Origin of the sequence: Dapis brunnea BLCC-M229 (genome assembly GCF_050015995.1) — a bacterium.
Classification (GTDB): domain Bacteria; phylum Cyanobacteriota; class Cyanobacteriia; order Cyanobacteriales; family Microcoleaceae; genus Trichodesmium.
Genome location: NZ_JBNHEP010000005.1, coordinates 1 through 43,715, shown reverse-complemented (window position 1 = coordinate 43,715; position 43,715 = coordinate 1). Strand labels below are relative to the sequence as shown.

Here is a 43,715-nt window from a genome sequence, read left to right as displayed (position 1 = left end):
TCATCCCGACGCTCCCCTACGGGAGAGCGCGGGACTTCCCGCCGGGGGAGTTAAAGGAAGATTTTGGAAATTTTATGTTTGGTTAATCACTTACGATTTAACTTTGAATTTAGGAACATAGTGTAGCGCACGCGCAAGATCAAGTCAATCATGCAAAAGTAAAAAAAATCTTATGACTGAGTTTGAACATTTATAAGTTTCCTAACCATAATGCGTAGTGCTATAATATATGACCCCATATTATGTCTGGTTAAATAGTTATAATTAAAGTTCGTAGTAGGGCTTTAGCGCTATCTATACTTGGGGCTAAAGCCCTACTACAAACAAAAACTTTTTTATCGCTAATCATCCGGACATGATATCAGTAATTAATTATCCCATGACCAAAAAAGTCAAGCATCAAGAAAAATAAATCTTGTTTCTTCAATTAAATTGAACCTCTTTGCTCACATTTACCAATACTTTATCACCTCGCATCAAACTATACTCACCCCTCCATTTTCCCTTAGCAAGAGACTGAGAATTATTGCGTTTTCCCACATATCCCATCCATGTCTTTTTCGCAGATTTAATTTCCTTTTTATTATCTATTACTCGCTCGCCATTAGGAGCAAATAATTGATAATGTTCTTTATCCCCAGGCAACACCCCATAAATTTGCACCCAAAATATTAATGCAGCACTATTTCCTGGTAAAACTGTGTCGTAAAATTTCCCAGACCACAAATCATCCATAGTTGGTGCCGCAGCAGCAAACCCACTCCGAATAAAACCAGTGGGTTTATAACTCAAAGGTTGCTGCCAAATTGAATTACGAGCAGTATTACAACCACTCTTAGCATTCGGTCCCACAAATGGATCGACAATTTCTCCCTGATATCGAAAGCTCAAATGTACATGAGGAAAGGAAGCTAAACCAGACTCTCCCACCATTCCCAGTTCAGTACCTGCTTTAACAACTGTTCCTGGTTTCACAACAACACTACCGTTGCGGAGATGGCAATATTGAGTTTCCCAACCATTACCATGATCTATAACCATTCCGTTACCACATTCAATATTCTTCACCGCATCCCGATCGGCTTGATTTTTGATTCGGCGATCGGGTATTCCATCTCGCACTCGTAGCACTTTCCCAGGAGCAACCGCTTCTACCGCCACACCTTTCGCCATAATTTTTTCATCAGATATGGCAAAGTCAGTTCCTTTATGACCGTCGTAAGTTTGCCTACCGCAACCAAAATCTACTGCTTTTGGACTAGGGTCGCGATCGCTATACAATAAAATAAAGCAGTCTTTATCTAAGTTACATTCAATAGGTATGGCAAATTTAGGATTATTTGGTACTTGAGCAATAGAATTGTCAAAGACAGAATTTTGAAATAGTGGGGTATTAGCATTAGCAGTCAGTAGGTAGTTGGTTGCTAATACTATTACTAATGCGGTAACAAAACCATAAAAATAATTTTTAAGTTTCATATTTTTTCTTTAGTTATCATCTTCTAATATTACAAAGGCAAGTAGATAACCCGATCGGCAAGCTCTTCAGGAAAAGAAGCTTTAGCAATTATTTCCAAGTCTTGTACACATTTACCAATGGAAACCCGCCATTGGTAAGCATAGATAACTCCAGAAAAACTTACACTCTCAGCTTGACGGCGACTACCTTCAGCAAGAAAATCATCATCTTGAGTAAACAAGACACGCTGAAGTTGAGTAGCGCGATTAAATACTGTCGGATATGCTTCTCCAGATAGACCATCTTCTTGAACTGTCAATACATCTATCCCCCGCTGACGCAACCCTTCAGTAATTTGTCGAGCTACATTTTATCCATATACAGAGCTATACTCACTGAATCACTCCCTCTGCCTTCAGTCTCTTGACAAACGGCGACTCTCCTGCTTCTTGGCGTAATTTTTCTACATACTCATAACGCTTTTCCATATCTGCATCTATTTCTGCTTGATTATCCCAATAATAAGCTAGAGCAGAATAAATTTGACTCATCCTCAAATGAGGATAGTTTTCGTGCAATTCTTCTGGCGTCCAACTGTAAGCTTTAACTGAGGTAATTAACTCGACTACTTTCATCGTACTTCCTGTAATAATAGGGACGTTTTTTTCGTCGAGATGTACATATTTATATTCGGTATTGGTCGTTGTCATAGTTTTTATTGATAGTAGAGAGCGATCGCTCTGTTGACTATCTTTAATGATAATTCAGTTTTCAAATTTTTGTCAAAAGCGATCGCTCTTAATTTCATCCTCTTGAAAGGTAGGAATTATTCACCGGAACTAATATATTTGTTAATAGCTGAAGACTTAATTAGGATTAGAAATAGGCTTAGGATTAGTATTAATAAAGTCTTCAATTGCCTCTTTAACTCCAGTAAACACATCTTTCTTTTCTTTATATTTGTACTCGTAGACTTTGCCTTTCTCAAGGTAGCATTCAGCTGCTTTTATTAGCTCGTTACATTTACTAGGATCGTCTATTTCTTCACTGACATATGTTTTCATAAATTCGTTGTAGGCATCCTTTTTATCTAGTAACTCTCGCAGGTGATTTTCTTTGCGCTCTCCTTTGAGGTGTGTGTTTAGATCGAAATTCAAACGTAGGTAACTGCCCCCTTGAATTCTCACTATTCGCCTGCAAATCTCTTCTGAATTTATTGCAGAAGGGTCCATAAATATATTAGATATATTCTTAGCCCAACTTGCGAGTCCCCACTTTTCGATCTCTTCATGTTTGTAGGGGCGAGTTGTCTTACCAGTTCCAATAGAGAGTACGGCAATATTGCTCAAGTTCAATTCTTGATTAAGTTCTAAGGCGCGAGCGATTGCAATTAATGCTGGGTTATTAGCTGATACTCCACCATCAATGTGCGGAAGATGTTGGTTTTTATTTTGATCTGGATTTTTATCTGGATAATAGGGAAGTTTATAAGGGGGAAAAAATGTTGGAGCTGATGCTGAAGCAGCACATATTTTCCATAGCTCAATGTTGTCATACCATGATTCATCCTCATCAGGAGAATTATTGCAAAACCAAGTTGTGTTTCGGCTATAAACATCATAAGCAGGAATCAGAATATGAGGTGCCTCGATCTCCCTCAACTTCCGATCCCCTAATTCCTCCTTTAATACTTTAGCTAAACCCTGATCTTCATCTCCATTGGGATATAACACCTTAATTCCCCAAGGTTTAGTCAAAAATTGCTGAATTCTATCTCCAAAAAGTTGGCTAATCCCTCTCCATTTCCTTTGCTGACGCACACTGTCGAGGAAAATATTTTTTCCCTGCTTCTCGTAGAGTTCGATCATCTGTTGAGCACTTTTCTGACAAGCAATACCCGCAGCCAGAATTGAGCCAGTAGATGTGCCAGCAACAAAGTCAAAATATGTATGTAATTTGTGGCCTTTTTTTGCTAGAATGTCTTCTACTTCCTTGAGAAGTCTTGCGGATAAAACTCCACGGATACCACCGCCATCTAGGCTGAGAATTCTGTATTTTTCTTGAGTCATACTACTCCTAGAAAAGTTAAATTTTAAGCTAATTGCAACTAATAACTAAGAATAACACAGTTTTAGGTAGAAATATCTGACATAATTATGCTTCTAATTGTGACCAAGAAGCGATCGCCTTACCTAAATCTTCATTCAAAAATCAAGTTATTATTACAGCAGTTTTTAGAAGTTGTTTGTAAACTCATAAAAACCTCTCTCCTTGTAGGAGAGAGGCTTATTAACCCCCATTCCCTCGTAGGGAAGGGGGGCAGGGGGGTTAGGTTTTTAAGATTCATCGGTTCCATGCAGTACTTCTCAAACAGTTTCTTAGTAAATTACCTCAAGTCAAAACCATAACGCTTATAGCCCATATTCCGCACGTCAAGTTGTAATATTAAAAGTAGTATAAAAAATGGTAGCGCGGGTTCGTATTTATACTCTATAAATCCTATTCATTGACCTTTCTCAGGAGTCAGATTCTCAGGAAAATATTAAGCATAAATACTCAATTACTTACTCCTATTGACCACTTTGATTGCCTCCTGTCTCCTGTCTCCTGTCTCCTGTCTCCGTTTTTCATGCTACATTTTGTCGTGCGGAATGTAGGTTATAGGGATGTTCCATTTTTTAATCTTCAGTTCTCATATTGTTTACTTTCACAAATTATCGCTTTGCTCAGAAAAATCTACTAATTAAAGACTTTTCTCCAATTGATAAATAACATAGGGAGCTATCTTCATCTCATCTTTCCAATGAAGTGGATCTGAGCTATTTCCCAGAGGTCTAAATTCCTGTTTTACCCTCAAACCAGCTTGTAAAAACGCCATTTTGTAGTCGTTATCACTCCAAAAATAATCAGTTACATCAATGTTTTCCGGAAGCAAGCGAGCCTTAACCTGTTGCCCCGAATGGAGCGGTGGCTTATTCTCTGGAAAATCTACTAGGCAAGATAACCAATTTCCCTGGTAAAATTCCTCTGTGTTAGTAACTATTATACCAACGCCAGATGGGCAGATAATTCGAGCCATCTCTCGTACAATTAAATCGAGATCGATCAGGTTGCCAATTTCCAGTAACATCCAGCTTGAAAAAAAAGCCTGAAAATATCCATCCACAAAAGGCAAAAGCTGGCTGGATTTGAGAAGATGGTAGTCACCTTTTGGATCTGCTATCCTAGCCTGTGCCATCATCTCTGGACTGATGTCTGCACCCACAACGTGATTCCCCAAGGCTTTCAAAAAACGGCTTGAACGTCCAGTACCGCAGCCAATATCGAGAACAAAGGAGTCTCTCAGCAAACGGTGTTCTGCAACAGTCCGAAAGGCAAGGTAGTCTGTATTATTTAGTTCTCTGAGAGCGTATTGCTGGGCTTGTTGGGAATAGTCAGGACTAGGCATAGTTATACCGTTTCACGGAAGTCAAAAGTCAATGCATTAAGATTTTATAGGCTCAAAACTTTGACGCTGTAGTAATTTCAGGAAATTATTTCACATCTAAAGTTTGAAACTATTTGTAAAATTCTTTTTTCATGCTTGGTATTATAATCTCTGATTGAATATTTATAAATAATTAGGGAAGTAGGAGCAATTTTCTTTTGTCATGCTCCGTAAACATGAATTTCCCCTACAAGAGCGAAGAAAGGAGAAAAGTAGATGTGTAGGAAGTAGTTAATTACTTAGCGAATAGCAGAAAATAAATTATCCCAATTTTTGTACTCTATTTTTGTACTATATCCTGACTGCTTACTCCCTACCCCCTTACTTTTTGAATTTCTTCCCTACTCCTTACTCCCTACTCCCTTATTTTCATAGCTAATGGGATAATTTTTTATTTGGAAGTCCCTTAAATTATATTCACCACACTAATTGTTCGGAAATTATACCGATAGATATATTGAAGCTACTGGTGCTTTTTTTTAGATAATGTTGTTATTTTTGACTATGAAATGGGCAACTGCCAGCAGTTAAATCTTTGATAAATTTACTATTATCGAAATAATGTTCCAAAGACAAAATCTTTAAATCTTCAGTTAATCTAGCAATACTCATCCCAATTATTTCAATAGTTTCACCAGTGGGTTGATACTCTTTAAAATTACCCTGAAAAGTTCCCCAATGCCGCCATTTAAAAGTAACATTTGGCGGTCCAGAAAGAACTTCCATTACTTCCCAAAGAAACCCATCAGGAAAAGCTGTATGAAAAACTTCAAAGGATGATTCAAAAGTTTCTTCTTCAGGATTATAATCTTTATTTTTATCAATAAAAAGATTATATGTTCCTTGTTCTGCTGTTTCTTGAGCACTGTATTCTTTACCTCCATTACTACTCATCCGAAATTTATCGGCAACAACAGATAACCACTGTTGAGGATTAGTTTTATTAGATGCTTCCATCTCAAAAGTTCTGACTAAGTTATGAGCGATAGCCTCTAAAGATCCTTCTGGATGATGATATTTTCTTTCTTGTTGAAAAACTCGATCATTGTGAGAATAGTCTGGTCGTGTTCCGTCTCGCCATTCCACTCCTTCATCATTAGTAATGACTTGTTCTCTATCTTGTACCCAGAGTGGTAGTTCTGTAGAATTAGTATTACTCATATTTATTTTCAATCATTAGTTTTCAGACTTTAATTTACTAGATTATTTTTGAGGATAATAGCTATTACATAATTATTTAATTGTTTTTGATTAAAAGTAAAGAGAATTCATTAATGGATAATGGATAATTGATAATTACCTCGGGTTTTAACCGTTACGGAATTGAATATTCAGAGGATTGAAATCAGGAAAATATTTTTGATTTTTTCGTTAGGTACGAACGAGGCTTGCATCCTTAATTAAACAATTATTAAAATTCAGGAAGGAGCCAAAAATTTTGAACTTTTAATTGAGTAGTTTTGAATTCAAAAAATTGTCAAGTTAAAATCATCTTTACTCAAAGTATATTTTACACCTGCTTGCTGAGACTTTGAATAAACAAAATTTCTCTCAAATTTTAATCCTACTTTTTCCATAACTCTAATAGATGCTTTATTTGTTAATAAAGCACTAGCAACTACTTGTTGTGTTTCCAACTCTAAAAAACCTTTCCGAATTAAAGCTTTTGAACCTTCTGTTGCATATCCTTTTCCCCACATTTTTCTTTGTAACCGATAACCAAGTTCAATATCATCAACTTGGTACAAAGTTGCTCCCATATAACTATCTAAACCTGGTCGAAAATGAAACCAACCAATAAATTTATTACTTAACTTTTCAATAGCTGCCCAAAAACCATAACCAGGATATTGTTGGTAATATCTGAGAACTTTAGGTAAAAATTCATTTTTAATCTCATTATATGAAGTCGGTGTTCCTGAGCGATCGCCTAATTTTGTGAATCTAGTTACTTCTGGGTCACTATCTAATTGAAATAATAATTCTGCATCAGCTTCAGTAAACTGTCGTAAAATTAATCTTTCTGTCTCAAGAAAAATATTCATTGAATTTTTTATAAAAAAATAGCTTCTTTTGAGCAGGGGAATTTTTGCTTATAGCGGTTTTCATTTGGGTAAACCATATTAGGGACGTTCCATGGAAAGTCCCTACAAGGTTTTGGTTGTGATGATGTGGTTCATCAATCTGAAAAGCGCTGTATTATATCATGTTCGCTAGAACAGTTATAATAAGGCTTCGTAGTTTTGCTTTAGCCCCAATATTAAGTATTGCAAGGACTGAATCCCAACTACAAACAAAAACTTTATTATAAGTAATTATCCGAACATGATATTATTCCCCTATTTCCTGTTTTTACTATTTCAGGACTTATGCAAAGGTATTAATTGTATGGGAAATATCTGAAATTATCGCCAAAAATACACCATAAACAGCGGTCGTGCGTAATACAAATCTGGTTGAATACTTATAGCAATATGATTTGAGTTGTGAGATATTGGAGACTTTTAGGGAACAGGGAACAGGGAATAGGGAACAGGGAATAGGGAACAGGGAATAGGAAACACTTAACACTTAACTGGGAAGAAGAAAATGTATCTTATTCATAAGATAACTGCTATATTCTATCCTTTTAAGGAACACCTCAATTCTCACATCTGATTCCTGATTGCTATATTATATGATTGGGGGAGATGGGGAGATGGGGAGATGGGAAGATGGGGAGATTGAAGTAATTATAGAATTATCAACATATATTATATAACCGGATTCTATATAATACCATGTCCGGATCAGAGCGCTATCAAAACAGATACATTCTTTTCTCCTGACTCCTGTCTCCTGAGGACTCCCTAATTATTTATAACTGTTCATCCGGACATGATATAAGTTTTGTATTTATTAAGTATGGCAGCAAAAACGGTTCTAGAACAAAATAACTCTATCTATTCCAAAGAAATCATCAATTGTTTCAATATTTTGAGTTAAGTTTAAATTAGCTCCACCCTCAATTATAGCAACAGTATCTACCTCAATAGCATTATTTTCTAGAGATTGATACTCAATAATTAAATCATTACCTGATGGGAAAACCTGAATATTATCTATTGAACTCTTAAATAGCTCAATAGAATCACCCTCGAATTGGTTAAAGTCTACTATTCTTGCCTCACCCTCACCTAAATAGAAAGGTACAGCTGTTGGTATTAGAGCAGGAACTATAACTGTAGTAGTTCCTAGAATAAACTCATTTACTCCAGGAGTACCAAATAGGCGATCGAATTCACCTAGACCATCACTACGGTAGTCTCTTTCAAAAAAATAATCTACTGCAACTCCTGTTATTTCCACAAAATTATTTTCTGCTCCCACAGGTCTAACAATATCGCTGCCACTTGTTCCACTAAAAACAGCAGCACGACTTTCATTAATACCAAAGTTGAGATAATGTTCTAAACCAGAACTAATAAACCCATTATTGACAGCTTCAGCAACAGCAGGATTATTTGCTAAATATTCGGCTTCGACAAAAGATACTTCTAGAGGTAGAGGTTCACCAGTTGGAGGTTCTTGGGAACCAAAGCGGAAGTTACTGTCGTTCAAAAGTAGCTCGTTAGTAACAGGATCGACCACATTCTCAACTACCGCTAATGTTGTTCCTGTAGTGCTACGAGCAATAATGGAAGCGTCTGTTTCTCCTGGTGCAAAACCAATGGAGTAATTTCTAATAAATGAATTATTTTCTTTACCTAACTGAATAATGTCAACATTGAGGTCAAAGTTACTAATCCGAACGTTACTATCTATACCATTGTAGAAATCTTGACCAGATTCACCTAAGATAAAAATATCAGTGGCATTTCCCCCAACCAAGGTGTCAAAACCACCACCCCCATCACCTGTAATACCTGTTTGATAAATGCGATCGCCTTGAGCGTCTAAAGTGACAGGTACTCCGATCAAGTCTATTTCTCCTCCTGGTATACCCACGGGTAATTCAGGAAGAAAGTCATTGCCAGTGGTACCAGTAAAAGCAGCAGCTCGTTGTTCAAACGCGCCAAACTGGAGATAATGGTCGAAACCAGAAGCGAGCAAACCACTATTAACTGCTGCTGCAACATTAGGGTTTTCCAGTAGATATTCACTTTCAAAAAATGGCATAATTTCCTTTAAGTTAAACTAATTTTGCTGTCCTTGACTTTACCACAAAAAAAATGTTCCTTCTTTTTAAATAAAATTAAATAAAACCGTTTTCCATCAAAAATTCTGGTGTAATATCCTTTAAATTACTGACAGTAGAATTGTCTTCTAAAGCTGGTGGTAAAACAGAATAATTATTAGACCCATGACGCAGAAATTTAGCTACATATTTACCGAGAATATCTGCTTCAATATTTACTAAACTACCTGGTTTTAAATGACTCAGATTTGTTTCATTAAAACTGTGGGGAATAACTGCTACTTGAAACCAGTTGCCATCCACATCACAATCAGCCACAGTTAAACTGATACCATTTACAGCTATACTCCCTTTCGGTACAATGTACGGCGCAACCTGACGTTCCCACCTTTCATCTGTTGTCTGTGGCGCTGTAAATTTCATTTCCCAGGCATTAATAGTTTCAATAGAGGTTTGTAAGCATCCAACCCCATCAATATGACCTGTGACAAAATGGCCTCCCAGCTTGCTGCCTGCTCTTAATGAAGTTTCAAGATTAACATACCTATCTGATAGTTGGCCTAGGGTACTACGTTGTAAGGTCTCAGGTGATACGATCGCCACAAATCCTTGAGCTAAAATATCTATTACTGTTAGACAAACACCGTCTACAGCTACACTATCACCAATGGCCAAACCTTCTAAGATGATTTGGCTATTAGTAGATGATTCCAGAGAGACTAAAATTTGGCTTTCTGCTAAAAGCTTAATTTTTCCTAAAGCTTGAATTAATCCTGTAAACACTGTTTTTCCTCTGATTAATTAATTAAAGTTTAGTTAAATTTTATGAATAGTTACACCAATACTACCTTTGAGGTTAGGTTGTCTATATCATCATGGTGAACTATTAGTTAAAGTAGAACCATACTCCGAAAAGATCAAACATAATAAATAAATGTAAAAATAATTAATATAGGTAAATATCAAGCCAGATTAAAATCCAGTTGTTCCTTACCTATAATCTTTTATATCCTATAAAGTTTGACAAAAATAATTATAAAATGAGGCCGAGTCGATGATTGAAATGAAAGTCGCTGGAATAGCATTGGATGCAGCAACACGCAATCCAATTGTATTGTTAAGAGATAGTACAGAGCGGCGTGCCTTGCCTATCTATATAGGTCAAGATCAGGCCAAAGCAATTATTAGCGCTCTGGAAAACCATCAGCCACCACGTCCATTGACTCACGACCTTACGGTCAGTATTCTAGAATCACTGAGTGGGGTTCTGGAAAAAGTGGTGATTCACTCATTGCAAGATAACACATTCTATGCAGTGCTAATTGTGAAGCAAGGGGAAACTAAAAAAGAAATTGATGCCCGCCCCAGTGATGCCATCTCTATTGCCCTCCGCACAAATAGCCCCATTTGGGTGATGGAAGAAGTGGTAGCAGATGCTTCTATCCCTGTAGACCGAGATGCAGATGAGGCTGAAAGGCAAGCATTTCGGGATTTTGTGTCAAAACTTCGCCCTGAAGATTTAATCAAACGTGGTGGATCTAGCACTGGTGGACTATCTTGATACTGTTTCAGGGAAGTAAAAAGTAAAAAATCAAAAGTCAAAAAAAGATTGATTTCGCTGAAAATTTGAACAGCCTATTTGAGATGCTTGGCCAAGGTTAGTATGAGCTATCGGTTATCAGTTTTCGTCTGCTCCCTTTCTATCTTAGTCAAATTCTAGGTGGTTTTATGTACTGAACTTACAGGTCAACCACTATCATAATTCATTATAGGTTTTCAGAGCGATCGCTAATTAACTATAACTAAAAACTAAAATATACAGGTGCATTACCGCAGGTTTGGCAAAACGAACTTAAACCTCTCAGTGTTTTCCTTGGGCACTATGCGATATTTGGTATCTGAGGAAAATGCTGTGAAAACAATACAGAAAGCTGTGGATATGGGTATCAACCATATTGAAACAGCTAGAGGTTATGGTAAAAGTGAAAAGTATCTGGGTACAGCCTTGGTATCTGGGTTGCAGCGTGCCCAACTTTATATAACAACAAAAATTACACCGACAAAAGATGTCAGTCTGATAGAAAGTTCTATAGATGAATCATTGGAAAATCTAAATATAGACTATTTAGACTTTCTAGCTATTCATGGCATTAATACTTGGGAACATTTAGAAATTATTCATCATGGCATTAGAGCGCTTCAGAAGGTGATAGATGATGGCCGAGTCAAAAATATTGGTTTCTCAACTCATGGGCCTTTAGAGGTAATCTTAGCGGCCATTAATACAGACTTTTTTCAATTTATTAATTTACATTACTACTACTTTTTCCAACGTCATGCTCCCGCAGTGGAGTTAGCCCACCAAAAAGATATGGGCATTTTTATTATTTCTCCGGCAGATAAAGGTGGGCAGTTATACACACCACCTCCTACTCTTCAGAACTTGTGTCAGCCTTTTTCTCCACTGGAATTAAATTATCGATTTTTATTAAGTGACCCTAGAATTACAACTTTAAGTGTGGGTGCTGCTAGGCCAGAAGAATTAGAATGGCCTTTAAACATGGGCGATCGCACAGAAGCTTTAACTTGTGAGGAAACAAAAATATTTGAGCGTTTGGAAACCGAGGCTTTACAGCGCTTGGGAACGGAGAAATGTAGCCAATGTTATGCTTGTTTACCATGTCCAGAAGATATTAATATTCCAGAAGTCCTGAGATTAAGGAATTTAGGTATAGCTTATAATATGACAAGGTTCGGTAAATACCGATACGGGATGTTTGAAAATGCTGGTCATTGGTTTCCTGGTAAGAAAGGTAACCGATGTACTGAATGTGGCGAGTGTTTACCAAGATGTCCGGAAAAATTGCATATACCAAGTTTGTTGAAAGATACCCATCAGAGATTTAAGGGTACATCTGGTCGTCGGTTGTGGGACTAAACTTTTTAGATATTGTGTTAGATTGTTCAAAACAAATAGAGACTATTATTTTATTCATTAATGGATAATGGATAATGAATAATGGATAATGAATAATGGATAATGACCTCTTTAAGAATTGATAATGAACAATGGATAATCGATAATTATTTTTGTTTTTGGCTGTCGCCGACATGAAACGCTACGCGACTTGAATTGCCTTTGCGGAGCATGACAAACGGAAAGCTTTGTGGAACGCTTTCCCCAATTATCAATTATCAATTATCAATTATTAATAATTAATTATTAATTATTAGGAGAGGCTTTAAACCTTTGGGGATTAATATATCAATTATCCATTGGTAATTAGAGTCTATGGAAAAAGTTTTTGGTTCCGAGAGCAAGAGGCAAGCTTTTAGAGCCAATTATCTTGATAACAAATTAAGGAGTTACCGAGTTAAGAGTTAATAAATATGTTAAAAAATTTTTTAGTTTTTTTTAATCCTAATTTTGATTTAGGGCAACTGCTATATCTGTTATCTTCCATCTAATTTCAAGTAAATTAGAGAATTTGAGTAAATATTTGCTGCCAACTTCTGTTTCCTTTTCCCTATTACCGAATAATTAATAATTATTAATTGTTAATTAAATACCTTGGTTCAAAGCCTCCCCCCATAGGGGTAAAAGCGGTCGTTTGCGGAGCAGTCCGTAGGATGGGATGCCGAGGAAACCTCGGCATATCCAATCGACCAAGAGAAAGAAATAATATTTCCTTATATTCAATTCCGTTGCGGTTTTAACCAGAGGTAATTATCCATTATCCATTATCCATTAATGAACATCGCACCTCTAACATTCTTTATATTTAGCAAAAATGTCGGCAGAAGTACCCATCTAAAAAGACGATCGGGATACTAATATTTGATGAAGGGATGAATAGCTAGCACAATATATAAAACATGGGCATGATTTTAGTTGATGGTGATAATCCCGAATTATAAATTTAACTTCTGACTTCTTCAATTGGGATTATACTAGTTTCCCAAAATACTTTTACATTAACTTTTTTTAGCAGGTAAGGGAGGTTGGTTTGGCAATACAGGAAAATTCAAGAGCAAAGGTTTTCTCTATTTTCTAGTCCTTACTCTCTACTACCTATTTTCACTATAACTATCTTTTTAAAATTTGGTATTAATAGTTAAAACTAAGCCAAGATATCTTTGAAAAACTAAGATTGAAAATCACAATGTTGATCCTGTCAATAATCATCTCAATCATATTTTTCCCATTGATTAATCAGTTATTGGAGAAAACATTTTATATTTTTAAAAATCAAGGAGAAAAAGTCAAAGAGCTCCAAAATATTAACCATAAATTACAGCGAGAGCTTCAAATAATTCAAGAGAAAAATGTAGAACTAGAAAAGAATCAAGCAATTTTGTCAGCAATTGTAGAAAAGTCTAAAGCAATTATTTATATTCAAGACATACAAGGAAAATACATTTTAATAAATCGTCATTTTAGAAAAACGTTTAATCTGGAAAAAGAACAAGTTATTGGCAAAACTAACTATGATTTTTTTGCCAGAGAAATTGCAGAAAATTTTAGTTACATAAATCAAATAGTTACAGAAGCAAACAGATGCTTAACAGTGGAAGAAATTTTACCCGATAAAAATGGATATAACTCTTATATTTCTACCAAATTTCCACTTTATAATTTAGATGGTTCTCTCTATGCAATTGGTAGTATATCTACAAATATCAATTATCGTAAAGAACTTCAAACATTGTTAGCCAACGTTAATGAAGAGCTGGAAAATAGAGTAGCAGAACGTACTCTTTGTTTAAAACAACTAAATGAACAGCTCAAAATTGAAATTAATGCCAAAACTCAGGCTAATGAAATGGCAGAGAAAATGGCTAATGAACTATCACAACACGCGAGAACAGTTGATAGTATTCTCAATGCCTCTGTAGATCCAATTTATCTTTTTGACCCCTCGGGAAAATATACTTATGTAAGTCGAATTGGAGCAGAATCTCTAGGCATGAAGCCTAATGATATGATTGGTAAAACAGCAACAGAGCTGGGTTTTTCACAAGAAATTATTCAACAGTTCTATGAACAAACAAAAAAAGTTTTTACTACTGGTAAATATGTCAAATCAGAAGGATGTTTTCCCACTATAAAAGGGGAAATAGATTATGAATATATTATTAGTCCAGTGGTCGATCAAGAAGAAAATATAGAAGCAGTAGTTTCCACATTTCGTGATATTACCGAACGGCGACATACACAATTAGAACTAGAGTTAGCAAAAGAAGCTGCAGAAGCAGCAAACCAAGCAAAAAGTAGATTTTTAGCTAATATTAGTCACGAATTAAAAACACCTTTAAATGCCATTATTGGTTATAGCGATTTATTACATGAAGAAATTAATGACTTGGGCGATCGAGATTTAATTAATGACTTGAACAGAATTCGTTTGGAAAGTCAGAAGTTATTAAAAATGATTCAAGAAATTATCGATATTTCCAAAATAGAAGCTAATAAAATGAAGTTATATTTAGAAGATTTTAATTTATCATCTTTAATAAAAAATGTAGTCAAATCAGTGGAACCTTTAGTAGTTAAAAATGGCAATATTCTGAAAGTAGAAGGAGTCGAAGATATTGGTATTATGTATGCAGACCCAATCAAAGTGCAACAAATTATATCTAATCTACTTAGTAATTCTGCTAAGTTTACACATCAAGGTGAAATTAATTTAAGAGTAAGTCGTCAAAAAGATAATATTGTGCTCTGTGTAACTGATAATGGTGTCGGTATGAGTTTAGATCAAATTAAGTATTTGTTTAGACCCTTTACCCAATCTGATGAATCAACTACTCGTCAATACGACGGAATTGGTTTAGGATTAGCAATTAGTCAACGTTTTTGTCAAATGATGGGTGGCAATATTACCGTTGATAGTAAAGTTGCTTTAGGTTCTACTTTTACTGTTTGTTTACCTACAGAAGTTGCAGATAGTAAAAGTTAAGATTTATTACTAACAAGAATATCTAGGGTGCATCTCAATTAGGCAATGGGTAAAAATACTTAGAGAAATTAAGCGGTAAGAGCCCCATTGAGATAAGCACAACAATATCTGAGAAGATTAGGGGTATTACTTGGTAACTATTGCGCTCCCGGCAACTTCTGCCTGTCGTGCCTGATGGTTTTGATTGAGTATTTATACTCATCGCATATCTGAGATGCACCCAATATCTAAGTATTACTTGAGCGAAGCTTAAAAGATGTGATTTTTTTTAGGCATAGCTTGGCTTCGTTAATGGATAATGGATAATTACCTCTGGTTAAAACCGTAACCGAATATGTATAAGGAAATATCCTAGCACTTTTTTTCCCTATTAGATGAAGCTTTTAACCTGAATAATTATTAATTATTCGGTAAATATTCCAGTTAAATTTTTCTGGAATTCAAAGATATACTAACTCAGATTCTCCAAAAGATTAAGATGAACAACCTAATTTCTACAGAGAAAAAGTTTTACTACTTTGCCTATGGTTCCTGTATGTGTCCTGTTGATTTAAAACGAACTTTGGGTGAAAATACTCATGCCTATGTTATTGGCCCAGCTAAACTTAAAGGATATAAACTTGGGTTCTATCGTTATTCCGAAAAGCGTAATTGTGGAGCATTAGATGTAGTAAAAAGCCCAAATTCTACTGTAGAAGGAGTGCTTTATAATTTACCTTTGAGGTTGCGCGATCGCCTAGATGAAAGAGAGACTGTAAAGTTCGATTTTGTTAAACAAATTCACTGCGGTGGTTATCGACCAGAAAAAGTTAAAGTATCTTGTCAAGGTAAATTATATAGTGAAGTTAGTACCTATGTAGTTGTAGATAAATTACCTCAGGAACTAGCTCCTAATGATTGGTATTTTAACGTTGTACTTCGAGGAGCTATAACTTGTGGACTTTCAGAAGAATACTGTTGGAAATTGTTTGAACATATGTACAGTTTACAGCATCAGAAAAGACCCCAAAAATTATTAGCTGTGGCGTAGATATATCATTACTTATTGGAGTTTGCTGAAAAAGTCTATTAGTTTATAGCGGTTTTTAGGTAGATGAACCACATAGTCACGCTCTACAACCCAAATAGTTGAGTTTAAGCGACAAGTTTTAACGCCTACCTACTTACTTTGATGTCAAACCATCATTGGTGGTTAAGTAGTCATGCAAAATTAATTACACATACTCTAAAGCTAAAAAGCTGATGCTGTAGAAATTACAGGGAATAAAATTAGGTAATTAATTTTGCCTAAGCACTTACATATTCATACTTTCGAGATACTGCTTCATAAAACTGATACAAAGCGTCACATCGATGCGACAAATTGATGTTTACTTCCTGCTTCTACTGAGGCCGTCGGCGGTTACTCATCCACAGGCATTGACGGTTAAGCCAACCGCATCTTTCCACTCTATACCTAAATTTAAGTCTTTGTCAATAGATATCGCTTTAGCCCACCAAATATAGTGCTACTCGCTCAGGTATTTACAATTTACAGCTCAAAGTGCAGTAAGCGAAAAGGTGTACAAAAAATGGTTGTGCAGAGCGCAAAGTGTGGCATAATTCAGCAATTAACAATGAACAATTAATAATTAATAATTAATAATTACCCCTTCTGAATAATGCCATTTCTCAAAAAGAATGTTATATCTGATTGGGTGGGGAAGTGTGGGGAGTGTGGGGAGTGTTGGGAGTGTTAGGAGGAGTAAACATTAAGAATAATAAACATTAACTGGGCTAATAAAGAGCCAAAAAGTGATTCGACTTGTGTTAATCACTTAATAACTGAAGTGCGACATAAGTATAGCAATGCTTTTGGGAATTGGTATAATTAACAAATAATAATTAATTATTATCACTCGTGGTCGCATTGATAATTAATCAGAGAGTTTATGAGTAGATGTACGCTTTTTAATTATTCATTATTCATTATTCATTCCTACTTTTACTGATGAAAGAACATAGTGATTAAAGGTAAAAAATTCAACAATATCCAACTCCAAAACCAGTAATTATTTTGCTGCATAGAAAAATCTGGTTCTGCTAATAGGGCATCAATTCTTTCTGTTAAACGGTTAGGGGGAGTCGTACAACTAAATGCTGCATAAAAATTAGTTGGTTCAGTGAAGCGATCGCTCACCATTAATAACAAAGTCTCCGCCAACAATAACCCATCCACTTGTTTTTTTGCCCACTGGTCGGCACGAATTTCTCGCAGAGTCAAAAGTTCATGCCACAAAACTTCAGTATTTGGTAAAAAAGGAACTATTTTCCCCAACCAACCTAACCAGAAAAACCAAAAAGTATCTCGATAATAATAATGAGCTTGTTCGTGATTTAACACTGCATAAAGTTGCTCGGAATTTAATCTTTCTACAAGTCCTTTACTAACTACTAACTTAGAATTCCAAAAGCCTATTTGAGCACTAAATAAAATTGGATTATCAAGTAAAAATACAGATTTACCTTTAATATTTAATTGAGGATAATCATTCACCTTTTGCACAGACCGCCAACCTTGATAGCCTAAAACCAAACCCAAAATAGCCGTCCATCCGCAAAAACCCCAGGCCAATACATAACTAACCCATCCAGTTGAGAATCCCAGCATTTCTCCTTCAAGCCCCATACAAATCACGGCAATGGCCGTTGCGATTAACAGTAGGGGCGGAGAAATAAATAATAGTAAAGAGCGCTGCCAACGGACTAACCAATGAGGAGAAATAAAAAAATCTACACATCTTAGAACATAAGCTAAACCTAGAGCCAAAAATATAATAATTAGGTGCATTATTTTTCCTCCTCCCTAGCTTTGCGTATAGCTTTTAGCTTCTGGGCGATCGCCTCTATTTGTTCTATACTAGCAGAGTCTAAACTATCGGCAAAAGCGGCCACTACATCAGGATTTCCTACTGCCAGAAATTGATTTAATTGTTGGTGCGCTTTCAACATTTGAGCTTCTCGACTAGAAATCAAAGGTCGCCACACAAAAGCACGGCTACTTTCATCACAGACCAACCAACCTTTTTGAGTCAGGCGACGTAGCACTGTTGTTACTGAAGTATAAGCCAACTCTCGGTCAGGGTCAGCCAGAATATGTTCATGTACCTGTTTTACTGTGGCACAACCTAAATCCCAAACAATATTCAAAATTTCTGTTTCCAGAGGCCCAAGGGACATTTGTTGTGGACGGTGATTTGGTAGAGGACTCATAATTTTTGATTTTTCAATTTTTGCTTGGCCTAGTTCAAAATTCCCTGTTCTTCTGGTAAATTATTTAAGTATGACAATCTGTCTTATTAATGTATAATTATCTCTGGATGCAGAATAATCTAAAAAAACAGGAGTTAAAGATGCGTTTTATATCTTCACTTTCTAAGTCTATAGCACTACTAGCTTCCGTAGTTATGCTAGTTATCGGTAGCCTAGTATTTTCTAGTCCAGCAGAAGCAGCAAACTATACAGTAACAATGGGTGCTGGTGGACTAGCATTTGGTCCTCAGAAAGTAACTGTTAAGCCTGGTGATACAGTTACATTTAAAAACGGTATGCTTGCACCTCATAATGTAATGTTTAATCCTGCTAAATCACCAGATTCAGAACTGTCAAAATCACTTTCCCATAAACAATTGGCATTTCAAGCTGGAGAAAGCTTTGATGTAAATATTCCAGCAGATGCAAAGTCTGGTGATTATGAGTTCTTCTGTACTCCTCACCGTGGTGCAGGTATGGTTGGCCATCTAATTGTAAAATAATAGCAGAATTTAACTAATACATCACAAGCCTAAAGCAAGTTGGGTTGATATTAGTTTATTGCTATTTAACGATGACAAAAATATCTCTATCTTCGCCTAATCATCGTAAATTTTCGGGAAGTTGGAAACCAGCCAGTTTTAACGGCTGGATGAAAACGACCCGACTGGTTTTAACCCGTAGTCAAAAAAATGTGTTATAATTAATTATTTAAAGACACGAAAACCTCTGAATCCTGGTGAAAGCCCGATAGCTAATGGACGCTTCAGTTAAATGGTAGTTAATCGAAAAGATGGCTCGGTGCTTCTTGTCAGCACTCTGTTTCTAGCCGTTAGTCAGCACGTTGTACCTCAGAGCGAGTGAATCAACCAATAACTAAAAAAAGTAGCCTCAATGGTCTTTGACCGGAGAGAGTAGTGGCAATTGACACCGCCTAGTGAGCTGCTGCTGCATTCCTACCACGGTAAGGTGCTGGCAATGTGGAAATCGTGGCTTCAGCCAGATTTACAGCTCCTCTGAAGAATCCACGCGACTTTCGTCCGTGGAGTGTCAAAAATAGTTATTTGCAAAAAAACTGTAGGGACGTTCCATCGGACGTCCTGACAATATTTTAAGAAAAGGCAGATATAATTTTTGGAGATATTTAATACTTAAGGGAAATTGTCAAACCCTTAAATAATTAAGATTTAAATTGATAAATATTAAATATTCCTCTCTCTAAAAGTTAAGTATTTTAGGGAGAGGATAATTATTTTTACCATTAATAAGTAACCTTAAAATTTTAGTACAAATGAAAAATGTAGCATTAAAAACTCTTTGATAATCATTAATTTAATTTTTATGTTTGACAGGCTGTCGTTTGACGTAATGCCTCACTTAATTCAGAATAAGGAACGCAGATTTAATAATCTTCTGTATTTGTGTTGAGAGAGGAGAACAAATGAAAAAATTACTATCAATTGTACTATTGGCCATAGCGTTTGTTGTTGTTGCGGTACAACCTCCAGCTTTAGCTGCCGATGTAGCTCATGGAAAGCAGATATTCACAGGCAACTGTGCAGCTTGCCATATTGGAGGTAAGAATAGCATTAACCCAACAAAGACTCTAAGTAAAGCAGATTTAGAAAAATGGGGTATGTTTAGTGCAGATAAAATTATCACTCAGGTAACAAATGGTAAGAATGCTATGCCAAATTTCAAAAGGCTTGGAGAAACTTCCATTGCAGATGTTTCAGCTTATGTTCTAGATCAAGCTGAAAACGGCTGGAAATAATTAATATCAAATTAGGAAAAGATAGGAGAGAAAAGTTTCCAACTTTACAAATGAAATCTTTCTCATCTTGATAATATATTCCTTGATAGTTGGGGTGAAAATTAGAGCTAGAGAAAATATCGAATCTATAGCTCTATATATTCGCCCCAATATTAGTATTTGAAGTAAATATATACGGTGACAAATGAATAGCTTTTATCGATTTCTACTCAGTATTAGTATAGTCGTTACAGTCTTATGTTTTTCATTCTCGCCACCGATGAAAATTGCAACTGCTAACTCAGACATCGGTAATGCTAAAAAAGTCTTTACCAAAGGTATAGCTAATACTGAAAACAAAAACTATGAGCAAGCAGTTGAAAACTTTACCAAAGCAATAGAATTTAATTCTAACTTTGCTAGTGCTTATAGTAATAGATGTTTAGTTTATCTGCAATGGGGAAAATATGAGGCAGCGATCGCTGACTGCACCGAAGCAATAAAAATTAATCCAGAAAATATAGAAGCAAATCTCAACCTAGGTTTAGCTTACTACGAAATCGGTAATTACCAACAGGCAATTGCAGAATATACTCAAGTGCTTAACCACAACCATAATGATTTTCGTGCTTTATATAACCGAGGATTAGCTAATTTTGAACTGAATAATTATCAGGAAGCAATAGGAGACTATAACTTAATTTTAGCAAATACTCAGCAAGATGCTACTTTTAATCAAGCAGATATTTATAATGAAAGGGGTCTAGCATATTTAATGTCAAAAAATATGCACAAAGCAAAGTCAGATTTTAGTTATGCTATTTATATGGATGCTGGCAACTCTAGAGCTTATTATAACAGAGGTTGTGTTTGTAGCAAGATGGGAAACATTGAAGGAGCAATGGCAGACTTTAGTAAAACTCTAAAACTTAACCCCCATGAAGCTCAAGCATATTTAAACCGAGGGTTATTGCGTCAAGAGTCTGGACTTTATCAAGCAGCAATTCAAGATTTACAAGCTGCTGCAAAGTGTTTTTGCGATCGAGGTAATATGTCAGCTTATCATCACACCCAAGCATTGATTAATGGATTACAAAAATGGCTGTTATCATCTAATCAAACTGCTATTGGTTAACTAGCTATCAACTTTTCCTGACGGAATACTCCGAAACAGCATTTAGCTGTCATATAGAATCCGGTAAAATAGTCGTCATTGCGACGATAGGAAGCAATCTCCTATAACCCTGAGATTGCTTCCTTCCACTTCGTTCCAGTCGCAATGACTTGGATTTACTAATTATCCTGATTTTATATCAGCTATTGGTAGAGCGCAATAGGGGTGAATTACCATTCACCCCTAGAGAGTTTTGCTTGTAATGATATGATTCATCAATCTGAAAAATGCTGTAATCACTTGAATCTGAAACCTAAACCAGTGAAATATTAGTGTCGTTAACTGTAAAGCCAACAGGATTTTTGAGAACTGCAATTGCTTCATTCAAGTGACTAGCATTTAACTCGCCAGTAGCATAATTATAGGGATAGTGTATCACAAAACGCTGATATCTTGACCCAGTGAAATATTATATTAGTCTACGATAAGATTTTCACGCAGTGAAATATTAGTGTCGTTAACTGCAAAGCCAACAGGGTTGTTGAGAACTGCAATTAGATTACCATTCGCACTCAGGTTGCCAGAGTTAGCATTATAGCTGATACCATTAAGATCGCTAATACCGTAGACATTCTTGTCAATTAAAAATTTGTCTCCTTCATTAGCATTAAAGTCAGCGATAGTATCTATTCCAATATCAGAATTGAGGATAAAGAAATCACCTCCATTGCCACCATTTAGATAATCATCTCCTGCATTACCATAGAGGCGGTCAACATGATCGTTGCCAATTAGGGTGTCATTTCCGTCCCCACCGAAGATTTGATCGTGAAACGAGCCGCCAATTAGGCTGTCATCTCCACTACCACCCCACATCCATTCTCCACTGTCGCCACCTGTAATAGTGTCATTTCCTCCGTGACCAGCTATTATATAACCTTGTCCATTTACTCCTGTCAGACTATCATTTGTTGAGCTGCCAGTAGTAATAAAAATACCACTATGTTCAGCCCAACCTCCTGTGGCACTTTTTGTCTCAACTCTTGTCTCAGTTATTGTTTTATTCTCCCCATTCACTTTTGCTTCTCGTGTTTCCACGATCTCGTTAACAAAGTCAACCTTAATATTGTCAACAACATTATTGACTTGCCCTTCCGGGATATTTTCCAAGACAGCAACAGGTCGTCCCCAAATAAATAACGACAGCTCGCTGTTTGAAGAGTTATACTTATAGTCTCGACGATCGCCTTGATTCATCCCTGGAATCAAGAGCTTATCTTCATTCACGTTGAAATCCTTAATGACGTCACCTTCAGTAGCCTGTACAGCAAAGGTATCAGCACCTGCACCACCCCTGAGAGTATCAGTTCCTTGACCACCGTTGAGAACGTTAGCCTGACCATCTCCTGTGATCCTGTCACCATAATCACTACCAATGATGTTCTCAATGCTGTGTAACCTGTCTTTAGTACGGAAGCCATCATCATTGTTATTCCCATTACTTAAGTTAATAGTGATAGCTGATGTAGAGTCCATATAGTTCACTGCATCAACACCATCACCACCATAAATACGGTCGTTACCTTGTCCCGGAAAAAACACATCGTTGCCCCCAAATCCGTAGAACACATCATCACCAGCTGTGTATGCTTTTTCTGGTTCTTCATAGCCAGAGATAATGTCACCAAATTGTGTTCCATAGGAATAGTCAGCACCATTGGCACCCTTGATATCAAATCCGGAATAGGCTCCCAGAACCAGAAATTTGTTTGTTCCCAGGTCTTCGAGTTGTGAGTCTTCAATTTCCAGTTTTGTCTTGTTTTTGAAATCTTTGGCACCCTTAGAATCAAGAATTAATGCGTTGCGTTCAATATTCTTGAACAAGTTTGACTCAAGTTTGCCGTTTGAGTTACCTTCAATATTATTAAAGTCATTAGATAGTTTAACAGTTGCAATGACATCAGTGTTATTTTTATCGTGAAAAACCTTGAGTAAACCGTTATCAGTGGTATTTTTATCAATGTAGATATCACCATCCGATGGCAGAGGAATAAATATAACATCCTCAACAGGGTTGAAGTCTGTAATGGTTGCAGAACCCTTTTTACCTCCGTTTTGTGCAACTGTGGCTGTAACGTTATGTGAGGTGGCTTTGGCTACATCAAACATCATTGGCACGATTTCTTTGGCGATTTTGCCCGCAGTGCCCAAACCTGGAACAACAGTGAATAATAAATCACTAACGTCTCCAGCCAGGCTTAAACCTAGACGTCCCCAGTCAAAACCTTTTCCTGTAGTATGAGGCCCTGACGGGGTGGAAGCATCTCCTAAAAAGAAGGTATCGCCCCCTGCACCACCTGTTAGTACATCGCTTTCGCCATTAGTTAGAGGACCTGTGTACAATAAGTCACTGCCGTTTCCTCCGTTAAGAGTGTCAGTTCCTTCTCCACCATGAAGTGCATCATTATCGTTCCCACCGTTTAGAACATCATCCCCCTTCCAGCCTTCAATAAGGTCGTTTCCTCCTGCTCCATTAATTGAATCGTTGAAGGTACCATCCCAACGGTAAACGACGTTTTCAAATTCATAAGAGCTTAAGCCCACGTTATGGGACCAATGTTTGTGCGTTTTATATGCGCCCGTAATGTTGTTATCTAAATCGTTGCCGTTAACAGTAGAGTGAGAGATAGCATGACGGGTATAAACCTTGGTACTCCCATTAATTATGTGTGTGTGATCAAATGTAACATTATTTGTCCAGTTCGCCTCGCCATCTTTCATATTATAGGGTTCCGATTCCTCCTCAATTAGGAGTCGATAGCGACCTACTCCGAAGTAATACTCAGAGCGTTGGGAGTGAAAGTCAGTTCTTGCCATTTTTCTTTCTCCTTCAAATAGAATTTTTGTTTGCTTTGGAAAGATGTTGTTCTCTTTCCGTTGTTAAGATTATTATCGCTGGAATTTCCGGAAAAAACAATACGGAAAAGTTCAGGAAAGTTCAGGAATTTTCCACCTGAATAAAACTGAACTTTTTTGAGATAAATTTGGACAATTAACTTATCTTGGCAAAAAAATAAATCCCCTTATGATCTAGTATAGTTATGAGATATAGCTATTTTTTTGTAACTAAAAATCGATATTAAATTAATTTTTATAGGTATTTATGACTCAGTATTTTAACCAAATGTCGTAAATTAATTCAGAAAAGTTCAGTTTTATTCAGTGGCTGAAAAAATCAACTTATAAAAGTTCAGTTTTATTCAGTACCTTATTAAATAGGGTATTCGTAGTTTGATTCCCAACTTTTTTGGAGTAGGAAGATGCTTTGTAGTTAGTGCGACACGAACGCCTAACCACTGTGTTTTATCTATGTGAGATATGTGAGAACTGCTATAAATAAAAAAGTTGAGTAATATAATTATTACCCAACCCAAAAGGAGATGAACTGATATGCAAACAAAACAATTGTTTACAGATGCAATAGATAATGCTGTTTCTGTCTCAACAGCGATCGCTACCAAAATTATTTGAACTCAATAATTATCCGAAAGCAATAGAAGACTATAACCTAATTTTAGGAAATACTCAACAAAATGCTAATTTTAATCAAGCAGATATTTATAATGAAACGGGTCTAGCATATTTAATGTCAAAAGATATGCACAAAGCAATGGCAGATTTTAGTTATGCTATTTATATAGATGCTGGTAACTCCAGAGCTTATTATAACCGAGGTTGTGTTTGTAGCAAGATGGGAAATATTAAAGGAGCAATGGCAGACTTTAGTATGAGTAATGACTTGAGATGAAACTTGACAGTAGTTTTGACTTTCCTAGACCACAGTAGGGGTGAATTACCATTCACCCCTACAGAGTTTTGCTTGTAATGATTTGGTTGATCAATCTGAAATATAAACCAGTGAAATATTAGTGTTGTTAACTGCAAAGCCAACAGAATTTTTGAGAACTGCAATTGCTTCATTCAAGTTACTAGCATTTAGCTCACAAGTAGCATAATTCTAGGGGATGGTGTATCACAAAACGCTGATATCTTGATCCAGTGAATATTAGTCTACGATGAGATTTTCACGCAGTGAAATATTAGTGTCGTTAACTGCAAAGCCAACAGGGTTGTTGAGAACTGCAATTATGCCACTATCCACACTCAGATTGCCAGAGCCAGCATCATAGCTGATATCATTAAGATTACTAATACCGTAGACATTCTTGTCAATTAAAAATTTGTCTCCTTGATTAGCATCAAAGTCAGCGATAGTGTCTATTCCAATATCAGAATTTAGGATAAAGAAATCACCTCCATTACCACCATTTAGATAATCATCTCCTGCATTACCATAGAGGCGGTCAGTTCCATTGTTGCCTAACAGAGAGTCATTTCCGTCCCCACCGAAGATTTGATCGTGAACCGAGCCACCAATTATGCTGTCTTGGCCCGTACCACCCCACAGCCAGTCGTTACTTTCGCCACCTGTAATAGTATCATTTCCTCCGTGGCCAGCTATTATATTATGATCCCATTGACCGTTTTTGGGTAGTCCTGTGAGGTCATCATTTCCTGAGTTGCCAGTAGTAATCATAACATGATTGTGTTCAGCCCAACCTCCTGTAGTGCTTTGTACCGAAGCATCAATATGAGGTTTAAAATCCACATTAATATTGTTGACAACATTATTAACTTGATTTTGCGGTATATTTTGCAATACAGCAACAGGTCTGCCCCAATTAAATAAGGATAGTTCTTGATCTGAAGAGTTATACTCATAGTCTCGACGAGCGTATTTATCCATCCCTGTTATTATGAGCTTATCTTCATTTACATTGAAATCTTGAATGATATCACCTTCAGTAACCTGTACAACAAAGGTATCAGCACCTGCACCACCTGCCAAAGTATCAGTTCCTTGGCCACCATCTAGAGAACCGTCTCCGTCCCCGCCACTGAGGAAATCGTTGTTATTTCCGCCAGACAGAGTGCTATTACCCCGGATACTATATAGAGAGTCATTTCCATCACCACCGAAGATACGATCGTTACCGTCGTGACCATAGATAGAATCATTTCCTTTACCGCCGTTGAGAATGTTACCAACTTTACTTCCTCTGATCAGGTCACCATAATCACTACCAACCACGTTTTCAATATCGATCAAGGTGTCTTGACTACCAAAGCCATCTCTAACCGCTCTGCCCTGACTCAGATTGACTTTGATTCCTGTTCCTTGATTAACATCTTTGTAGGAAACAGTGTCTGAGCCTTCACCCCCATTTATGGTATCTGCTCCTCCAGCTCCATAAATAATATCATTACCTTTCTCACCAAATATCTCATCCTTAGCATCCGCGTTTGGTGTGAAGTGACGTGTTGATCCAGATTGTACGACTGTTTCATGGTAAGTGTAACCATAAATCACATCATTGCCTTCACCCCCATTTATGGTATCTTCTCCCGCACCTCCATAAATAATATCATTACCTTTGTAACCAAATATCTGATCGTTACCATCCGCGTGTGGTGTGAAGTAAAGCGTTGATGAAGATTTTGCTGTTGTTTCCTTGGTAGTGTGACCAGCAATCACATCATTAAAATTACCACCGTAAAGGTAGTTGGCATTATTGTCACCCTCAATGGACAAAGGCCCAGTGGCACCCAAAACCAAAAATGGGTTTTTCATCTTGCCGATTTCTGCGCTGATGGTGTCGTCAAAAATCTTGGTTGTTGAACCATTATTTAAACCTTGATAAACTCCATCCTTATCCATAATCAAAGCATTATCTAGCAAACTCTTTCGCACTGATTGCACATACTGTTCTGGTAAAGCTGTATCGCCGGGAAAAATGTCCCCAGGCTTGGCAAAATTCAGAGTTGCAAAGATGTTGGTACTGGTTGCTGCATCATGAGCAAAAGATAAAAAGTTGGAACCATTGCTAGCAGGCAAACTGAAAACATTAGGGTCTTCACCCTTACTACTATCGTAGTTTAGAGGAATAATAACAAGATCTTCTAGAGGATTGAAGTCTTTAACCATAGCATATTCTCCCTTGGGGGGTTCATTTACTATACCATCAGTCACCGCATTAACTCCCTTGGCAATCATCGGGGTCATTTCTTTGATCGCTGTAATCACAACCTTGCCGACCGCACCACCAGGCATCATACTGAAAGCTAAATCAGTGATGTCCGTGGCAATTGCATTTGCCCATCCCTCAGCATCAATAGTGCCTGGAGTTACAGTTGTCCTTGTATCACCTAGGAAGAATGTATCTTTGCCTCCCCCACCATAGATGATGTCGCTATTACCACTTGATAGTGCACCTGTGAAAATTACGTCGTTACCTGTACCCCCAACTAGAGAATCAGTACCGTTTCCGCCTTGAAGTACATCGTTGTCGGGACCTCCTTCAAGAGTATCGTTTCCTGCTCCTCCAAAGAGAATATCGTTTCCATTATTTCCTATCAGAGAATCATTTCCGGCTCCTCGGTTATGGTCCTTAATATTATTCTGCACAAAATAATAGCCACTATCGCTATTTGGGTCTGTAGTTTCATCACCACCATAGAGCCAGTCATCACCGAGACCTCCTTTAAGAGTATCGCTCTCTTGTTTTCCTACAAGAGTATCATTTCCGTTGTCACCGAAGATTTTATCCTGGAAATCATGATATGTAGTAACTTCTCTCCATTGAGCTATGTTATACCACTTACTATAGCCTGTTTGTCCTACAAGCTTATTGTTACCATTATCGCCATTTTGTGTTCTTGGTCCGAAATCCCATCCCATTGTTCTTTGTCTCCGTAAATTATTTGTTTGCGTTGAAAGATTTTGTTCTCTTTCCGTTGTTAAGATTACTATCGCTGGAATTTCCGGAAAAAACAATACGGAAAAGTTCAGGAAAGTTCAGGAGTTTTCCACCTGAATAAAACTGAACTTTTTTGAGATAAATTTGGACAATTAACTTATCTTGGCAAAAAAATAAATCCCCTTATGATCTAGTATAGTTATGAGATATAGCTATTTTTTTGTAACTAAAAATCGATATTAAATTAATTTTTATAGGTATTTATGACTCAGTATTTTAACCAAATGTCGTAAATTAATTCAGAAAAGTTCAGTTTTGTTCAGTGGCTGAAAAAATCAACTCAGAAAAGTCCAGTTTTATTCAGTACCTTGTTAAATAGGGTATTAGTAGTTTGATTCCCAAGATGCGAATTCTTTCCACAATGACAATACTTTGAACTCCTGGCAATAACTCAAGCTACACAATCTTAATTGAAAGCACAATTGATTTAAGTAGACTACAAAACTTTTTTGGAGTAATATTATGTTCGGTTAAATAGTTATTATAATTAAAGTTCGTAGTAGGGCTTCAGCCCGAACTGTAGATAGGGCTGAAGCCCTACTACAAACCATATACTTTATTATAAGTGATTATCTGAACATGATATAACAAGATGCTTTGAGTTGGTGCGACACGAACGCCTAACCACTGTGTTTTATCTATGTGAGAACTGCTATAAATAAAAAAGTTGAGTAATATAATTATTACTCAACCCAAAAGGAGATGAACTGATATGCAAACAAAACAATTTTTTACAGATGCAATAGACTATGCTGTTTCCGTATCAACAGCGATCGCTACCAAAATTAGCAACAAGATTTCAAAAATTGAGATTTAGAGAAATCTTTGAGAGTCCGTTGCTTGTTTGGTGCTACAAAACTTTCGCCATCTAAGCAGTTACTAATACAGGACTTTCTTCAGCAAGAAAGATGGGGCGTAGTGTTTCCAACCACTGTGTAATTCTCTCTTCAGTTAGATCGCTTTGATTAACTTCATCAAGTGGTAATCCTACAAATTTACCATCACGCACGGCGGTAGAATGCTCAAAAGTGTAACCTTCAGTAGGAAACTCTCCTACTATAGTTGCACCAAGCTTCTCGAATTGGTCGCACATGAGTTGCAATGCGCCGGCAAAGTGCTTTCCATGACCAACTTGATCTGCTGCACCAAACAAAGCAATAGTCTTTCCAGTAAAATCAGGCTTTTCGATATCCATGTCAAAAAGTGGTTCGCGCCAGGCATTCTGCACTTCCCCAGCTCCCCAGGTCGAACAACCTAATAATAAATAATCGTATTCAAGAAGTTGACTAAATTCGTCGTAATCTTCTTCCATATCTATGATATCACAAAGTTCTTCGCCTAATTTTTCGTGGATTGTTTCAGCGATTTCTGCTGTTACGCCGGATGTGCTACCGTAAAATATCCCAATTTTTGCCATTATCGACACTCCTGATTACTTTGATGTCTAAATTAAAGTTGATTGAATCTACTGGGGAAAGCAAATCGCACTAGCTAGACCAAGATGTTTGAGGGTATCTCAGTGGTTTCTACAAGTTAGTTGCAGAATTGAATTCTTGGTTACTGAATGCTATAAATTCTTGAATTAACTTACTTCAGATGCCAAACTTAAAATTCATCTATGGGTTAGTCTAGTTTTAACTTAATAAGAAGTAATTTCAATAATTTGTCGATTGTATCCCCAAGCTTAATCAAATAACAAAGGCCAATAGAGACAAGTGTTTCAGATGACCTTGGAATAGATATGGCTTTTTGTATCAACCCTATCTATATTTTGAATATATCGGGTAAATTAATAGAAATCTGTATCAATTGTACTTGATAATTCTTTTAGTTTAGTTTATAATTTTAAAGTAAATACACTACATATTTTTGAGTGCTAAAGATTATATAGCATTTTTATTTAAACTATTACTAATTAATAAGACTTCTCAATAAAATTAGTTTGGATTGAAAAAGTATTCGTGTGGGTGCGATCGCTCCAGAATTTTAGGGTGGTGGTGTTCCCGTAATGGTAGAGAGTGTGTGGGAAGAAATTACAAAACATATATATCTTCACCATTACTATGCAGGACTACCAATTTTAGTAGTAGCGATCGCTCCTACCCACAAATCATTCTCTCCCCTTGAGTTCCCCCCTTTGAAAGCTATGCTTTACCCACATCTTTTAAATTCCTTACAGGATAGGGGAGAGGGGGAAGAGGGGTCCGAGAAGACAAACCTGCCATTTCTCATATCTAGGACAGAGGTGGCTAAAAGTGAATAACGCAATTTCACCATTTGCCAACTCTGACTAGCTAATATAACCATTTCCCCAAACAGACCACACGGACCACCCTGCAATGCTTATAAGACTTATGGGTAAGGGATAGCTTAAACAGGGGGGAACTGTAGTAGTAAGATTAGGGGAATAGGTGATAGGGTTAGAGCAATACTACTAACTCTATCCGCAGTCAACAGATTTGATATAAGACGCTCCCGTGCGTGAGGGAGAAGCTCTGATGGGTGAGCGAGACGCTCACACTATCCCCATTCACCAGAAAACCACTACCGGACAAACTTTGGCATAACTTCAGCAGCAGTAAATAAACCATAAATACCTCTGCGATATAAGTCTACTCCTGCTTTCAAATAACCAAACGCCGGACCACAAACATTAGCCGCCATACTTGTTTCATCCCCTAATGTAAAAGTATGAGTAGAAATTTTGCCTTCAAAAGTGCGACCTGTAACCTGAACATTTGTACTTAAAGGTTTTTTCGGGTTACGAGTATCCACAATACCTCCTACTGTTACCAGATCGCGATCGCAAATTCCCGCCAACTCCAACATAATATCGTCAGCGTGTTCCATATTCTCTAACTTCAACAGACCATTTGTCTCTTCTAACAAAGCTTCCACCTCAGCATCAGTCATTGCCTTAGCTTTTTCCACATCATAACCGGGCAAATGGCCAATATCCTCACGAATTGTCGCGCGGTAAGCTTCCCAATTAGCAATACCTACTCCAAAAGTAATTTTCACACTATGAATTTCCGCATAACTCTGAGCTGCTATAGTTGCTGCTGCGGTTAATAAACCAGGAGTTGCGCCACAACCTGTCATATAAGTAATACCCGCAGCTTGTAGCTCATCTTTGAGGGCCAATAATTGTTCGACAGCACTGGTTCGCTTAATGGCATCCACCAATACCCCCCGCCAACCAGCAGCAATAAATTGTTTAGCAACATCTGCCATAAAAGTATTAGGCAAATTAGGAAGGGCCAGAAAATAACCATCGACAGTATCAGCTACTTTAATTAATTCCTCAATACTTTGATTACTTAAAACCCCACCAGGTTCTAAATAACCCAAAGACCCTTGGGTATTGTACATGGTCATACATTGGTCAGGATTTAATCCTTGACGGTTGTAGGCGTAACCTTTTTGGTCAGCAGCAGCAACCAAGGCCATTTCTTGTTTAGGTGTAAGTACCCTAGCTGCAGCTTGCCCCAAACCACCGAAGCCTAAAACACCTACATGGATTTGATTGTTGGAAGTTGTTATTTGCATAGCACTCATAGCACTTAATTTAACTGGACAGACTTTTATTATCTGCCAAGGTGCATCACTCTGGAAATCATGTCATTTGACTAAATCCAAAAGTCAAAAGTTTTGAATAATTTAAAGTGAATTGGTATCAAAAGTTAAAAAAGTGAATATGGACCAGGGAATTTAACCTAAAGTTTCTAGTTCGTAAATTCCTAAGTAGCGACTCAATTAATTGCCTAAAAAATCTATTTGCAATTATTAGAAGTTAAGGAAAATTAAATAATTCAAAACCTAATTTTTACTAAGAAAACATAAAAATTATTCAAGATAATATATTCAGCCTTTATTCTAAAGGAAGAGAGAAGAACAAAGAAGGCTTTAGTTATCTGGGAGATAGGATTAATTACTGATATTCTATTGGTTCTCCTAGGTTGTTCTACGCAAACAGCTATTCGATAAGTTCTAACAGTCATGGCAACTAACATATATCAGCTTAACCAAGAAGGTCACTTGTATTTTCAAGGGATACTTAACCGATAAATCCCAAAATATTTAATTGGACAAGAAATATTTTTCATAACAGTCTGAGTAATATTTGTCAAGAACTTTGAGTTTGAAGTTTTGTTACATGACTCACTAGGCTATCTTCTTGATCCCAATATTTCCTCGTACCTTGGTCCATTATCTTGACGGTTTTAAAAATATACGCCAAACTTAACAAATAACTGATGCAGTGCTTCAGATTATAATAACTTTTGTTAAGAAATGATTCGTTATCTATCAATTAGTAAAAATTGATTTAGATTAAAAGCAAGTCATTTAAAAAATCAAGAAGCAACTTCAGCAGATATCACTTTGAAAAAATTGGTATCTTTGTATATTTCGATAACTGTTCATTATTCATCTATGAACATGGAAACTTTAGAGTTCATCATTCATCCAGATGGTCGCGTACAGGAAAAAGTTACTGGTATTGTCGGTGCATCCTGTACAGAAGTAACTGCTGCAATTGAATCTGAGTTAGGTATTGTCTTAACTCAAGAGTCAACTTCTGAATATTTTGCTCAAAAGCAGCATCAGTCTGATACTGCTAAGACGCAAGTTTCTTCTTTTAGCAGTTACTAAAATTTTTTTTCTTGTTGAGTTCAGTTTATTTCTCTTAGAATTACTATGTCACACTTTAGTCAAATCAAAACTCAAATTCGTAATCTGAAGTCTTTGCAGTCTGCTCTCACAGATTTAGGTATTGACTGGAAATCAGGTCCAACAGAAGTTCGGGGTTATCGCGGACAAACTAGCACTGCTGAAGTGGTCATAGAACAAAATAATGGGTATGACTTAGGATTTGCCTGGAATGGTAATGAATATGAGCTGGTTGCCGATCTACAATTCTGGCAACAAGCATCGTCTGTAGATCGCTTTATTAATATGGTGACTCAGCGTTATGCTTTCCAGACTGTAGTTAATGAAACTGCTAAACAAGGATTTCAGGTTACCGAACAGCAAAAAAATAAAGATGGATCTGTCCGTTTAGTTGTTCAACGTTGGAGTGCTTAAACAGCAGTCGGCATTCAAATGTAGGTTGGGTTTTGCGGTGGAACATATTTGCGGAGCATTCCGTAGGAAAAAGCATTAGCGAAACCCAACAACTATTACAATACAAAATTATGGCCTTGGTGAATGATTGTAGGATTTTTAGTAGTCAGTAGTCAGTAGTCAGTAGTTAAAACATCTTTTTTCCTTAATATCAATCTTACTCCCATACTAATTTCATACTTTATTTTACCAATACCAAAATTATTAGTAGTGTATGTTGGATCGATCGCCGAAGCCCAATATACAAAGCTTATAGATATATAGATAATATATTACTTTTACAAAATGTTAGATTTTTCTTCATCCTCCCTAGAAGGTGAGACAGAACGTTCCGGTTTTGAACCCGAACTTGGTGGGATATTACGAGATGCTCCCGAACGTTCGGGTTTTGAACCCGAACTTGGTGGGGTGTTACGACAAAAAGGGGTTTACGTTGATGAAATTACCTGTATCGGTTGTAAGCATTGCGCCCATGTTGCCCATAATACTTTTTATATTGAGTCTGAACATGGGCGAGCGCGTGTTTTTCAGCAAGACGGTGACTCTGAAGAATTAATCCAAGAAGCGATCGATACTTGTCCTGTTAATTGTATTCACTGGATTGATTATACCAAACTGAAAACTCTCGAAGAAGAGCGCAAGTATCAGGTCATTCCTATTGCTGGAGGTCCTATGGAGGGTCAAGCGCGTATTGCTAGTCATAGAAGCAAACAGAATGTGAGTAAAAAGAAAACGGATTTGATATGACTTGCGCGTAACGCTTATATATCGTGTCCGATGGGTGACAAGAAGTCACAGTCTGGCAATTATAGCAGTCGAAGCAAAGGTTAGGACATTTATAAATGCTCAAACTCATTCAAGGATTACTTTTTACCGAATAATTACAGCGGTTTTCATTTGGTTAGACCACAGTAGGGGCGAATGGCCATTCGCCCCTACACGATTTTTGCTTGTGAAGATGTGGTTCATCAAGAGCGAAAAGCGCTGTAAGGTTTAAAGTCTCTCCTTTGAAGGAGAAACAAGCGGTCGTTTGCGGAGCATTCGGTAGGATGGGATGGCGTTTAGCTAACGCACAACGCGCGTTAACGCTGCACGACATGAAAAGCGTTTCGCTTTCCTAGGTCATGCTAACGCAAACGCGACATGAAACGCGGATCTGCAAGAGCGGGTCTCTTCCCCATATCCAATCGACCAAGAGAAGAAAAAATTTTCCTTTTATTCAATCCTCTTCCTTTTAGGGAGAGGTAATTAGGGTTTGCGCTCAAAAGTATTATGGGTGAGGGGAGGAGACAGGAGACAGGAGACAGGAGACAGGAGAAATGGAGAATTTAGAGGAGTTAGTCGAATATTTTATCCCTCAATTTTTCTGCAATTATTCTCCTTTCAACCCTAACTTTCTGGTTGCTCAAGCTTAATTCGCCAGACTTTTTTGAGTAAAAAAAAGCCTAAAACCTTTATATTTCAATGCTTTTAGATTTAATCAGCAAGCCCTAATTATCAATTATCCATTATCAATTATCAATTATTGAAGCGTAGCGCTATACCAGAGATCTGCTCACTACTGACTACTGAATTTCTCTAGCAGTATATCAATGCTATTTAATACTTGTTGAAACTCTTCAACTAAGGTCATAGCTTTGGTAAATAACACTTCTAAATCTGGTGTTTGACTTCGTAGATCCTTCTCTAGGGAGGCAGCAAATTTGTAGAGTGTCTCTGCCCCAATATTAGCTGCCGCCCCTTTCAGGGAGTGAACTAAATGTAACGCCTTAGTCAAATCGCCCTGATTTATAGCTACCATAATTTCGGTCTTATATTCTTCTTCACAGGTTTGAAAAAGTCTCAGAATATCATGATAATTATTCCAGTCACCACCTATAAGCTCTAAACCCATATCGACATTCAGACCAGGTAGAGCTACCAAAGTAGTTTCTGGAAGAGGAACCTTTTCTAGAGGAACGCTGGAGAGATTATTTGTGACTACAGAGGAACTCCGAGTAGGAGCAATCCACTTGCAGAGGGTCTCATATAATTCTTGGGGATTAACAGGTTTGGAGAGATGATCGTTCATCCCTGCTGCCAAACTTTTGGTTTTATCTATATCCATAGCATTAGCTGTTATAGCAATAATAGGCACTGTGGCAAACCATTTCGTCTCGCTGTTGTTCTCCTCTGCGAGAGAACGGATGATCTTGGTTGCCTCTAGACCATCAATTTCAGGCATTCTAATATCCATCAGGATTAGGTCGTAAGTACGCTCCTGAACTTTAGCGATCGCTTCTTTTCCATTGGTTGCACAATCTACGTTCAGCCCCACCCTTCGCAACAATTCCTGAGCGATTTGTTGATTGACTGCATTGTCTTCTACCAGTAGGATATTAGCTCCCTGAATTTCCTCAAGTTTTACCAACTCAGATAATTGAGTCTTTCTGAGATTGGTGGATACAGGAGAATCATAAAGATCGCCATGCTCCCTGGAATAGCTAAACTCTAATTCAAAATAAAATGTACTGCCTTTACCCAGTTCGCTCTCAACACCAATGCTGCCTCCCATCAAGTTAACAAGACCTTTGCAAATTGCTAGTCCCAGTCCTGTGCCACCGTATTTGCGACTGATAGAAGCATCAACTTGTGTAAAAGATTCAAATAGTCTTTCAATTTGAGACTGACTAATACCAATCCCTGTATCTTTTACCTGATATTTCAGACGTACAGTTTCATTAGTACAATTAAGCAGTTCAACTGCAATAGTAACAAAACCAGTTTCAGTGAACTTGACAGCATTGCTCGCCATATTCATCAACACCTGAGTTAAGCGTAGTGAGTCTCCAATTAAATATTGGGGAATATCATCCCCAACTTGAAATACCAGTTCTATTCCTTTTTCAGCAGCTTTGAGACCAATAATATTGTCGAGCTGATTGAGGATGTTATCTAATTCAAATGGGATAGATTCCAGTTCCAGTTTCCCGACCTCGATTTTGGAAAAGTCGAGGATGTCGTTGATGATTTCCAGTAATGATTGGGCGGAACTCTGAATTTTATTGAGGTAATCTTGCTGATTAGGCTGAAGATGGGTTTGTTGGACTAAGTGGGTAAGCCCCAAAATACCATTCATCGGAGTACGTATTTCGTGACTCATCAGGGCTAAAAATTCGCTCTTGGTACGGTTAGCATATTCAGCAGTTTCTTTTGCTATTCGCATTTGTTGATATGCTTTTGCTTGTTGGATAGCAATTGCAATGTGAACGGATAATCGTTGAACTAAATCAATTCCATCGGTTGTCCATCTGTAGGTATGTCGATGACTGGCGAGCATCAAACCCCATAGTTGCTTTTCTACAATAATAGGTACAACCAGCGCAGCACGAATATCATAGCTGAAAAGTATTTCTTGACGCTTTTCTGGGGTTAGCTCTGATTTGTATAGGTCATCTACTACCCGAATCTGACCTTTGCGATACAGCTCCATCCATTCTGGAGTAACCCAGAAATGAGCAAGTTCTAAATCCAACAGCGATCGCTCACCTTCAGCAATTGACTCAGCAACCACAGTGTCAGAAGACTCTGGAAGGAATTGGTAAATAATCGCCCGATGGCACTGCAACAATAAACGAAATTCTTGCACAGTTGTATCAAGAATGCTCTGCAAATCGAGGGATGACCGGATCTGTTCTGTTACAGTCATCAATGATTTTTCCTGTTCTACCTTTGCCTTAAGAACAGCAGTCCGATCGTCCAGCAGACCTTCTAGCTCAGTAGTGCGACTTTCCAGCAATTTGATTCGCTCTTCCTCTAAGCGCACCACCCGTTGTTCCAAAACTTCCATTAATTTATGAATTTCCGGGGGATTAATAGCTCGCAACACATTAGTTTGAGTAACGATCCCTAGCAGCTCTCCTTGCTCCCCTGTCACCAGTAACCGACGGATATTTTGCTCCTCCATGATCTGTTGAACAGACCAGAGCGATATCTCTGACTTAATTGCTAGGATTGGCTTACTCATCACTGTCTCTGCGGTGCAATTTTCTAGATTTAAGCCCAATCCCTGAAATCTTACTATATCTCGCTCAGTCAGCATCGCCACCGGAATTTGTAGAGGTTTTGCGGTCGTGCCACCTGGTTCTACGATCGCGATGCAACTAATGCGCTGCTCTGCCATAAGTTTAGCAATTGCCAATACAGAAGTCTCTGGTGTCGCACAAACCACCTCATGGTTCATTACCTCCCTCACTAGACGTGCTTGTAGTAAGTCAGTTGGTTGACAGACTTGTCGCAAACTCTCATGGGTCAATAACCCAACTAGGTTTTCTCGATCGTCTATAATTGGTAAGTGACGAATCCGATGCTGCTGAAGCAGATCGATCGCATAAAACAAATTGGTAAAATCTGATTCACGCAGGGTAATGATAAAATCTGGGATAATCTGACTCATTACCAAGAACTCTAGGAGTTGCCCCCGAGCACTGAGACGCACGACATCCCGCTCAGTCAAAATACCCACGACTTGATTTTCCTCAACCACTAACACGCAACTTGACCTTGCCCCTTGATGACGATCTTTCTGTTGCGTTGCTTTTATTTGGCCAGAGCTGGCAAGCGATCGCTCTTGATTCATCAGGGTAACGGCATCTTTGACTGTTGTATCTGGACTGACAACCAGGGGATTCCGGATTATTGCAGATTTCAGGTCTCGCTGAGTAATCACCGTGCTGCGAACGGACACTTCACTAACACAGGTCCATAATAAATCCGCTGTAATATCTCCCTTAACCAGATAGTCTGCTGCTCCCAGTTTCATTGCCCTTACTGCAACTCGCTCATCCCCCAGACCAGTAAGTACAATTACAGGTAATTTATCTTTAGAGTAGTTAGTGGTAATTGCTTCTAAAAATTCCAATCCATCTCCATCGGGTAGGTTGATATCTACCAGAGCTATATTTGGTTCCTCTGACTCCCACATTTCTATTCCTTCTTCTAAGGTTTCAGCTTCTATGATGCAGTAGGTGTGGTGTGGATCTGATTTAAGATAACGAATGTAGGTAAGACGATCTACCTCAGAATCATCCAGGAGCAGAATAGTTATCCTAGGTAATAAAACTTCAGGTGTGCTGGTATTACTCTTAGTATGGGAGTTTTGATTATGGGTTGGGTTAGACATTTTTCTGGTGAAGTTAAGATACTCACGAGTCAGAGGAAATATTTTTCAGAGTATAACATAATCTTAATTCTAATATTCAGAAAGTTTATCTATGTAATAGTTTGGCACTCAAATCTATTTCCCTTTTAGGTAGTCCTGCATAGTAATGGTGAAGATGTATATTTTTTTTAATTTCTTCCCACACTCCTCACACTTTCCACACTTTCTCTACCATTACTATGCACCACCACCCCCTTTTATACCAAGCATGAAAAAAGAATACTACAAAAAGGTGCATCTCGATAGAAGATACTTAAAAATAGCTTCTCTAATATCAAATCCGCTTGCTTTGGAGTTGGGAGGTTCTATCATCAGTATAGCGCTACTTGAATCGGGAATAGGGAACACTTAACTGGGAACAGTTGACTATCAAAAGGTTTCAGGATTTAGAAATGTCCGCGCCCTATTTGCGTAGTGCTATATTAGCAAAAATTCTAAGTTTGGTAGGGGTTTATTGGTGAGAGCTGACAGCTATAGCATATAGCAATTCCCAAAGTTATGAGGTACAGTTTTTTTCTTCTTTTCTGTTCCCTGTTCCCAGTTAAGTGTTCCCTCAAACCTAAAATTTTGTACCTCACCAGTATGGAAATTGCTATAATAGCTGAATGCTTATTAATTGCTATACAACTTAACTATCAGGTAGAATAACTGCTTTAAACCAATAGGATAAAAAACTTTCTATATTCCTGCTTAAGTCTTTAATATTAACTGGTTTTTGCATATAACTGTTCACTCCTTGTTGATAACAAATGTGAATATCTTGTGGATTTGATGAAGTTGAAAACACAACTACGGGAATTTTTTTAAGTTGTTGATTCTTTTTAATCACTTCAATTACTTCTCGTCCATCAGTTCCCGGCAAGTTTAAATCTATTAAAATTATTGTAGGACGAGGAGCTATTTCAGGATTAGAATATTCTCCTGTCTGAAACAGAAAGTCTAGTGCTTCATCTCCGTCTGCACAGTGATATATAGGATAGCTAAAATCTAGCTTCCTCATTATTCTGGTTAATGCAATATAATCTTCTTCATTATCTTCAATTACGAGCAAAGATAAGTTTTTTTGATAATTATTTTGTGTTTGATTCATTTATGGCAATAATACTTTAGTTTTGAAAAAAATCTCTTGGAATTAGGGAATAGGGGTAATAATTTCAGACTTTCTATCTATTCTCTTATTTTTGACAAAATATTGATAATTACTATATTTCTTATTGATTCCATAATTTCACATAAAATGTTGTTCCTTCTCCATATTTAGATTCTAGCCAAATTTGACCACCATGACGTTCAATAATTTTTTTGACTATTGTTAAACCTACTCCTGTACCACCCCCAAATTTATCTTTACCATGTAATCGTTTAAAAATTTTAAAAATAGTCTCTAGATGCTTTTCTCGAATACCTATACCATTATCTTTCACATATATGATACTAGCAGATTCTTCAGTTTCTTCATAACCTATTTTTACAATTTTATCCTCTTTTTTATTATACTTAACTGCATTATTAATTAAATTGCTAAATACTTCTTCCATCAGGATTTTGTCTCCATATATCCCTGGTAAATTCTCCATCTTTCTAATTTCAATAGATGAACCTGGTTTACTCATCCTGACAACTTCTGCCACATTTTCAATTAATTTATTCAGATCGATAGAAGATTTATGGAGTTCTTGACGACCTAAACGGGAGAAAAATAACAAAGCATTAATTAAATCCTCCATCCGTTGAGTTAAACGTACCAAAGTATCTAATTTTGCTCGACCATCTTCGTTAAGAATTTCCCCATAATCTTCTATCAAAAATGTAGAATAATTATGAATACCCCGCAATGGTTCTTTTAAATCGTGAGAAGCAATATAAGTAAAAGAATCTAACTCGTTATTACTTTTTTCTAGTTCCAGATTTATTTTTGCTAATTCAGAAATTCTGCGCATCACAATTCCCACAATTGCGCTTTTAAATTCCTGCGCTCCTTGTATTTCATAAGATTGCCAGGGTAAGGAATGAAATTTAACTATTTCTTGCCATTGTTCAAAAGATTTACGAGGACAAAGTTTCATTTTACCATCAGATTCAATCTCAATAGGATATTCCGGATTTCCAGCCCAATTAACTGTTTGACTTACTTCTGGTCGAAACCACAAAACATAAACTTCTTGTAACTTGGCAATTTCTAACACTAATAATCCACCAACACTCTCTTTAAATTTTTTAGCTGATGGGTAAATTATTGGTAAAGAATCAGTTGAATATATGTCAGTATTCATCTGATTTTTTAGCCAATTTATTAGTTCTGTAATTTCTGCATCACTTGGTGTTATTCCTATTTTGTGATATTCTCCTTCCAGAGAAATTACAGATCCCGTTGCTCCTACTATTGTTAATAATTTACTGCCGATATTTGTGATGACATTTAATAAATCGTCTGACTCAGAAATAATCTTTATCACTTCAGATTGAACGGACTTGAGAGAAACTTTATAATCTAAATTATCATTTTGTTCTCTCATTGGAATATGAATCGACATTATTTTACCTAAAAATTCACAAATCACTTGTTTATCATAAGGAATATACTTAACTGATTGGTGATGACAAGCAATTAAACCCCATAATTTTTCTTCTTTCACAAGAGAAATTGACATTGAACCCATAACACCCATATTATCAAGATATTCTATATGACAGGGAGAAACACCCCGCAGCACAGAAAAGGTTAAATCTAGAAGTTGGTTAGTTAAGGGATTAAATTTAGGTACTAACTCCACAATTGAAGAGTTGATATTTGGAATAGTTCGTATAAACTTAACAGAGAAAACAGCTCTTGCTACTTGGGGAACATCATAAGCAGGATAATGTAAACCTAAATATGCTTCTTGATCTTCTCGTTTATCTTCAGCAATTACTTCTCCAGAGTCATCAGGATGAAATTTGTAAATCATCACCCTGTCAAATTCAGTAATTTTGCGGATTTCTTTAACTACAATCTCACAAAGTTCATGTAAATTGCCAGATTTCTGAATTTTATTAATTATGGGAAAAGTCAGTTGATAAAACTGGGAAAAGTCTAGACCTGATTCATCTTCACAAGCTTCAAGTTCTAAAATTACAACCCCATCATTACGATGAATAATACTGTTAAATAATCTTACTTCATTTCCACATTTAATAGATAATTGTAGTGGGTTTATATATTCAAAATCTCCCGCCAAATTCTGGCGAATATTATCTATTTGATGAGAGTATAAGAGACATTCGATGTTCTGTTCGAGTAGATTTTCTGGAGGAATATTTAGCCATTCTTCTGTGTTACTACTAACTTGAATAATATCCAAATCTGGCTCTTGTAAAACCAATAATACTCCATGATCTTGAATGAAGTTAGGAATATGAATTTGTTCGTTATAGTCAATATTTGAATTGACTCTTTGTGTGATGATGATTTTTTCTTTTCTATCCATTTTAAGGGAACAAGGGTAATTTCAGTTATCAGTTATCAGTTATCAGTTATCAGTACCGACCACTAAAGTCGGAGGCTTGAAATATTAAATTAAATATTCTCTTGGTCGATTGGATATGGCGTTTCCCTCGCTTTTTCATCCCCCTTAAATGGCTATCCCTTATAAGGAACTCCTCAAAACCTTGTGGGAGGCTGGGAAGAGGGGGGAGTAAGAATCTTGGGGTGAATTTATTAAAAAAATGTAGTTTTCAATAAACTTTTCTCAGGAAAAAGCCTCTCAAATGCTTATCGATAACTTGTCTATTTGGTCAGATTTTATGTTAAGAAAGATGTTTATAAAGCATAGCTTAAATCGGGAGGATTTTGACCTGAATTTGTTGGTGATAATTTTAGACTTTTTATCCATTCCTGATAATTACTATAGGAATTCTCAAAAAGCTTGAGATACAAAAGTCATGTTATTTTTAGGGAGTAGTAATTCTGCTTCTGTAGGAATAGATAAAGAAGAAAAACAACTGTACCTCCGAGAGCTTGGGAAACCCTACATATTTATTCTTGATTCCATAATTTTAGATAAAATGTTGTTCCTTCTCCATATTTAGATTCTAGCCAAACTTGACCACCATGACGTTCAATAATTTTTTTAACTATTGTTAAACCTACTCCTGTACCACCCCCAAATTTATCTTTACCATGTAATCGTTTAAAAATTTTAAAAATAGTCTCTAGATGCTTTTCTCGAATACCTATACCATTATCTTTCACATATATGATACTAGCAGATTCTTCAGTTTCTTCATAACCTATTTTTACAATTTTATCCTCTTTTTTATTATACTTAACTGCATTATTAATTAAATTGCTAAATACTTCTTCCATCAGGATTTTGTCTCCATATATCCCTGGTAAATTCTCCATCTTTCTAATTTCAATAGATGAACCTGGTTTACTCATCCTGACAACTTCTGCCACATTTTCAATTAATTTATTCAGATCGATAGAAGATTTATGGAGTTCTTGACGACCTAAACGGGAGAAAAATAACAAAGCATTAATTAAATCCTCCATCCGTTGAGTTAAACGTACCAAAGTATCTAATTTTGCTCGACCATCTTCGTTAAGAATTTCCCCATAATCTTCTATCAAAAATGTAGAATAATTATGAATACCTCGCAATGGTTCCTTTAAATCGTGGGAAGCAATATAAGTAAAAGAATCTAACTCACTATTACTTTTTTCTAGATTTATATTTGCTAATTCAGAAATTCTGCGCATCATAATTCCCACAATTGCGAGCTTTAACTCCTGAATTCCATCTGTTTCATAAGGTTGCCAAGGTAAGGAATGAAATTGAACTATTTCTTGCCATTCTTTAAAAGATTCCCGAGGAGTAAGTCTCATTGTACCATCAGATTCAATTTCAATCTCCTTTTCTGGATTTCCAGCCCAATTAACTGTTTGATTTACTTCTGGTCGAAACCACAAAACATAATTTTTTTGTACCTTAGCAATTTCTAACACTAATAATCCACTACCAATCTCTTTAAATTCTTTAGCTGGTGGGTAAATTATGGGCAAAGAATCAGTTGAATAGATGTCAGTATCGAGCTGATTTATGACCCAATTTAGTAGAGCTGTAATTTCTGAATTACTTGGAGTTTTTCCTATTTTGTGATATTCTCCTTCTAGAGAAATTACAGCTCCCGTCGCCCCCACTATTGTTAATAATTTACTGCCGATATTTCTGAAAACAGTTAGAGATTGTTTGTAAAGGAAATATAAAAAGGAGATAGGGAACAGGGAACA

At 36.8% G+C, this 43,715-nt stretch carries 32 protein-coding genes; 12 read left to right on the top strand and 20 right to left on the bottom strand.

Annotated features, from left to right (window positions below):
* Positions 1-423 precede the first annotated feature (423 nt).
* The 9 genes from ACP6PM_RS00820 to ribE form a co-directional block, all read right to left on the bottom strand.
* Complete coding sequence (locus ACP6PM_RS00820; protein ID WP_426580951.1) at positions 424-1,479, bottom strand: M23 family metallopeptidase; 1,056 nt, start codon at positions 1,477-1,479, stop codon at positions 424-426.
* A gap of 29 nt (positions 1,480-1,508) precedes the next feature.
* Complete coding sequence (locus ACP6PM_RS00815) at positions 1,509-1,778, bottom strand: DUF5615 family PIN-like protein (RefSeq protein ID WP_426580950.1); 270 nt, start codon at positions 1,776-1,778, stop codon at positions 1,509-1,511.
* A 73-nt stretch (positions 1,779-1,851) separates the two neighbouring features.
* Positions 1,852-2,169 carry a DUF433 domain-containing protein gene (locus tag ACP6PM_RS00810; RefSeq protein WP_426580948.1) on the bottom strand — a complete coding sequence of 106 codons (318 nt, stop codon included), beginning with the start codon at positions 2,167-2,169 and terminating at the stop codon, positions 1,852-1,854.
* Between the two features lie 156 nt (positions 2,170-2,325).
* Positions 2,326-3,528, bottom strand: coding sequence for a patatin-like phospholipase family protein (locus ACP6PM_RS00805; protein WP_426580946.1), 1,203 nt, complete (start codon positions 3,526-3,528; stop codon positions 2,326-2,328).
* Between the two features lie 674 nt (positions 3,529-4,202).
* Entirely contained in the window at positions 4,203-4,907 is a 705-nt protein-coding gene (locus ACP6PM_RS00800; protein ID WP_426580944.1) for a class I SAM-dependent methyltransferase, read from the bottom strand.
* A 531-nt stretch (positions 4,908-5,438) separates the two neighbouring features.
* On the bottom strand, positions 5,439-6,107 hold the full coding sequence (locus ACP6PM_RS00795; RefSeq protein ID WP_426580942.1) for an ester cyclase: 669 nt from the start codon (positions 6,105-6,107) through the stop codon (positions 5,439-5,441).
* Positions 6,108-6,412: 305 nt separating this feature from the next.
* On the bottom strand, positions 6,413-6,991 hold the full coding sequence (locus ACP6PM_RS00790; RefSeq protein WP_426580940.1) for a GNAT family N-acetyltransferase: 579 nt from the start codon (positions 6,989-6,991) through the stop codon (positions 6,413-6,415).
* An 877-nt stretch (positions 6,992-7,868) separates the two neighbouring features.
* Positions 7,869-9,104, bottom strand: coding sequence for a hypothetical protein (locus ACP6PM_RS00785; RefSeq protein ID WP_426580938.1), 1,236 nt, complete (start codon positions 9,102-9,104; stop codon positions 7,869-7,871).
* A 76-nt stretch (positions 9,105-9,180) separates the two neighbouring features.
* Positions 9,181-9,906, bottom strand: a complete 726-nt coding sequence (ribE, locus tag ACP6PM_RS00780; protein ID WP_426580936.1) for a riboflavin synthase — start codon at positions 9,904-9,906, stop codon at positions 9,181-9,183.
* 271 nt (positions 9,907-10,177) lie between these two features.
* On the opposite strand from ribE, the gene ACP6PM_RS00775 reads away from it, so the two are divergent.
* The 4 genes from ACP6PM_RS00775 to ACP6PM_RS00760 all read left to right on the top strand — a co-directional run bounded on the left by ACP6PM_RS00775 (position 10,178) and on the right by ACP6PM_RS00760 (position 16,113).
* Complete coding sequence (locus ACP6PM_RS00775; protein WP_426580934.1) at positions 10,178-10,684, top strand: bifunctional nuclease family protein; 507 nt, start codon at positions 10,178-10,180, stop codon at positions 10,682-10,684.
* A 261-nt stretch (positions 10,685-10,945) separates the two neighbouring features.
* Positions 10,946-12,061: an aldo/keto reductase gene (locus ACP6PM_RS00770; protein WP_426580932.1), complete on the top strand. Its 1,116-nt coding sequence runs from the start codon at positions 10,946-10,948 to the stop codon at positions 12,059-12,061.
* Between the two features lie 1,225 nt (positions 12,062-13,286).
* On the top strand, positions 13,287-15,083 hold the full coding sequence (locus ACP6PM_RS00765) for a PAS domain-containing sensor histidine kinase (protein ID WP_426580930.1): 1,797 nt from the start codon (positions 13,287-13,289) through the stop codon (positions 15,081-15,083).
* Between the two features lie 478 nt (positions 15,084-15,561).
* On the top strand, positions 15,562-16,113 hold the full coding sequence (locus ACP6PM_RS00760; RefSeq protein ID WP_426580928.1) for a gamma-glutamylcyclotransferase: 552 nt from the start codon (positions 15,562-15,564) through the stop codon (positions 16,111-16,113).
* A gap of 954 nt (positions 16,114-17,067) precedes the next feature.
* On the opposite strand, the gene ACP6PM_RS00755 is transcribed toward ACP6PM_RS00760, so the two are convergent.
* Together ACP6PM_RS00755 and ACP6PM_RS00750 are read right to left on the bottom strand one after the other, a co-directional pair.
* A complete protein-coding gene (locus tag ACP6PM_RS00755; RefSeq protein ID WP_426580927.1) occupies positions 17,068-17,913 on the bottom strand; it encodes a M56 family metallopeptidase in 846 nt (281 codons plus the stop codon).
* Positions 17,913-18,335, bottom strand: a complete 423-nt coding sequence (locus ACP6PM_RS00750; protein WP_426580925.1) for a BlaI/MecI/CopY family transcriptional regulator — start codon at positions 18,333-18,335, stop codon at positions 17,913-17,915. Before ACP6PM_RS00750 ends, ACP6PM_RS00755 begins: the two co-directional genes overlap by 1 nt.
* A gap of 140 nt (positions 18,336-18,475) precedes the next feature.
* On the opposite strand from ACP6PM_RS00750, the gene petE reads away from it, so the two are divergent.
* The 3 genes from petE (at position 18,476) to ACP6PM_RS00735 (ending at position 21,262) form a co-directional block, all read left to right on the top strand.
* Positions 18,476-18,877, top strand: a complete 402-nt coding sequence (petE, locus tag ACP6PM_RS00745; RefSeq protein WP_426580923.1) for a plastocyanin — start codon at positions 18,476-18,478, stop codon at positions 18,875-18,877.
* A 938-nt stretch (positions 18,878-19,815) separates the two neighbouring features.
* Positions 19,816-20,148, top strand: a complete 333-nt coding sequence (petJ, locus tag ACP6PM_RS00740) for a cytochrome c6 PetJ (protein ID WP_426580921.1) — start codon at positions 19,816-19,818, stop codon at positions 20,146-20,148.
* A gap of 259 nt (positions 20,149-20,407) precedes the next feature.
* Positions 20,408-21,262 carry a tetratricopeptide repeat protein gene (locus tag ACP6PM_RS00735; RefSeq protein WP_426580919.1) on the top strand — a complete coding sequence of 285 codons (855 nt, stop codon included), beginning with the start codon at positions 20,408-20,410 and terminating at the stop codon, positions 21,260-21,262.
* Positions 21,263-21,554: 292 nt separating this feature from the next.
* Here ACP6PM_RS00735 and ACP6PM_RS00730 read toward each other — a convergent pair whose 3' ends face one another.
* Positions 21,555-21,680, bottom strand: a complete 126-nt coding sequence (locus ACP6PM_RS00730; protein ID WP_426580917.1) for a hypothetical protein — start codon at positions 21,678-21,680, stop codon at positions 21,555-21,557.
* A gap of 35 nt (positions 21,681-21,715) precedes the next feature.
* Complete coding sequence (locus ACP6PM_RS00725; RefSeq protein ID WP_426580916.1) at positions 21,716-24,118, bottom strand: calcium-binding protein; 2,403 nt, start codon at positions 24,116-24,118, stop codon at positions 21,716-21,718.
* 610 nt (positions 24,119-24,728) lie between these two features.
* Between ACP6PM_RS00725 and ACP6PM_RS00720 the strand changes: the two genes are divergently transcribed.
* Positions 24,729-25,049, top strand: a complete 321-nt coding sequence (locus ACP6PM_RS00720; protein WP_426580914.1) for a tetratricopeptide repeat protein — start codon at positions 24,729-24,731, stop codon at positions 25,047-25,049.
* 258 nt (positions 25,050-25,307) lie between these two features.
* On the opposite strand, the gene ACP6PM_RS00715 is transcribed toward ACP6PM_RS00720, so the two are convergent.
* Both ACP6PM_RS00715 and ACP6PM_RS00710 read right to left on the bottom strand, forming a co-directional pair.
* Positions 25,308-28,040 carry a calcium-binding protein gene (locus ACP6PM_RS00715; RefSeq protein ID WP_426580912.1) on the bottom strand — a complete coding sequence of 911 codons (2,733 nt, stop codon included), beginning with the start codon at positions 28,038-28,040 and terminating at the stop codon, positions 25,308-25,310.
* Between the two features lie 947 nt (positions 28,041-28,987).
* Complete coding sequence (locus ACP6PM_RS00710) at positions 28,988-29,536, bottom strand: flavodoxin (protein WP_426580910.1); 549 nt, start codon at positions 29,534-29,536, stop codon at positions 28,988-28,990.
* Between the two features lie 530 nt (positions 29,537-30,066).
* Between ACP6PM_RS00710 and ACP6PM_RS00705 the strand changes: the two genes are divergently transcribed.
* The gene (locus tag ACP6PM_RS00705; protein WP_426580908.1) at positions 30,067-30,246 is read left to right on the top strand and encodes a hypothetical protein; all 180 of its coding nucleotides are present in this window, start codon (positions 30,067-30,069) and stop codon (positions 30,244-30,246) included.
* 417 nt (positions 30,247-30,663) lie between these two features.
* On the opposite strand, the gene bioU is transcribed toward ACP6PM_RS00705, so the two are convergent.
* Positions 30,664-31,677, bottom strand: a complete 1,014-nt coding sequence (bioU, locus tag ACP6PM_RS00700; protein WP_426580907.1) for a (S)-8-amino-7-oxononanoate synthase BioU — start codon at positions 31,675-31,677, stop codon at positions 30,664-30,666.
* Between the two features lie 882 nt (positions 31,678-32,559).
* Here bioU and ACP6PM_RS00695 point away from each other — a divergent pair.
* The 3 genes from ACP6PM_RS00695 to ACP6PM_RS00685 all read left to right on the top strand — a co-directional run bounded on the left by ACP6PM_RS00695 (position 32,560) and on the right by ACP6PM_RS00685 (position 33,990).
* Entirely contained in the window at positions 32,560-32,772 is a 213-nt protein-coding gene (locus tag ACP6PM_RS00695; protein ID WP_426580953.1) for a DUF2997 domain-containing protein, read from the top strand.
* Between the two features lie 45 nt (positions 32,773-32,817).
* Complete coding sequence (locus ACP6PM_RS00690; protein WP_426580906.1) at positions 32,818-33,204, top strand: DUF1257 domain-containing protein; 387 nt, start codon at positions 32,818-32,820, stop codon at positions 33,202-33,204.
* A 324-nt stretch (positions 33,205-33,528) separates the two neighbouring features.
* Positions 33,529-33,990 (top strand): ferredoxin, encoded by a 462-nt coding sequence (locus ACP6PM_RS00685; protein ID WP_426580904.1) that lies wholly within the window; start codon positions 33,529-33,531, stop codon positions 33,988-33,990.
* A gap of 811 nt (positions 33,991-34,801) precedes the next feature.
* Here ACP6PM_RS00685 and ACP6PM_RS00680 read toward each other — a convergent pair.
* The 4 genes from ACP6PM_RS00680 to ACP6PM_RS00665 all read right to left on the bottom strand — a co-directional run.
* Positions 34,802-38,404, bottom strand: coding sequence for a response regulator (locus ACP6PM_RS00680; RefSeq protein ID WP_426580902.1), 3,603 nt, complete (start codon positions 38,402-38,404; stop codon positions 34,802-34,804).
* 667 nt (positions 38,405-39,071) lie between these two features.
* Entirely contained in the window at positions 39,072-39,533 is a 462-nt protein-coding gene (locus tag ACP6PM_RS00675; RefSeq protein WP_426580900.1) for a response regulator, read from the bottom strand.
* A gap of 121 nt (positions 39,534-39,654) precedes the next feature.
* Complete coding sequence (locus ACP6PM_RS00670) at positions 39,655-41,910, bottom strand: ATP-binding protein (protein WP_426580898.1); 2,256 nt, start codon at positions 41,908-41,910, stop codon at positions 39,655-39,657.
* A gap of 548 nt (positions 41,911-42,458) precedes the next feature.
* Positions 42,459-43,715: ATP-binding protein (locus ACP6PM_RS00665; protein ID WP_426580896.1), on the bottom strand; the 1,257-nt coding region annotated here is incomplete at its 5' end.

Coding starts and splice junctions, on each gene's coding strand:
- ACP6PM_RS00795 (WP_426580942.1), bottom strand. CDS start 6,107: ATGAGTAATACTAATTCTACAGAACTACCACTCTGGGTACAAGATAGA.
- ACP6PM_RS00790 (WP_426580940.1), bottom strand. CDS start 6,991: ATGAATATTTTTCTTGAGACAGAAAGATTAATTTTACGACAGTTTACT.
- petJ (WP_426580921.1), top strand. CDS start 19,816: ATGAAAAAATTACTATCAATTGTACTATTGGCCATAGCGTTTGTTGTT.
- ACP6PM_RS00680 (WP_426580902.1), bottom strand. CDS start 38,404: ATGTCTAACCCAACCCATAATCAAAACTCCCATACTAAGAGTAATACC.
- ACP6PM_RS00720 (WP_426580914.1), top strand. CDS start 24,729: ATGCTGTTTCTGTCTCAACAGCGATCGCTACCAAAATTATTTGAACTC.
- ACP6PM_RS00715 (WP_426580912.1), bottom strand. CDS start 28,040: ATGGGATGGGATTTCGGACCAAGAACACAAAATGGCGATAATGGTAAC.
- ACP6PM_RS00785 (WP_426580938.1), bottom strand. CDS start 9,104: ATGCCATTTTTTGAAAGTGAATATCTACTGGAAAACCCTAATGTTGCA.
- ACP6PM_RS00750 (WP_426580925.1), bottom strand. CDS start 18,335: ATGAGTCCTCTACCAAATCACCGTCCACAACAAATGTCCCTTGGGCCT.
- bioU (WP_426580907.1), bottom strand. CDS start 31,677: ATGAGTGCTATGCAAATAACAACTTCCAACAATCAAATCCATGTAGGT.
- ACP6PM_RS00775 (WP_426580934.1), top strand. CDS start 10,178: ATGATTGAAATGAAAGTCGCTGGAATAGCATTGGATGCAGCAACACGC.
- ACP6PM_RS00765 (WP_426580930.1), top strand. CDS start 13,287: ATGTTGATCCTGTCAATAATCATCTCAATCATATTTTTCCCATTGATT.
- ACP6PM_RS00710 (WP_426580910.1), bottom strand. CDS start 29,536: ATGGCAAAAATTGGGATATTTTACGGTAGCACATCCGGCGTAACAGCA.
- ACP6PM_RS00735 (WP_426580919.1), top strand. CDS start 20,408: ATGAAAATTGCAACTGCTAACTCAGACATCGGTAATGCTAAAAAAGTC.
- ACP6PM_RS00820 (WP_426580951.1), bottom strand. CDS start 1,479: ATGAAACTTAAAAATTATTTTTATGGTTTTGTTACCGCATTAGTAATA.
- ACP6PM_RS00685 (WP_426580904.1), top strand. CDS start 33,529: ATGTTAGATTTTTCTTCATCCTCCCTAGAAGGTGAGACAGAACGTTCC.
- ACP6PM_RS00805 (WP_426580946.1), bottom strand. CDS start 3,528: ATGACTCAAGAAAAATACAGAATTCTCAGCCTAGATGGCGGTGGTATC.
- ACP6PM_RS00695 (WP_426580953.1), top strand. CDS start 32,560: ATGGAAACTTTAGAGTTCATCATTCATCCAGATGGTCGCGTACAGGAA.
- ACP6PM_RS00810 (WP_426580948.1), bottom strand. CDS start 2,169: ATGACAACGACCAATACCGAATATAAATATGTACATCTCGACGAAAAA.
- petE (WP_426580923.1), top strand. CDS start 18,476: ATGCGTTTTATATCTTCACTTTCTAAGTCTATAGCACTACTAGCTTCC.
- ACP6PM_RS00690 (WP_426580906.1), top strand. CDS start 32,818: ATGTCACACTTTAGTCAAATCAAAACTCAAATTCGTAATCTGAAGTCT.
- ACP6PM_RS00755 (WP_426580927.1), bottom strand. CDS start 17,913: ATGCACCTAATTATTATATTTTTGGCTCTAGGTTTAGCTTATGTTCTA.
- ACP6PM_RS00800 (WP_426580944.1), bottom strand. CDS start 4,907: ATGCCTAGTCCTGACTATTCCCAACAAGCCCAGCAATACGCTCTCAGA.
- ACP6PM_RS00675 (WP_426580900.1), bottom strand. CDS start 39,533: ATGAATCAAACACAAAATAATTATCAAAAAAACTTATCTTTGCTCGTA.
- ACP6PM_RS00725 (WP_426580916.1), bottom strand. CDS start 24,118: ATGGCAAGAACTGACTTTCACTCCCAACGCTCTGAGTATTACTTCGGA.
- ACP6PM_RS00760 (WP_426580928.1), top strand. CDS start 15,562: ATGAACAACCTAATTTCTACAGAGAAAAAGTTTTACTACTTTGCCTAT.
- ACP6PM_RS00670 (WP_426580898.1), bottom strand. CDS start 41,910: ATGGATAGAAAAGAAAAAATCATCATCACACAAAGAGTCAATTCAAAT.